This window comes from Ensifer sp. M14, from assembly GCF_003355565.1.
Lineage (GTDB): Bacteria > Pseudomonadota > Alphaproteobacteria > Rhizobiales > Rhizobiaceae > Ensifer.
The window spans coordinates 1-57,671 of sequence record NZ_QJNR01000015.1 but is presented as its reverse complement, the minus strand read 5'-3'; the positions used below and the strand labels follow the sequence as shown (position 1 = coordinate 57,671).

Below are 57,671 nucleotides of genomic sequence, written 5' to 3'. Positions count from 1 at the left end.
TTGCCAGAAGGCGGTCGCAAAGGTCATCAATGCTCGCGAGAGCGCCGAGATCAAGCTGCGTGGGCATCACCGGACCGGCGCCTTGCGGCAAAGCGTTGGCCCAGGCTTCTATCTTGTAGGCCGACCTTGCCGCAGCATAGACGTTTGCGCCTTCCTGCGCGAGTCCGGCAGCGATGGCGGCGCCCAGGCCGCGGCTTGCGCCGAGCACGAGGGCTGTCTTGTTTTCAAGTCCAAGTTTCATTGGCCAAGCTCCTGCAGTCGTTCGGTCTGTCGTTCGATAAGCCGTTCGATTTCGGAAATGTCGTCCTTCGAAAGGCTGGAACCGGGTTTGCGCAGAGCAGCGGACGCAATCGCGCCGCGCTTTGCCATGATATATTTACGGATGGAAAGCCCGAGGCCAGGCTGCTGTTCGTAACGTGCCAGCGGCAGATAGGCGTCGAAGATATCCTGTGCCCGGGCAAGCTCACCTTCGCGCTGGAAACGCACGACATCCCGCATCATCTCGGGATAGGCAAAGCCGGTCATCGCGCCATCGGCGCCGCGTGCCATTTCTTCCGGTAAGAACATGCCGCCATTGCCACAAAGGATCGAGATACGGCGCTTACCCTGCGATTCCGCAGACTTGCGCAAAGCGGTAATCTTGCTAAGGCCCGGCCAGTCTTCATGCTTGAGGCAGACGCAGGTGGGAACCTGGTCGATGATGGTCTGTATCACCGAAACCGGGATCGTCACGGAGGTGACGAGCGGAAAATCCTGAAGAACGAACGGAACGTCGCCGAGAAAATCGCCTGCCTGCTGGTAGTAGCCGATGAGCTGCTGATCGTTTCGCAGCGTCGACGGCGGGGCGATCATCACGCCCGCTGCACCGTCGCCCATCATCATTTCGGTTAGCGTCTTCATCGGGGCGAAGCCCGCGGAGGAAACACCTGCGACCACCGGCAGCCGGCCATCGACTCGCTTCAGGATGCGCTTGACGTAAGTCTGCGATTCCTCCGTCGTCAACTTCTGGGCCTCGCCCATCATTCCGAGCACGGTCAATCCCGTGGCGCCGCGTTCCATATAGAAGTCGACCATGCGGTCGGTGCTGTCGAGATCGAGCGCGCCAGTGTCGGTGAACGGAGTCAACGCGATAATATAGACGCCGTTTGCGTCCTCTGTCAGTCTTGTCATGGCAGTCCTCATTCGACGGAAGGGGTTGCGTTCGGATAGCGCGCCGCGCCAAAGAAGCCCTCGGGCAGGCCGATCATCGATTTTAGGTTCATGCGCGCAATAAGCGCGTCCGCTTCGCGATTGGCGGCGGCGAGGATTGCCGTTGTATCTGCCTTCACCGGCCGACCGGCTTCAAGCAGCACTTCGCCGTCGATCACGACCATTTCGACATCGTTGCCGTTGGCAAAATAAACGGCGCGGAAAACTGGCATCTGGAACGGCGCCAGATGGGGACGATCCATGTCGATGACGACGATGTCGGCTTTCTTGCCAGCTTCGAGTGAGCCGATTTCGCCATCGAGGCCAAGTGCCGTTGCTGCATCAATGGTTGCCATTTCGAGAACTTTGCCGGGTGGAAGGACGGAAGGGTCGCGGAAGAATGTCCGATGATAATGCATGCACTGCTGCATATGGCGGAACATGTCGGAGGAGCGATCCGGTGCCGTGGCGTCAGAACCGAGCGCTACGACCGCGCTGGCTTCGATCAATTCGATTGCCGGGCATCGACCGAGAACCGAGGCGATCGCGCTGGGATTGTGCGCAATGCGCGTGCCGGTATCAGCAACGATCCGGATTTCTTCTGCGCTGAGGTCGATCGCATGCGAGAGCAGCGCATCCGGACCCAGCATGCCGATATCCTTCGCCCGCGCGACAGAGCCACGCCAGTGGCCGTCCTGGGTGAAGATGACACCGGCGTCACGCGACAGGGCCCGCATCGTCTGCGTCTGGGAAACGGCGGCTTCATAGTCGCTGACGGAGAGCGTTTCGGCGTGCTCGTCGCGCAGCACGGGTGTCAGCAGGGCAATGCGTATGCGCCCCTTGCCGTGCCAGTTTTCCAGCAGCGAGCGCGAGACTGTGAGCTGATCCTCGAATGTGACAGCGTGTTCATGGCGCTTGCGTCCATCCCAACGTGCATAGGTGCGCGGATGGGGCGGGCGTGTTGAACCGACGGCAACCACGGAACGCGTACCGATGGCGGCTACGGCCTCACAATGGGCATAACCATACACAGGATCGTCGGTACGCATGATCGTGTCGCCGCCACCGAGCAGCGATACGCCGCAGGTCACGCCAAAGCGAAGCCGTTCCAGGGCGGCAAGCTGCGCTTCGGCATGCCAGAATTCTGGCGTCGTGCCGACGGTATAGGCCGTGTTGACAATCTCTTCCCAGCAACCGGCCTGCTCCATGCCCATCGTTTTGATCAGGCCATGGCCGGCATGGGCGTGGACGTCGATCAGGCCGGGCATGACAACCTTGCCGGAGGTATCGATGGTGCGGCCGGCACGATAGCAGGACGCCAAAGCGGCTGCGGAGCCGACGTCTATAATCCGGTCGGCAAGCACGGCAACAGCGCCGTCATCGATAACCCGGCGGCTGGCATCCATGGTGATGACGGTTCCACCGGAGAACAGCAGATCGATATCGATCACGACATTATTCCTTCCGAGGAGAAACCGGGCAGAGCATTAACGTCTAGGACAGCGTCGGGGCGCATGCGCCAGTTCGGACGATCGCCTGCCAATCCGGTGACGCGCAAGGGATTATAGAGATAGAGCCAAGGCGGGTCCTTTTGCAGCAATCGAAAGGCGTTTTCGTAAATCGCCCCGCGCGCAGCATCATTCGTTGTGCGCCGGCCCTGGTCGATCAACTGCTCGACCTCGCTGTTGTGATAACCGAGCCACCAGGAGCCGCGCGCGCGCGCGTCGATCTTTTCGGCCAGCACGCGGAAAGTACTAAGCGGACTGGAGTCGAAGACGCACATATCACGCACCTGTTTAAGGCGCACGCCATGGGCATACGCCTCGCGATCTTCGTGACGATGGACGCGGAACGATATGCCGATTTCCGAGAGTTGCTGTTCAACGGCAGTGGTCAGAGCTTCCGCTTCATCCGGCAAACGCGTCGGGCAGTCGACCTCGATGACCAGACCGTCGGTATGGCCAGCCGCAGCAAGCAGGCGTTTTGCTTCGGCGAGATCGCGTTCCAGACCGCCGGTGGCATCCGTGACGCCGAAATGTGCGGGGCTTACAAAACCGGTCAGTGGCCGGGCGGCACCAGCGACGACCATGTCGACCAGCGCCTGCCGGTCGAGCGCGAGATTGGCTGCGCGCCGAATGCGCTGATCGGCGAACGGCCCGCTGGTGCTGTTGAAGAGGTAGATGATCGAGACAGGAACCAGCGAAACGGCGCGGGCAAAGCCATCGGTGCCATCAAGCGCATGGGAAAGCTGGAAATCGAGGCTATTTGCGACCTGCGCTTCGCCAGCAACAAGCATAGCCTGACGTCGGCCTGCATCCGGTTCGAAAACAAAACGGATCTGCTCGTTTGCAGGTTTCTTGCCATGCCAGCCGTCAAAACGGCGGCCGGTGATGTCGTGACCGGCGTGGAAACTCTCGAAACGGTAGGGACCTGTGCCGATCGGTACCGAGACATCGCCGCCTTCGTAGCGGTCGAGTGCACCCGGCGCGATCACATAGCCGTAGACAAGGATGTCCAGAAGATCGGCCATGGGACGGGCGAGGGCGATTTCGACCGTCCTGGCATCCAGGGCAGTGATCAGCGCATCGCCGAGATATTGGTGCCAGACGCCGGGTGCACCCAGCGTGTACCCCTTGTCCGCGCGTGACATCCGGCGCAGCGAAAGGATGACTGCATCGGCATTGCAGGTGGTGCCGTCGTGGAAAGTCAGGGCCTCGCGCAGGCGGAATGTCCATGTCCGGGCATCGTCTGACACGTGCCAGCGCTCAGCGAGTGCCGGAACGTAGCTGCCGTCCTGGCCATACCGCACGAGACCATCGAAGAAGGCATCGAAGACGCACAGGACGTCGTTTGCGTCCGTGCAGTCGTGCGGGTCTTCAAGCCGCAGCCGCGGTTGGGCGATTGTCGCTGTGTTCATGACGTGAAGGCCTCCGGGGCGGGATCGTGCAGATGGCAGGCAACGCTGCCGCCGCCGGGCTGCGGGCGGAGCGCCGGGCGCTCCACTGCGCATCGCGAGAAGGCGAGGGGACAGCGGGTTCTGAAGCAGCAGCCCGAGGGCAGGTTCAATGCGCTCGGTACCTCGCCGGCGATTTCCACCTCAGGCTTGCGCAGCGACTTGTCGACGCTCGGCGCTGCGGAGAGCAAGGCTTGCGTGTAGGGATGTCGCGGATTGGCAAAGAGCTGGTCGCGCGAGGCCGTCTCGACCATGAAGCCGAGATACATGACGGCAATCCGGTCGGCGATATGGTGAACCACCGACAGGTCATGGGATACGAAAAGATAGGACAGCCCGAACTCGTCGCGCAGATCCATCATCAGGTTGAGGATCTGCGCCTGGATCGACACGTCGAGCGCCGACACAGGCTCATCAGCGATGATCACCTTGGGCCGCACCGACAATGCACGGGCGATCCCGATACGCTGGCGCTGGCCACCGGAGAATTGATGAGGATATCGGTTTGCCTGCTCTGCGTTGAGGCCAACACGCCCGAGCAACTTGATGGCCTCCGCATCGAGCTCCCGGCCGCTCATTTTCCTGTCCGACTGCGCGCGCATCGGCTCGATGACGATGTCCTTGATGCGCTGTCTTGGGTTGAGCGACGCGTAGGGGTCCTGAAAGATCATCTGGAGTTTGCGCCGGAATGGTCGCAGTTCCTTCTGATCGAGGCTGGAGACTTCTGTTCCGTCGATGTGGATCTCGCCGGATGTCGGGGCGTGGATGCGCGCGACAGTCTTTGCGACGGTCGATTTCCCACAGCCGGATTCGCCTACGAGCGCCAGCACTTCACCGGGCGCAATCGACAGCGACACACCGTTGACCGCGTTCAGCACTTTTTCCGGCGCAATCAGCTTCCCGCCGCCGATCTGCAGGCGATCGAAAAAGCCGCCGCCGATGGAGAACGCTTTCACGAGGTTGCGGACCTCAAGCACGGGTTGCGTCATCGAGCCGCCTCCTCAAGTGGAAAATGACAGGCGGCGTCGAGAGATCCGCGGACATGGGCAAGATCCGGTGAGCGTTCGGCGCATAGGGACTGGGCGCGGGAGCAACGCGCGCGGAACGAACAGCCGAGGCCGATCGAGCGTATATCCGGGACGGTTCCCGGGATTTGCCGCAGGCGATGCTGCCGGTCGGCAATGCGGGGAATGCTGTCCAGCAATCCGCGGGTGTAGGGATGGGCGGGATTTGCAATGATCTCGTCGGTAAGGCCGCGTTCGATCACCCTGCCGCAATAAAGCACCACGACGCGGTCTGCCATTTCCGACACCACGGCGAGATCGTGCGTGACAAGGATCATAGCAGCGCCGGTGTCCTCGACCTGACGCCGCATGAGCTTAAGGATTTGTGACTGGACGGTCACGTCGAGGGCCGTCGTCGGTTCGTCGGCGATGATCAGACGAGACCCGGCAAGAAGCGCGATGGCGATCACGACACGCTGGCGCATGCCGCCGGAAAACTGATGCGGATAGGCGTCCAACCTCTTGTCGGCCTCGGAAATCCCGACATCCTCCAGCATGCGAATGCAACGCGCGCGCCGGGCGGCCTTATCGAGATCGGTGTGCAGGCGCAGCACCTCGTCCATCTGCCGGCCAACTGTATAGACAGGATTGAGCGAGGTCATCGGGTCCTGGAAGACCATGGCGATCTCGCGCCCGCGCACGCTGCGCATCGCGCGTTCGTCGAGCTTCGCGATGTCACGGCCATCGAAACGGATCTCGCCGCCGACGATTTTTCCCGGAGGATCGATTAGGCCGACGATCGAGAAGCCGATCACGGACTTGCCGCCGCCGGACTCCCCCACAAGACCGACGATTTCGCCGGCCTTGACGTCGAAACTGACACCGTCGACGGCCTTCACAAGTCCGCCAAAGGTGCGGAAATGGGTTTGCAGGCCCCGGATGTCGAGCAAAGGTTCTGCCATGCGCGCGTCCTCCTTCATGGCTTAACGCAGCCGCGGATTGAGTTCGTCGCGCAGGAAATCGCCGAACAGGTTTATGCCGAACACAAGGAACATGATGAACAGGCCCGGAAAGGCCGAGGTCCACCAGATCCCGGAAAAGAGAACATCGAAACCTTCCTTGACCAGAAGACCGAGCGACGGCTCGGTGATTGGCACACCGACGCCAAGGAAGCTCAGTGATGCTTCGATCAGGATAAAGCTGCCAACTTGAATGGTCGAAACGACGATCAGCGGTGTCAGGACGTTCGGCAGCACATGGCGTCGGATGATCTGGGCATCGCTGAGGCCAGCGACGCGTGCCGCCTGAATATATTCTTTCTGGATTTCGCCCAGCGTCGAGCCGCGCACGGTGCGTGCATAGACGACCCAACCGACTGCAGTGAGTGCAATCAGGATCATGCCGATGCCATTTCCGAACGCCGACATCAGGAACAGCGCAATCAGCATCGAGGGAAAGGAGAGCTGGATATCGGCGATCCGCATGATGACGGCATCCAGCGTGCCGCCATAGTAGCCGGAAATCAGGCCGAGGGTCGTGCCGATCACGCACGAACAGATCATCGCCGCAAGCCCGATAAAAGCGGAGATGCGCGCGCCGTAGATGATCGAGGCGAGCACATCGCGGCCCTGGCCGTCGGTGCCGAGCAGGTAACGCGGATCGCCACCCTCCAGCCAGACCGGGGGTTTGAAGCTGTCCATCAGTTCGAGCTGCGACACGTCGTAGGGATCCTGCCAGACGAGAAACGGTCCGATGATGGCGAGGAACGCGAAGACGAGAACAAGCACGCTGCCGAGCACGGCAGGGATGTTGCGACGGTAGTTATAGACGAACTCGGAGGAAAGCAGGCGGTTCATCTGGTCCTCACTTGACCGTTATACGAGGGTCGATCAGCGTGTAGACGATATCGACGAGGAAATTGATCACGACAAAGATGAAGGCGGTCAGCATCAGGTAGACGACGATGACGGGCCGGTCGCCGCGATAGATGGAATCGATCAGCAGTTTCCCGGTCCCGGGCCAGGCGAAGATCGTCTCGGTGATGGTCGCAAAGGCGATGAGATCACCGAGTTGCAGGCCGAAGATGGTGACGACTGGGATCAGAGCGTTCTTCAGGCCGTGCGCAAAGAGGATATGTCGGCGCGAGGCGCCCTTCGCGCGGGCGAACTTGATGTAGTCCTGCCGCATCACCTCCATCATGCCGGCGCGGGTGATGCGCAGGATGATGGCGAGCGTGGCAAGCGCCAGCGTGACTGCCGGCAGGATCATGTGCGACCAGCCGTCCGCCGTGAAAATCGACAGGCGCAGCCCCAGCACTTCGATCGTTTCGCCACGCCCTGACGAGGGCAGGAACTGGAAGCGAACGGAGAAGAAGAAGATCAGCATCATGCCGACCCAGAACCCCGGCAGCGAAATGCCGAAGAGCGACGCGGCCATGATGCTGCGGGAAGCGGCGCGGTTCGGGTTGGCGCCGGCGTAAACGCCGAGCGGAATGGCAATGACAGTGGCGATCCCCATGGCAACGAGCACCATCTCCATGGTCGCGGGCAAGCGTTCGAGGATGAGATCCATGGCCGGTTGGCGGAAGACATAGGACCGCCCGAAATCGCCCTGCAACAGGTTGGACAGGAAAATCCAGTATTGGCTAAAGAGCGATTGGTCCAGGCCCAGCAGGCGGCGCGCCTGCTCGATCTCGTCAGCGGTGGAATCGATGGGAATGACCATGAACACCGGATCCCCGGTGAAGCTCATCATCAGGAAGACGATGACGGACACCACAAAGAGGACCAGCACCATCTGGAGGAGCCGCTTTATCATATAGCCGAGCAAGGTCGAGGATCCGTCAGGTTCGTGACTGGAAGAATGGGTGCCGCGTCAACCCGGCACCCTTGCGGATTTGCGGTACTATTCTTTCACGTCGATATCGTAGGCCCACAGGAACTTGTCGGCCCGCGGGGTGATATCGACGTTGGTCTTGGCCGCGTAGAGGTCCTGTTCGTAGTGGATCGGGATCATCGGAATATCCGCCATCAGGATCTTGGTCACGTCCTGCAGATACTTGTCACGCTCATCGAGCTTGGCGGTAGCGTCTGCCTTGTCGATGAGAGCATCCACTTCCGGATTGGAGTAGCTGCCGCGATTGACCTGGCCGTAGCCTTCCTTCTTGTCGCGTGTGTAGAACATGACGCTGTACATCGAGCCGCCGTCGCCCGATGGCACGTCCCAGCCGCTCATGATGAGGCTCGACTTGTCGCTCGGAACCCGGATGTATCCGAAGAAGTTCGATTTCGGCATCAGGTTGAGCTTCAGATTGATCTTGATCTTGCCGAGCATGCTGGCCAACGCCTGTACGATCTGCTGATCGTTGACGTAGCGGTTGTTGGTGGCATCGAGCGTTACGGTGAAGCCGTCTGCATAGCCGGCTTCCGCCATCAGCGCCGTCGCCTTTTCCACATCGAACGGATACATGTCGCGGAAGCTTGCCCCGTCCAGATAGCCGGTATGGGAGGCCGGCACATACTGCTCCGACTGCGTGGAAAGCCCGTTCATGATGATCTTGTTGATGGCGCCGACATCAATGGCGCGAACCATCGCTTCGCGTACCCGGTGATCGACCATCGGATTCTCGTCGAGGTCGATCGTCGGGCTCTTTTCGCGCTGGTCGATCGACAGCACCACATTGAGCAGGCTCGGCTGGGAGAGAACCTTGTAGCGGTCATCGGCCTTTACGCGGTCGACGTCGCGTACGTTGAGATCCTGGATGACATCGACTTCGCCCGTCAGGAGCGCGGCCGTGCGGGTTGCGCCGTTGGTAATCGGTCGGAAGGTGACGGAGTCGAGCTTGGCGGGTCCGGCATAGTAGTCCTTGTTGGACTCCAGCGCGATGTGATCTTCCTTGACCCATTCAACGAGCTTGTAGGGTCCCGTGCCGATCGGCTTCAAGTCGGCTGTCTCGTCGCCGGCTTCCTTGACGTACTTCTCGTTAAGAATGAGTACGGCGGCAAGGTCGTTAGGCAAAACCGCATAGGGGCGGGGTGTCTTGATCTCGACCGTGTATTCATCGATCGCGTTGAACGAGGAGATGTTGGCGCCGAGATTGGCCATCAGCGACTTTTTCAGACGATCCAGGGTGAATACCACGTCGGAGGCCTTGAATTCCTGGCCGTTGTGGAATTTCACGCCCTTGCGCAGCTTGAAGACCCAGGTCGTGTCGTCCGTAAGCTCCCAGCTTTCGGCAAGACCCGGACCGAACGAGAGATCCGCGTTGCGGCGGACGAGCGGGTCATAGATGTGATAGAAAAGGATGTTGCTCGACAGTTCCTCGCCTGCCTGAGGATCGAGGTTCACCGCGTCGGAGGTGAGCCCGACCGTCAACGACTTGGCGTCGACCAGACCGCTCAAGGCGGTGGAGGATAGAAGGAGCGCGCCTGCGAACAGGGTGCCCTTAGTGGCTATCATGCGTAGATTCATCATCGTGTTCCCCTTTTTTTGGTTTGGTGATGAGAAGCGTGCGGAGCGGTTATCGAAGTACGGACTGGACCTCGATCTGGTAACCTTCCGTATCGTCAAGGACGAAGGCGCGAATACCGAGCGACGTGCTGTCGCGCGGTTCCGTCAGGCCAGAAACTTGGTGGCCGGTGAGATAGGCGTGCCACTTGTCAACAGTGGGCACGCGGATGCACAGCTGCACCGGCTTCACCGGATGGGCCCGGTGCATGCCGCGCGTTTCGTCCACGAGCCCGACATAGGCGTTTTCGGCAATCCGCAAAATCTTCGACCAGCCCTGGTCGATCTCCAGCGGGAAGCCCATGACCTCGGTATAAAAGGCAAAGGCCCTCGGCAGGTCCTTGTAGTAAAGAAAGGTTATGGCCTTTTCGACTTGTCCGCTATCGGGGCGGGCGGCATCTGCAGTGTTCATTGGTCCGTTTCTCCCGTAAACCAGCTGCTGGGACCGCGCTCGGCATAACGCCCGTCCCCCGGTCGATTGAGGACGCGCGTGCCGTCGTAAGCAAGTCGTCCGGCAAGAAAGGTTCCGGCGACTCGGCCGGCGAACCGGCGGCCGTCATAGGGGCTCCACCGCAGTCCGTCCTCGGCTTTTCCAGCATCCCAGACGACATCGGCCTCCTCGAAGATGGTAAGGTCTGCATCGGCGCCGGCAACGATCGCGCCCTTGCGCGGCGAAAGACCGAAGAACCGGGCAGGCCGCTCGCAGAGCTGCTCGACCGTCAGCCGGATCGCGTCTGCACCCTTCGCCTTGGCAACGGTGTAGAAGGCTGGCAGGAGCGTTTCCATCCCGGGAACGCCAGCTCCCGCATCAAAGATGGTGTCGGTGAACTTGTTGTCGATCGGCCAGCTTGAGTGGTCGGAGCTGACGAAGGCGACACGGCCAGACAGGACCTCGCTCCATAGCGCATCTTTCATTCCTGGCCGGATTGGTGGATTGACCTTCATGCGTGCGCCGAGTTCCGCGCCGTCGCGCTCCGGGTCGAACCAGAAATAATGCACGCAGGTTTCGCCAGTGGCCCGGAAACCGTCACGGCGATAGTTTTCGACCAGCCGGAACCCACGTGGCAGGCTAATATGCACGATATGGGCATGGGCGCCCGTCGTGGCTGCAAGCTCGAGGAAATGTGCCGTCGATGCAAGTTCGGCAGCGGGCGGCCTGCTCTGGGAATGAACCGCTATACCGTCTTGACCACCACCACGCGCACGCCCGATCCGGGACCGGACAATCTCCTGGTCTTCGTTGTGGAGGCCAACCGGCAAGTCTGTAGTCGCAAGAGCGTCCAGGAGATCGAGCGTGAGCCCGGCGTCGATGCGCGGGAACCGTGTTGGGCTGCTTTCGAATGCGGAGATCTTGAAAGCGACCACGCCACTGTCCGCGAGCGCCTTGATGTCATCGATCGGCTGGCTTGGCATAACGGTGGCGTATAGAGCGACATCTGTATGAGCGTACCTACCTATCGCCTCGACTTTGGCCGCCAGATGTGCTGGCGTGCTCAAGGGCTCTGGATTGTCATATGGCATGTCGACGATCGTCGTGACGCCGCCGGCAATTGCAGAGCGGGTGGTCGGCTCGATGCCCGACAGACCTAGATAACTGCCTGCATGGGTTTGCCCATCGACCACCCCGGGCATCACATAGCTTTGGCCTGCATCATGGATTTGGGCAGCGTCAGGCGCTTGGCCAGTGCCGACAGCCTCGATGCGGCCATCGCTGACGGCAACCCATCCGTTCTCGATGATACCTTCCGGCGTAACGATACGGCCGCGGACGATAAGGTCCAGCACTATCGGGCCCTCCCGATATAACGGAGATCTGCATGGGTGCAGGCAAGCGCGACGCCCGCCTGGACCGGATCGATCACCGGCAGGCCGAGACTGTCCTGCAACGCCCCGCGGTACGAGCCAAGACCGGCACAGCCGAGAATGATGACGTCGGCGCCATCCTTGTCGCGCAGTTGCCGAGCGATCGAGGATACGCGCTCGACGACATCGGTTGCGACGAGCTCGACGATCGTCATGTCGATGGAGCGGTCTCCGGCAAGGCGCGCATCCAGCTTGAGTTTTTCAAGATAACGGAGATGCCTCGTGACCGAAGACGGGCCAAGGGAAACGATCCCGAAGCGATTTCCCAGGCCAAGAGCGGCGAGGTAAGCTGCCTCCGCAATCCCGGTTACGGGCACATGACCTGCAGCACGCACCACATCTATGCCCGGATCGGAGAAACAGCTTACGACGATCGCATCAGCTGTCGCATCGCGCACAGCTTCAACGAGATGCGGAATGACTTCAGCAACATGCGCGTCGGTTTCGATGCCCGGCGGAGACTTGGAAAGCTCGATACAGCGTATGGCGTGACACTGGCCGAAGAACGGTTCGAGGCAGGCCTCCATGGACCGCGTGACTGCTGCCGAACTGTTCGGATTGATAACGAGAATGTCGCTCACGCGGCCTCCAAGGGCCGAAAAATGATCGGCCGGTTTAATATTTCACGTAGTATACTACAAAATATTCCATGTCAAAGACCGATGTGATTGATTGTTTGCCGAACATCGACCACAACAGAAAATCAACGGGCGCCGCAGGAATGCGTTGCCGCAGAACCGCATAGGAAACGAATGTGCAGGTAACATTGGCAGATACCGACGGTGCGACCGGCAAAACCCGCAAGCAGTCTCTGACGGAGACGGCCTACGCATCCGTGCGCGAACAGATCCTCATGGGTGTACTGCGGCCAGGAGCAGAGTTTTCCGAACTCGAGTTGGCCGAGCGACTGGCGATGAGCAAGACGCCGGTGCGGGAAGCGCTGGGCAGGATGGCGGCGGAGGGGTTGATCGAAGCCTTTCCTCGCCGCGGTTACCGGGTCACGCCTGTCACAGTGAAAGACATCAACGACCTTTTTGCCATCAGGGCAATGGCCGAGGGAACTGCGGCTGCCATGGCTGCGCTCAATCTCGGTGCCGACGATCTTGATCATCTCGATATGCTCGCAAACGCACGCTACGAGCCGTCGGAGGGGCCGACCATCCATTCTTTCGTTAAAACGAACGGGCAATTCCACATGGCCATCGCGCGGGGCTCAACCAATCCAAGGCTCGTTGCGATGATATCGACGCTTCTAGACGAATGCGCGCGGCTTTTCTACCTGGGGGCTCGCAGCCGGGACGTGAACCCTGAAACGAACGACGATCATCGGCACATTGTTGGCGTGCTGCGCCTGAGAGACAGCGAGAAAGCGCGCGCGGCGATGGTCGAGCATAGCGAGCACACCCGCCAGGGCGTGCTCAAGGCGCTGATCTCAAGTGACGTCAGCAATCTTAGCATCTGAAGCCTTACAGCGGAGCAAGCGAAAGTTCTCAGGCCGAAGCTCTGACGGCGGCTCGAGCTGCATCGAACAGCGACAAGTGGGCATTGTCGATCTCAATGCTCACCGTCATTGATGCCGAACCTGTTGTCCGCCGGTATACTGACTTTAGAACTGCACGCAGAATTGATGGTGCCGCCAAGTAACCTCAGGTAACAGCCATTCCACAGCAGCGCACCAGCCTGCGTCGCTCTTTAACGGCATCTGCCGATAACCGTAACCTGACAGATCACGCAGGCAATCGCCAATTCGTTTGTGGGCCGGAATGTTTATCTTGGGATCTCAGATGAATTGGGCGGTGAGCAGGGTCTCGTAAAGTTCGCGTGGAGTGCACGGCTGATTGATGCGGCCCTATTTCCTCAATCCGGTCTGCCAAGGTTGTTTCCTATACCTGATTGGGGATGACGTAGATGATGATGGCGCCGACCGCACGGTGAAACTTGGCGATTTCGAGCCGCATCTAGAACGATGTCGAACGGGTTCGTGCCAGATAATTGCCCAAGCCCTTGGTGGCGACTAACGCATCTCCATCGGTCACTGTCTTTCCCCGCACGATCACCCGCACCGGCCAGCCTGTCACCTCAAGCCCTTCATACGGCGTGTAGTCGGCGCCGTGATGCAAGATATCATTGCTGATGACGACGGATTTCATCGGATCCCAGAGCGCGATGTCAGCATCGGACCCGATGGCGATCGTGCCCTTGCGCGGATAGAGGCCATAAAGCTTGGCATGGTTGGTGGAGGACAAGGCGACGAATCGGTTGAGGTCTATGCGGCCCTTGCCTACGCCTTCCGAGAATAGGATCGGCAGCCGTGTTTCGACGCCCGGAATGCCATTCGGTATCCAACGGAAGTTCCGCTTGCCCTTTTCGTTGAGCTTGCCCTGGTCATCGTCGTAGCGAAAGGGGCAATGGTCGGAGGAGAACAGGTCGAATGTACCGTTCTGCAGGCCCTCCCAGCAGGCAATCTGGCTTTTCTCGTCACGCGGCGGCGGCGAGCAGACGAATTTCGCGCCTTCCAATTCCGTAGCGTCGAGATCGTTGGCGGTGAGCATCAAGTATTGCGGGCAAGTTTCGCCGGCCACCTTGCCGCCTCGTGCCCTTGCTCGCGCAATTTCCTCCATCGCCTCTCGGTTCGAGACATGAACGATGACGATCGACGTATCTACGATCTCCGCCAACGAAAGAGCCCGATGCGTGGCTTCGCGCTCGGCAGCAACCGGGCGGCTTGTCGCATGATACTTTGGAGCAAGCTCGCCATTTGCTTCGTGACGTCCGATCAGAAAACGGATCGCGTCCTCGTTTTCGCAGTGAACCATGACCAGCGCGCCGGACGTCCTGGCGCTGTCGAGCGTCGAAAGGATTTCATCGTCGCGCAGGCGCAGGTTCTCATAGGTCATGAAAACTTTGATCGACGTGTATCCATCCGCCACAAGAGCAGGCAGTTCCTGCCCGAGCACATGGCCTGTCGGGTCTGTCACGATGATGTGGAAGCTGATATCGACAAAACATTCGCCTTCCGCTTTGGCGTGGTAGGCCTTGAGTGCTTCCCGCAGTGTCGAACCTTTTTCCTGCAGGCAGAATGGCATGACCGTTGTATTGCCGCCAAAGGCTGCGGAGAGCGTGCCGCTGGCGAAATCATCGGCCATGACGATTCCATCGCCAGACGGTTGGGCCAAGTGCACATGACTGTCGATGCCGCCCGGCATCACATAAAGGCCGCTGGCGTCGATGATTTCCAGGGCATCATCAAGGGTATCGGCCATTGCCGTGATGCGGCCATTGCGAATACCGACATCGCAACGGAATGTATCGCTGGCGGTGACGACGGTGCCGTTACGGATGATCGTGTCGAAGGACATGTTGGCTCTTCCGGTTATCAGGCGGCGGTTGCAGGGCCGGCGGGCGATCCGAGGATCATATCCAGCGCCTTCGTCATCCGGTCGATTTCCTCGATCGTGTTGTAGTGGACCATCGAAACCCGAACCATTCCGTTGTTTTGAGTAAGATCGAGATACTCCGCCAACCGCCGGGAGTGAAAGTCACCGAACCGGATCGCGATCCGGTGATCGTCCATCGCCTTGCAGATTTCCGCCGAATCCCGGCCATCGACGACAAAGCTAATCGTTGGGATGCGAGTACCGTCCCTGTTGGCGCTGTGGCCGATAATACGGCAGTCGTTGCGACCACGCAGATAGGTCAGCAGCCTGTCGACAAGTGCGTTTTCCTGCGCCGTGATCGCGCCATAAGCCGCGACGATTTTTTCGCGGGTGGAACCGAATTCGCCGGCCATTTCACCGATTTCGATCAGGTAGTCGACAATGCCGCAGGTGGCATAGGCAAGCTCGTAGTTCGGGTTGCCGGGTTCCAGTTTGCCCGGCACTTTGTCCTTGCCGTAAAAGTAATGATAGAGCGTATCCAGCTCCAGCAGGTGGTCGTATTTCCCGTACATCAGCGCATAGTGCGGGCCATAGGTCTTGTAGAGGCTGAAGACGTAATAATCGACATCCAAAGCCTGGACGTCGACCGCGCGATGCGGCGCATAGGCGACAGCATCGACACAGATGCGCGCGCCCCTTGCATGCACGAAATCGGCGATCTCGCGCACCGGATTGATCGAGCCGAGAATATTGGAGACATGGGTGACGCACACGAGCTTGGTGCGGGTCGACATCAGCGGTTCGAGATCGGCAAGGTCGAGCGTGTACGTGTCCTTGTTGAGCGGCCAGGTCTTGATAACTATGCCTGCGTCGCGCAGCCGGTCCCACGGGCCGATATTGGATTCGTGATCGGCGATGGTGATGACGATTTCGTCGCCAGGCTCAAGCTGGCTCGTCATGGCACGGGCGAGATTCTGCAAGAGCGCCGTCGTCGAGTTGCCGAAGACGATTTCTTCCGGTCTTGAGGCGTGTACTAGATGCATGGCCGCGGTGCGCGCCTCGTAGAGTGCCTTTGCCGCCGCCTGCGAAACCTCGTAGCTCCCTCCGATCTGGACGTTCTTGTCATAGAGGAAGGTATTAATCCGATCGACTGCCCGCTTCAGGATCTGCGACCCGCCGGCATTGTCGAAAAATGTCCAGCCATGGGACAGGCCGGGAAACTGGCTGCGGACGAAATCGAGGTGCAGTTCGCCTTTTGCGGATGTATTTCGGTTCGGCATGTGGTCCTCCAGACCCAATGTTGCTTTCAGTGATCGAGAACTGAGCGCAGGAAGCTACGCGTCCGTTCTTCCTTGGGATTGTCAAAGATTTTTGAGGGCGTGTTCTGCTCGATGATGCGGCCGCCGTCCATGAAGATGACGCGATCGGCCACCTGACGGGCAAAGCCCATTTCGTGGGTGACGACGACCATCGTAACGCCAGTGCCGGCGAGCGATTTCATCACGTCCAGCACTTCGCCGACCATCTCAGGATCGAGCGACGAGGTCGGCTCGTCGAAAAGCATGACCTTGGGTTCCATCGCCAATGCGCGGGCGATCGCGACGCGCTGTTGCTGGCCGCCGGAAAGCTTGCCGGGGTACTTTTCCGCCTGCTCCGCGATGCCGACACGGGCGAGCAATTCTCGGGCCTTGCGCTCGGCTTCAGCCGGCTTCGTGCCGCGCACCCGCATCGGCGCCAGCATGACGTTTTTCAGCACCGTCAGATGCGGAAACAGATTGAACGATTGGAAAACCATACCGACTTCGGCGCGCACCTTTGCCAGCGCCTTGCCCGGGCCTACGACAACGCCATCCACGACGATACTGCTCTCGTCGGAAAAACTCTCCAGTCGGTTGATACAGCGGATCAGAGTCGATTTGCCAGATCCGGACGGGCCAATCACGCACACAACTTCGCCTTCTGCAATATCGAGATCAATGCCGTGCAGGACGGTGAAGATGCCATATGCTTTTTTGAGGTTGCTGATTTTGATGAGGGGGGTCATGGGCGTTTGTCCTTGCCGAAGTGTTTTTCCAGCCGCGCGACGATGGCGACCAGCGGCCAGAGCAAGGCGACATAAATCAGCGCTGCGCCGATCAGTGGCGTGGGGTTAGCAGCCAATGCCTGCGCCTGGGTTGCCTGTTTAAGGAGGTCAGGCATGGCGACCACGGAGGCTAGGGCCGTATCTTTCAGGACGTTGATGCAATTGTTGGTCAGCGGTGGAATGACGATCCTGATAGCTTGCGGCAGGATCACATCGACCATCATATGCCGGCTGGAGAGGCCGAGCGCCTGAGAGGCTTCGAACTGCCCGTGGGGGATCGCTTCAATGCCTGCGCGAAAGATCTCTGCGGTATAGGCGGAGGAGACGAGTGTCAGCGCCACGACCGCAGAAACGAAGGGCGAGAAGCGGATGCCTACGAAGGGCAGGGCGTAGTAGACAATTATCAGGAGCACCAGAAGCGGGATCGAGCGGAAGATGTCGATGTAAATCTTGGAGAGAAAGGGAACTGGGCCTGGCCCATAAAGCCGGGCCAGGGCCAGGAACAAGCCGCCGGCGAGACCGGCAATAATGCTGGTGACGCCAATCTCCAACGTGACGAGCAATCCCGACAGCAGAAGCGGGAACGTGTCGATCAGGATGGGAATATTGAAGAAGGTATTGAGTAGGTTCATGGGGCCACCGGCTGTCGCTATGGAATTGATGGCGGCGCTGCAATGCCGCCATCACGAGGAGGCGCGGCTTACTTGGCGGCCGGCATGTCCATGACCATGACAGTCGAGGTGGTCTCCTCGGCTTTTGCGCCGAACCAGGTTTCGTGCAGTTTGGCGACGAATCCTTCCTTCTTCAAAGTCGAGATAACGTCGTTGACCTCCTTGGCCAACGGGTCGCCCTTGTTGAACATGACCGAATATTTCTCGCCAGTGGGGATGCGTTCGGCCACCTTCAGGTCGGGTTTGTCCTTGACGTAGTAGAGCAGTGCCGGGATATCGCTGATGTAACCGTCGACGCGACCGGCAACTAGGTCCAACATGGCGGGAGAGAGGCCTTCGAACTTGCGGATTTCGCCGAACTTGTATTGCGCGGTGTTGTTGGTCGCCCACATGTCGCCCGTCGAACCGGTGTCGACGCCGACAACCTTGCCTTCCATGCCCGAAAGGCCGGTGATGCCGCTGGCCGCGGTCACCGTCAAGGACTGGTCGCTGTCGTAGTAGGGCTGCGCGAAGGTCACGGATTCCAGCCGCTTGTCGGTAATGGTGATGGACGACACGGCCATATTGATGCGACCCGATTGGACGGCGGAGAATAGGCCGTTGAACGGAACGTTGACGAACTCGACCGACTTGCCAAGTCGCTTGCCGACCTCGTTAATCAGATCGATTTCGAAACCGACGGTCTCGCCTGATGCATTCTGGAATTCCCATGGAACGTTGCCGATATTGGCGCCGACGGTGAGGTCGGCGGCATTGCCGGAGGTGGCGAATGCTGCAGCGGCAAGCAGGGCGGACAAGGCAGTAGAGGTAATGAGTGTAAGCGCTTTCATGAGGTTCCCCTTGATTTTTTTAAAGTGAAACGGTTACGCTTGGTCTAACTGGTCAGACCAGTAAGACCAAGGAAGCATGCCTGTTTGGCAATTGCAAGAGATGGTGTCGATAAAATAGACTTGGCGCGAAATCAGCCCTTCACGGTATGGAAGGGCCGTATCGCAGGGGCAGATGGAAAACACGCAATGCTGAACAAGACTCTTGTCCCACAATCCGTCGCCCGCGAAATCCAGAGCATGATTCAGGCCGGCAGCCTCAAGCCGGGGCAGAAAATCCCATCGCAGCGTGAATTCTCGCAGAAGTTTGGAATCAGTCGCGCATCACTGCGGGAAGCCCTGCTTACACTTGAGACTCTCGGCTTGCTGAAGACGGAGGCGGGACGGGGAACGTTCGTTTCTGGTGGCCCGTCCTCTGCCTCCAATCACATGGGGCCTTGGCGCTACTCCGGCAGTTATTCGGTCTTCGACGTGTTCCAGACCCGGATAATGCTCGAGGGGCAGATGGCTAGTCTTGCAGCAGGGCGGCTGATGGCCAATCAACTGGACCAGATGGAAAGCATGACACGGCAGATGGAAGAGAGTTGGGCACAGCAGGATCTCTTGGCCAACGTCGACGCTGACCTGGAATTTCATGCCATAATCGCGTCCGCATGCAGCAATGCAATGCTGCGCGCGCTCTATCAGACAGTGCGCGAGCAACTGACAGCGACCCAGCGTCAGCCAATTCCGATCACCGATCCCGCGCGCATGGGCGAATCCATTGCGGAGCATCGCCGCATCATCGCGGCCCTGCGGGCTAACGACCCGGCTGCCGCACGGCTGGAGATGGAAACGCACATACGAAATACCGCGCGGTGCGCGGGGCTGGAGCCGTAGGAGATTGAAAGGCCCCCGTTACGTAGACACGTCTCAAGTTTTCTGCAGCTTTAAGATTTCGGCGGGCGACAGCATCTTGTTAAGAAAGGATCCGGTGATGGGGCCGCAAGTTCGGTCGGCCTACGCAAAGCAGTTGGAAGAAAGGAGCCGTCACGAAAGGACAGCTGGCATCTTGATGAACTGGTCGTAGCGATTGGCGGACGAAAACACTGGCTTTGGCGAGCCGTCGATATCGCGACGGATATGTTCTCGACGAAATCGTCCAAACCCGTCGCCATACGAAGGCTGCCAAGCGATGCTGGTCAGGTTGCTGAAGAAGCAAGGCCTCACGCCGAAGCGGATCGTCACTGACAAACTTCGCTCATATGGAGCCGCAAAGCGGGATCTTACGCTTACCGTCGAACACAGATCGCACAAAGGGCTGAACAAGCGGGCGGAGAATTCCCACCTGCCACAGCGGAGACGAGAACGGGTGATGCAAGGCTTTCGATCCGCCGGCGGATTGCAACGATTCATCGCAGTCTTTTCGGCAATCAGAAACCACTTCCGTCCAACCAGAAACACACCGCCCTCGCCACCCACATCCATCGTATCCGCGCAATGGCCCAGTGGAAGGCCGTAACCGGCGCAGTTGCCTGAGTTCAATGGCAAACCCTTTGCCCGGCTTCAGTCAAGCAACGTGACATCACCCTTCCATTGCTGCCGAACGCTCGGCCAAGGACAGGCGCGTCGTCACGTTCGACGGGCTGTGCCAGGCCTTGCTGTCTTCATCGTTTTGAGAGACGGATCGGCGAATTCGCAGATCCGGCGTTCCCAAGAGATGCGGATCGCTGGCTTTAATTCCGACACCGCTTGTCTCTTCCTCAACTGCTCCGGCGATGCTGCAGCGTGAAGCGGGTGTCGATCGTCAATTGCCTCTCGGGCTTTTCGCCGTTGAGGTGATCTTCGATCAGCCGCGCGGCTTCGCGGCCGATTAGGTCGCCTGAGGGGCGGATGGTAGTGAGCGGCGGGTTGCAGGCGGCGCTGAAGCTAAGGTCGCCGAAGCCAACGACGGCGAGCCGCTCGGGCACGGCGACCTCCAGGCGATTGCAAGCGAAGAGAGCGCCGAGCGCAATATGATCGTTAGAGCAGGCGATGCCGTCGGCATAGGGATAAAGCCTAAGCGCTTCGGAAAGCAGCATGGCGCCGATCTCGGCGGAAGCGGTGTCGGGATGTTCCACGACGTGAGCCGTGGCGCCGCCGGTGCGCGCGGCTTGCAGGAAGCCGTCGCAGCGTTGCTTGGCGCGACGGTCTTGGTGCATGCGCGCGCCAAGGAAGACCAGGTTGCGGCGGCCTTGCTGGATGAGGTGCGCGGCAGCGGCGATGCCGACCTGGTCGTGATGGAAGCCGATGGCGGAATCGATCTGCGGTCCGCCCAGTTCCCAGATCTCTATGACGGGAATGGTGACGTTGGCAAGCAGGCGGCGGGTTGCCGCGCTGTGGGAAAGTCCGGTCAGCACGATGGCAGCCGGTGCCCAGGAGAGCGCCATGCGCACCAGTTCCTCCTCCTCGTGTTCGTCATACTCCGTATGGCCGAGGATGAGCTGCAGGCGCTGCTTCTTCAGCGCCGCCTGCATGGTGGAGACCGTTTCGGCGAAGAAGGCGTTGCGGACGGACGGCACGAGAATGCTGACGGCGCGGGAGGAGGCGGCAGCCAGCCCGCCGGCCATGAGGTTCGGCACGTAGTTGAGCTTATCTATCGCCCGGCTGACCGCTTGGCTTGCGGCTGCGGAAACCGCCTCCGGCTTGCGCAGGAAGAGCGAAACCGTCGAGGGCGAGACATTGGCGAGTTCGGCCACGTCGGTCATCGTCACCGACTGCATTTTGCGGCGATTGCGCGGCGGCTTTCGAACGGTCTCTTCCATGGCTATCTCCGTAGCGCTATTATCGTACTTATAGCACGTTTTTTGAGTTGCATCAATGAAAAAACAATAAGGTTCACCGCGTAATACCATGAAACTGCTTTGCTTTTGTGCTTGTTTCAGGTTTTTTCCGTTTTTGTGTGCGAGGAAGAAATAAGACCGCTGACCTATCTTGCATCATATGAATCGTAGCGCTATTATTGATCATCACATCGGGAAAGCCCCGTTGCGCGCTTGGGAGAGAGGAATGGCTTCTGTCAGCCTGCGAAAGCTAGAAAAGAGTTACGGTGCGCTCAGCATCGTCAAGGGTATCGACCTGGAGATCGGCGACGGGGAGTTTGTCGTCTTCGTCGGGCCGTCAGGGTGCGGCAAGTCGACGACGCTTCGCATGGTTGCCGGCCTTGAAAGCATCAGCGGCGGAGAGATCCGCATCGGCGAGACGCTGGTCAACCGCCTGCCGCCGCGCGAGCGCGACATCGCCATGGTGTTCCAGGACTATGCGCTGTATCCGCACAAGACGGTGCGGGAGAACATGGGCTTCAGCCTGAAGGTGCGCGGCATTCCGGCGCGCGATTCTGAGGCGCGCATCAACGAGGCCGCAGAAATGCTCGGCATTGGCCATCTGCTGGAGCGTCGTCCCGGCCAGCTTTCCGGCGGCCAGCGTCAGCGCGTCGCAATGGGCCGCGCCATCGTTCGCCGCCCGAAGGTCTTCCTCTTCGATGAGCCGCTCTCCAACCTCGACGCCAAGCTGCGCGGCCAGGTGCGCACCGAGATCAAGCGCCTGCACCAGCAGATCGGCACGACGATCATCTATGTCACGCACGACCAGGTCGAGGCCATGACGCTCGCCGACCGCATCGTCATCCTGAAGGGCGGCGATATCGAGCAGGTCGGCACGCCGGACGAGGTCTACAACCGGCCGCAGAGCATTTTTGTCGGTGGCTTCGTCGGCTCGCCGGCGATGAATTTCGCCAAGGCGAAGGTCGAGGCAGACTGTCTCGTCTTTTCCAATGGAAACCGGCTGGCGCTGTCAGCCGTGCGGCCGGGCCGCGAGCAGGGGCTCCACGGATACGAGGTCGTCGTCGGCATCCGACCGGAGCATTTTGGCCCGGTCGTTGATCCCGCGGTCACGCTGTCGGCGCGCGTGCAGGTGGTCGAGCCGCTCGGCTCGGACACGCTGGTGCACTTCGATGTCGGTGGCGACATGCTGACCGCCCGCATGCCGCCGGAGGCGCGGCCTGAGAGCGGCTCCGAGTTCCGGATCGGTGTCGATCCCACGAAAATTCATCTTTTCGATGCCGCGAGCGAACGCGTCATCAACTGACAAACCACGGGAGGAAAGAATGAACATCCGGATCATGGCGAGTGCGCTCGCCGCCACCAGCATGCTTACCTTCACCGCGCCGGCCTTCGCCGACACCGAGTTGAAGATCTTCGTTTCCAGCCAGCACCAGCCGGATGTCTGGCGCAAGGTGCTCGACAAGTACGAGGCCGCCAATCCCGGCGTGAAAGTCGCGATCGAAACCGGTGGCAACACCTCCGAAGCGCAAGCGCAATATCTCAACACCGTCATGTCAGCGAAGGATCCGAACCTCGACATCTTGATGCTCGACGTCATTCGCCCGGCACAATACGCTGCCGCCGGCTGGACGTCCTCCTTCGAAGGTAAGGACATGTCGGTCTACCTGCCGGCCTATGCCGAGGCCAACACTGTGGACGGCAAGATCGTGGCACTTCCGGCTTTCGCCGACGCCATGTTCCTCTACTACCGCAAGGATCTTCTCGACAAATACGGCATCGCCCCGCCGAAGACCTGGGAGGAGTTGGCGGCTGCTACCAAGAAAATCGCCGAGGGCGAGAAGAACCCTGACCTCCAGGGCCTCTCCTTCCAGGGTAAGGCGATCGAGGGCGCGGTCTGCACCTTCCTGCTTCCCTACTGGAGCCAGGGCAAGAACCTCGTCGAGAGCGGCAAGCTGACCTTCGACCATGACGCCGCCGTCACGGCGCTGTCGCTGTGGAAGGGTTTTGTCGATACGGGCGTCGCCAAGCAGAACATCGCGGAAGTCGCCACCGACGACACGCGCAAGGAATTCCAGGCCGGCAGCGCCGCTTTCGCTGTCAACTGGTCCTATGCCTGGACGCACTTCCAGGGCGCGGAATCGGCCGTCAAGGGCAATGTCGGTGTGACGCGCCTGCCTGCGCTCGGCTCCGGTGAGCAGGCGAGCTGCCTCGGGGGCTGGGAATGGGGCGTTTCGGCCTATTCCACGCATCAGGACGAGGCGAAGAAGCTGGTCGAGTACCTCTCGAGCGAGGATGTCTCGGTCTTCATGGCCGCTAACGGATCGCTGCTGCCGACCTATGCCGGCGCCTACAAGAACGAGGAAGTTCTCAAGGCCGTGCCGTGGTTCGCGGAAGCTCTTCAGGTCGTCGAGACCGCCAAGGCCCGTCCGGTCACGCCGCGCTACAACGAGGTTAGCGAGGTCATCCGCACGACGGTCAATGCCGTGCTTGCCGGCGTGACTACGCCCGAAGACGGCGCCAGCCAGATCGAGGCTCGCCTGAAGCGTATCCTGCGCTGATCGGAACTGCCGGAAGGGTTTTCCTTCCGGCACCCTACCTGAACCGTCGGGAGTTGCACTGGTGACAAACACCTCCACCCTCATTGCGGCGCGCCCCGCCGATCGCGGCCCGCCGGCCTGGACGCGCTGGCTCGATCTCGGCGACCGGGCGCTCGCCGTGGTCCTGCTTGCGCCTGCGGCCATCCTTCTCGCGTTGATCATCGTCTATCCGGTGCTGCGCCTCGGCTATACCAGTTTCTTCAGCCTGTCATTGACGTCGGGCCTGCCGGCGGAATTCGTCGGGCTGGAAAATTACAGCCTGATGCTGGAAGATCCGGTCTTCTGGGAAACCACCTGGAACACCGTCCTCATCACGCTCATTACCGTGCCCGGCGCCCTCCTGGTCGGGCTGGCACTGGCCCTGCTCGCGAACCTCCCCTTCGGCGTGCAGTGGCCGGTGCGCCTTTCCCTGCTCATCCCCTGGGCGCTGCCGCTCTCGTTCGCCGGCCTGATCTTCGCCTGGTTTTTCCATTCGGAATACGGCGTCGTCAACGACGTACTGAACCGCATGGGTTTCGAGGGCATCATCTGGTTCAACTCGCCGAACTGGGCCTTCGCCGCCATCTGTCTGACGATCATCTGGAAGACCTCGTCCTTCATGGCGCTGATCATCCTCGCCGGCCTTCAGACGATCCCGCGTTCGCTCTATGAGGCGGCCGATGTCGACGGCGCCGGCCGCATCCGCCAGTTCTTCGAGATCACGCTGCCGCTCCTGAAACCCTCTATCGTCGTGGCGCTGATCTTCCGCACCATCACGGCACTGCAGACCTTCGACATTCCCTACATGATGACCGGCGGCGGCCCCGGCACTTCCACCGCCACGCTCGCCATGTACATCCACCAGAACACGGTCTCCTTCCTCGACCTCGGCTACGGCTCGGCGCTCGCCGTCGTGATGTTCGCCCTGTCGATGTGCGTGACCGCCGTCTATCTCCGCGCCATCCGGACCAAGGAGTAAACCATGAGCGCCGTCGCTAACCCCGGTTTCTCCTCGCTCCTCTCCGGCCGTCCGTTGCGTTTCATCGCCGGTGGCGCGCTGATCGTGAACGGCATGTTCCCGGCGTTGTGGATCCTCTTCACCTCGCTGAAGACGGAAGCGGAACTCACCGCCAAGCCGATCACCTGGGTGCCGCACGCCCCGACGCTTTCGAACTACATGCAGGCCTTTTCCGATCAGCCGCTGCACCTCTTCCTGTTCAACAGCTTCATGGTGGCGCTGCTTTCCACCTGTCTGACGCTGTTCGTCTCGGTGCTGGCGGCCTATGCGCTGGCGCGGTTGAATCTGCGCTATCGCGGCCTCATCCTGTCGCTAATCATCGCCGTCTCGACCTTCCCGCTGGTGACGCTGCTGGTGCCGCTGTTCGAGATCATGCGCACACTGAACCTGCTCAACACCTGGGTCGCGCTGGTGCTGCCCTATACGGTGCTGTCGCTGCCGGTCTGCACGCTGATGCTCGTCTCCTTCTTCGAGGGCATCCCGCGCGATCTCGAAAACGCGGCGATGATCGACGGCTGCACGCGCATGGGGGCGTTGTTCAAGGTGGTCGTGCCGCTCTGCGCGCCGGGCGTCTTCACCGCCGGCATCCTCGCCTTCGTCAATGCCTGGGATGAGTTCCTGCTGGCGCTCTCCTTCAATTCCAATCCATCACTGCGCACGCTGCCGGTCGGCATTCAGCTCTATCAGGGCGAGTTCGCCTTCCCCTGGCCGGTCATTTCGGCTGCGCTCGTCGTCGGCATCGTGCCTGTCGCCGTCCTGATCGTCATCTTCCAGGAACGTGTCGTCTCGGGTCTCACTGCGGGAGGGATCAAGGGATGACGAAGCGCGAGCTTTCCGAATTGCGCAGCCAGCGCTGGTTCGCCTCCGACGACATGCGGGCCTTCGCGCACCGCCAGCGTACCCAGCAGATGGGCATGCGCCGCGAAGAATTCATGGGCCGGCCGGTTATCGGCATCATCAACACCTGGAGCGAGATGAGCCCCTGCCACGCGCATCTGCGCGACCGGGCCGAGGCCGTCAAGCGCGGCGTCTGGCAGATGGGCGGCTATCCCGTCGAATTGCCGGCGATCTCTGTCGGCGAAGTCATGGTCAAGCCGACGACGATGCTCTACCGCAATTTCCTCGCCATGGAATGCGAGGAACTGCTGCGCTGCCACCCGATCGACGGCGCCGTGCTGCTCGGCGGCTGCGACAAGTCCACCCCGGCGCTGCTGATGGGCGCCTTCTCGATGGATATTCCGGTGATCTTCTGCCCCGCCGGGCCGATGTCGAACGGCCAGTGGCGCGGCGTGAAGACCGGCGCGGGAACCCACACCAAGAAATACTGGGACGAGCTTCGCGCCGGCAACATCACCCGCGAGGACTGGGTGGACCTCGAAAGCCGCATGACGCGCTCGCCCGGCACGTGCAACACGATCGGCACGGCCTCGACCATGACTTCCATCGTCGATGCGATGGGCATGACGCTCTCTGGTGCCTCCTCGATCCCCGCCGTCGATTCTGGTCATACGCGCATGGCGTCCGCCTGCGGCGTGCGTATCGTCGAAATGGTCTGGGAAGACCTGAAACCGTCAAAAATCCTCGACCGGGATAGCTTCTTGAACGGCCTCGTCGCCTATATGGCGCTCGGCGGTTCCACGAATGCCGCCGTGCATCTTATCGCCATGGCCAAGCGCGTCGGGGTGGAGCTGTCGCTGGACGACATGGCAGCAATGGCCAGCAAGGTCCCGGTCGTCGCCAACGTCTTCCCGTCAGGCGAATATCTGATGGAGGACTTTTACTTTGCCGGCGGCATCAATGCGCTACTGAAAAAACTGTCGCGGCACCTCAACCCCGAACGCCCGACCGTCAATGGCCGCTCGCTCGGTGAAAACATCGCGTCGGCCGATTGCTGGAACGACGATGTGATCCGCGACGAGGACAATCCCGTCGTGCCGCTCTCGCGCGGCAAGACACTGGAAGTGTTGCGCGGCAATCTCGCGCCGAACGGCGCTGTCATGAAATCCTCCGCGGCCAATCCAAAATTCCTGAAGCATCTCGGTCCGGCCATCGTCTTCGACGACCCACGCACCATGAACAAGACGCTCGACGACCCGGACCTCGACATTACCGAGGACACAGTGATCGTGCTGCGCAACGCTGGCCCGGTCGGCGCGCCCGGCATGCCGGAATGGGGCAACCTGCCGATCCCGAAGAAATTGCTGAAGCAGGGCGTGCGCGACATGGTTCGCATCTGCGACGGCCGCATGAGCGGCACTCACTACGGTACCTGCATCCTGCACGTCTCGCCCGAAGCCGCCATCGGCGGGCCGCTGGCACTGCTCAAAACCGGGGACCTCATCGACCTCGACGTCACTGCCGGCACGATAAACATGCGGGTTTCCGGGGATGAGCTTGCCCGCCGCCGCGCCGAATGGAAGCCGTCCGCTCCCATCTACGAACGCTCCTTCGCTGCTCTCTACCAGCGCCATGTCAGCCAGGCGCATGAGGGCTGCGACTTCGACTTCCTGACCGGCACACAAGCCGTGCCCGAACCGCCGATCTACTGAAGGACAACACCCATGAGCAGCAACAACCCCTTCAAATCCTGGCTCGGCGAGAAGAACCGCGCGACCCCGCTCGGCACCTGGCTGATGGCAGCCGCCCCCTCGACGGCCGAAGCGCTCGGCTATGGCGGCTTCGATTTCCTCGTCGTCGACATGGAGCATGTGCCGGTCGAGTTCACCGATCTCGCACATATCCTGCGCGCAATCGGTTGCACACCGGCCGACGCTGTGGTGCGGCTCGCCTGGAACGACCAGGTGCTCGTCAAGCGCGCGCTGGATGCCGGCGCACGCACCGTCATGCTGCCCTTCGTGCAGACGGCGGAAGAGGCGAGAGCCGCGGCATCCTATACGCGCTATCCGCCACACGGCATTCGCGGCGTCGCTGCCGTGCATCGCGGCTCGCACTTCGGTACGATCCCGAACTACCTCAAGACCGCCAATGACGACATCTGCACCATCGTCCAGCTCGAAACGCCGGAAGCGATCGAACGCTTGCCAGAAATTGCCGCCGTTGAAGGCATTGATGCACTCTTCGTCGGCCCCGGCGATCTTTCCGCCGCTATGGGCCATATCGGCAATATCGCGCACCCGGAGGTGCAGGCGCTGATCGAGAAGGCGGCCAAGGACGCACATGCCGCCGGCAAGCCGGTCGGCATCGTCGGCCCCAATCCGGACATGGTGAAACGCTTCATCGGCTATGGCTACGACTATGCCGCCATCGCCTCCGATATCGCCATGATGACCGGCCGTGCCAACGATTGGCTCTGCCAGTTGAGGGGCGTAACGCAGACGTCTGTCGCTGCGACGGCGGCATATTGAGGAATTGACGGTGGAACACGGTTTTGCCCCAGTTCTCGCTTTTCAAGCCGCCCTCGGCGAAAGCCCGCTCTGGTCGGTCGCCGAACAAGCGCTCTATTTCGTCGATATCAAGCGCTGCCGCATCCACCGCTACGATCCAGCAACAAAAACGCTAACGACAATGGAACTGCCGGAGGAAGTCGGCTGCATCGGCCTTGCCGAAGGCGGCGGCTTCATCGCCGGTCTGCGCTCCGGTCTCTGGCTGCTTGACGCTGACGGTACGCCGCAGAAAAAGCTTGCCGACAATCCCGAGGACCAGGCGGTGAGCCGCTTCAACGACGGCGGCGTCGATCCGGCCGGCCGCTTCGTCGCGGGCACCGTCGACGAGACGCGCGAAAAAGGCATTGCCAACCTCTATAGCTACGATTCGCATGGCCTGACGCGCCTCGCCGAGGGACTGCTCACCTCCAACGGCGTCGCATTCTCGCCGAATGGCCTGCGGCTCTATCATTCCGACACGCTGCGCTACACGCTCTATACCTACGATTACGATCCCGCGACGGGCGCGGCGACGAACCGCCAGATCTTCGCTCGATTCGGCAGCGAGGCCGACAAGGGCCGCCCGGATGGCGGCGCGGTCGATGCCGAGGGCTGTTACTGGACGGCGCTTTTCGAGGGCGCACGCGTGCAGCGCTACGGACCGGATGGCACGCTGCTTGCAGAATTTCCGGTGCCGGCGAAGTGTCCGACGATGATCGCCTTCGGCGGCCCCGACCTCAAGACGCTCTACTGCACCAGCGCCAGCATTGGCCGCTCCGAAGATGAGCTAGCCGACTATCCGCTTTCCGGCGCGCTTTTCGCCATGCGCACCGATGTCGCCGGCCTTGCCCGGCCCTTGTTCAACCCAGCCCGCTGAGGCCCGTCATGACCTACGACACTGTCCGCTATCATTCGCTCGAAGGCCGCAACGTGCTGATCACTGGCGGGGCCTCCGGTATCGGCGAAGCCATGGTGACCGCCTTCCGGGCGCAGGGCGCACACGTCTCCTTCCTCGATATCGACGAAGGCGCGGGCAAGGCGACGGCGAAAGCGACGGGTGCGGATTTTTACGCCTGCGACCTCACCGATGTTCCGGCGTTGCGCGATGCCGTAACCAAGGTCGAGGCCAGCCACGGCGCGGTCGACGTGCTGGTCAACAATGCCGGCAAGGACGATCGCCACCGCATGGACGAGGTCGAGCCCGATTACTGGCGGCGCATGCTGGCGCTCAATCTCGACCACCAGTTTTTTGCTACGCAGGCGGTGGCCAAGGGTATGCGCGAGAAGGGCAGAGGCTCCATCGTCATGATGGGCTCAGTCTCCTGGATGCGCGGCAATCCGGTCATGGTCGGCTACACCACCGCCAAGGCGGCAATCAACGGCATGACGCGCACACTGGCCCGCGATCTGGGCCCCGATGGTATCCGCGTCAATTGCATCGTGCCGGGTGCGATCGTCACGGAACGCCAGAAAGCGCTCTGGGCCGGACCGGAGGAAAGCCAGAAGTTCATCGACCTGCAATCCCTAAAATACCGCCTCGATGCCGGCCATGTCGCCCGCCTTGCGCTCTTCCTCGGCTCGGATGAAAGCAATGGCTGCACCGGCGCCAATTTCATCGTCGATGCCGGCCTCACGCAGAACTGAAGGTTTCACCATGCTCCTCGAAAAGACCGCCAACGGCTTCTCGCTCTCCCTCGACGGCCGCACTGTCCTCAGCCACACAGCGGATACCCCCGCCATCTTCGCCGGCCACGGCGAGGAGCGGATGGACATGTATTGCGGCAATTTCGATATCGAGGACTATGTGGTGGAGCGCGTCGCGCTTGCCCATGCCGAGGTCGAGGGCGACACGATCCACCTTTCCAGCGCTCCCGGCCACCCCGTGCGCCTCATTCTGACAGTGGGCGGCGACAGCTTGCGGCTGCACGCGCCGGACACGTCCATTAACCGTCTCTGGCTGCGCACCGTCGCGGAAAAGGACGAGCATGTTTGGGGCGGCGGCGAGCAGATGTCCTATTTCGACCTGCGCGGCCGCCGCTTCCCGCTCTGGACGTCGGAACCCGGCGTCGGCCGCGACAAGACGACGGAGATCACCTTCAAGTCCGACGTATCAGGCAAGGCGGGCGGCGACTATTACAATACCAACTATCCGCAGCCGACCTACGTCTCGTCCCGGCGCTATGCGCTGCATGTCGATACGACCGCCTATGCCGTCTTCGATTTCCGCCGCGAGGCTTTTCATGAGGTGGAAATCTGGGCCGTGCCGGAGCGGATCGAATTCTTCGCCGCCGCCACCTTCCGCGATCTCGTCTCCAAACTCTCGCTGCGCTTCGGCCGACAGCCTGAGCTTCCCAATTGGGTTTATGGCGGTGCGATCATCGGCCTAAAGGATGGGAAGACATCCTTCGAGCGGCTGGACAAGATCCGCGCTGCAGGCGTCAAGGTCTCGGGTCTCTGGTGCGAGGACTGGGTGGGCCTGCGCCACACCACGTTTGGCGCGCGCCTGTTCTGGGATTGGGTCGGTAACGACGAGCGTTATCCCAACCTGCGCCAGAAGATCGCCGAACTGGCCGATGAGAACATCCGCTTCCTTGGCTATGTGAACCCCTATCTCTGCGTGGATGGTTCGCTCTTCCCGGAGGCCGAAGCGAACGGCTATTTCGCGACCGATGCCAAGGGAAAAACCGCCCTGGTCGATTTTGGCGAGTTTGATTGCGGCGTAGTCGATTTCACCAATCCCGATGCGGCGGCCTGGTTCGCCGAGCGCGTGATCGGTGAGAACATGTTGGATTTCGGCCTTTCCGGCTGGATGGCGGATTTCGGCGAATACCTGCCGATCGACGTCAACCTCAAGAATGGGATGAACGCCAAGCTGATGCACAATGCCTGGCCGACGCTGTGGGCCGAGGTGAATGCCCGCGCCGTGGAAAGCCGCGGCAAAACCGGTGATTCGCTGTTCTTTATGCGTGCTGGCTATACCGGCGTACAGGCCCATTGCCCGCTTTTGTGGGGCGGCGACCAGTCGGTGGATTTCTCCCGCCATGACGGCCTCGCCACGGTGATCTCCGGCGCGCTTTCCTCCGGCCTGCTCGGCAACGCCTATCACCATTCCGATATCGGCGGTTACACCAGCCTGTTCGGCAATGTGCGCACGGCCGAACTGCTGATGCGCTGGGCCGAGATGGCGGCCTTCACGCCGGTCATGCGCACCCATGAAGGCAACCGCCCGCGCGACAATCTCCAGATCGACCAGGACGCGGGAGTGCTCGCCCATTTCGCCCGCATGACAGCTATCTACGTTCATCTCACGCCCTACCTGAGGGCGCTTTCGGCCGAGGCTGCCGAGACCGGTCTGCCCGTGCAGCGTCCGCTCTTCCTGCACCACGAGGACGACCGCGCCACCTATGCCATCCAGGATGCCTATCTCTACGGCGCCGACCTGTTGGTCGCCCCCGTCTGGAGGGCGGGCGAGACGGATCGCACCGTCTACCTGCCGAAGGGTGAGCGCTGGGTGCATGTCTGGACCGGCGTCGCACACGAGGGCGGCCGCGAGGTGACGGTTTCCGCACCGCTCGGCCAGCCAGCCGTCTTCTATCGCAAGGGTGCAGCGCGCGAAAAACTCTTCGCGGGGATCGGGACGCTCTGATCATGGATACCGTGAGCCTTGCCGTCCTGCTGCTGCTTGCGGCGGGCGCTTCCTATGTGCAGACTTTGACCGGCTTTGCGCTTGGTCTGCTGATGATGGGCGGGGTGGGGTTGACGGGCGTCGTGCCGCTGGAAGACGCCGCCGTGCTCGTCGGCGTGCTCGGCATCGTCAACGCCGTGCAAGTGCTCGCCAAGGGCTGGCGCGACATCGCGCGGCGTGAATTCCTGTTGGTGATCTTCATCAGCCTTGCCTTCCTCGTGCTCGGATACTGGCTGCTCGGGCTGCTGCTCGCGGCCTCGCTTGACTGGCTGAAGCTGGTACTCGGCGCGATCATCGTCCTGTCCAGCATCCAGCTTCTGCTCCAGCCCGCACCGCTGGAAAAACCCTCGGGGCCGGTATCCTTCCTGTTCTTCGGCGCGATTGCCGGCGTGATGGGGGGGCTCTTCTCGACTGCCGGGCCGCCGCTCGTCTATCATTTCTATCGCCAGCCGCTCCGTCCTGTCGTCATTCGCGAAACGCTCGTCGCCATCTTTGCCGTCAACGGGGTGTTGCGCCTGCTGCTCGTTACCGGGGCAGGCAATATCCCTTCGGCCTCCCTCTGGTGGGGGCTCCTCTGCATCCCCGTCGTCATGGGGTTCACCCTGCTTGCGCGCCGCTATCCGCCGCCGCTGACGCCCATCGGCATGCGGCGCGTCGCCTTCTCACTGTTGTTCTTATCCGGCCTGTCGCTCGCCGGCCCCGCCTTCCTCAAGCTTTTCGGAGATTTTTCATGACTCACCCGCTAAAGACCGCGCTCAAGGATGCCAGCCTGCTTGCCGACAAGGCCTTCGTCGCCGGACGGTGGGCCTCGGCCGCCGACGGCCGCACCTTTGCCGTCACCGATCCCTTCGACGGCTCGCATATAGCTGACGTGCCCTCGCTCTCGCGCGCGGAGGTGGCTGCTGCCATCGACGCGGCCGAGACTGCCCAAAAGCTCTGGGCAAAGTGCGCCGCCAAGGAACGCGCCAAGGTGCTCAACGCCTGGTTCCAGCTCATCCTCGAAAATGCCGACGACCTGGCGCTGATCCTCACCAGCGAGCAAGGCAAGCCGCTCGCCGAAGCGAAGGGCGAGGTGATCTCGAACGCAGCCTATCTCGAATGGTTCGCCGAGGAAGCCAAGCGCATCGACGGCGACATCATTCCAGGCGCCAATACCAGCCAACGCATCATGGTGCTGAAGCAGCCGGTCGGTGTCTGCGCTGCGATCACGCCCTGGAACTTCCCGAACGGCATGATCACCCGCAAGGCCGGCCCGGCACTCGCCGCTGGATGCAGCATGCTTTTGAAGCCTGCTTCGCAGACACCCCTTTCCGCGCTGGCGCTCGCTGTGCTTGCCGAGCGGGCGGGGGTGCCGGCGGGCGTGTTCTCCGTCGTCACCGGCGAGGCGCGGCCGATCGGGGCGGAATTCTGCCATAACTCGAAGGTCGCCAAGATCACCTTCACCGGCTCCACCGGCGTCGGCCGCTGGTTGATGAAGGAGGCCGCCGACAGCATCAAGCGCCTCTCGCTGGAACTCGGCGGCAATGCGCCCTTCATCGTCTTTGACGATGCCGACCTCGATGCGGCTGTCGAAGGCGCGATGATTTCGAAATTCCGCAATGCCGGACAGACCTGCGTCTGCGCCAACCGCATCTATGTGCAGGAAAGCGTAGTCGAAGCATTTTCGGAAAAGTTGCTCGCCAAAGTCTCTGGTTTGAAGCTCGGTCGCGGCACGGAAGTCGGCGCCACGCAAGGCCCGCTGATCGACGACAAGGCCGTCGCCAAGATGGAAGAGCATGTTGCCGACGCGCTGGAAAAGGGCGGCAGGCTGCTTATCGGCGGCAAGCGCAGCGCGCTCGGCGGCAGTTTCTACGAGCCGACTGTCATTTCCGGCGTGACGCAGGCGATGAAGGTCGCGAGCGAGGAGACCTTTGCGCCGCTCGCCCCGATCATCTCGTTCAAGGACGAGGACGACGTGATCGCCATGGCCAATGACAGCGAATATGGCCTCGCCTCCTATTTTTATGCGAAAGACATGGCGCGAGTCTGGCGCGTCGCCGAGGCGCTGGAAGCCGGCATGGTCGGTGTCAATACCGGCATGATCGCCAACGAGATGGCGCCTTTCGGCGGCATCAAGCAGTCCGGTCTCGGCCGCGAGGGCTCGAAGTACGGAATCGAGGGGTTCCTTGAGCTGAAATATGTCTGCCTCGGCGGGCTCTGACCATGGCCGCCTTCGACTACGACATCCTCGTCATCGGCGGTGGCATCAACGGCTGTGGGGTTGCGCGCGATGCGGCGGGGCGCGGCTACAAGGTGCTGCTCGCGGAAATGAACGACCTCGCGGCCGGCACGTCCTCGGCATCGACGAAACTCATCCACGGCGGCCTGCGCTATCTGGAACACCACGAATTCCGGCTGGTGCGGGAATCGCTGGTGGAGCGGGAGGTGCTCTGGCAAATGGCGCCCCATATCATCTGGCCGCTTCGTTTCGTGCTGCCGCATCATGAAGGGCTTCGCCCGGCATGGCTGCAGCGGCTGGGGCTTTTCCTCTACGACAATATCGGCGGTCGCAAGCGCCTGCCGCCGACAAGGGTGCTGGACCTGAGGAAACACGCGGCGGGCAAGCCTCTGAAGGACGGCTATGCCAAGGGGTTCGAATATTCCGATGCCTGGGTGCAGGACGCGCGCATGGTGGTCCTCAACGCTCGAGACGCGGCCGATCGCGGCGCGGAGATTGTGACACGTAGCGAAGTCATCCGCATCGAACGCAGCAATGGCGGTTTCGTTGCCGAGATCGCCGACCGGGCGACGAAGATCGGCCGGACGGTTCGCGCCCGCCTCGTGGTCAACGCCGCCGGACCCTGGGTCGACCAGGTCATCGGGCTTGCCGCCGGTGGGGGCAAGGTGAGGAATGTCAGGCTCGTGCAGGGCAGCCATATCGTAGTTCCTAAACTGTTCGACCATGACAAGGCCTACATCTTCCAGAACACCGACAAGCGCGTCGTTTTCGCCATTCCCTACGAGGGCGACTTCACGTTGATCGGCACGACCGATCGCGACTTTTCCGGCAAGCCGGAAAAGGTCGCGATCAGCGAGGAGGAAACGGCCTATCTGTGCGCGGCCGCGAGCTCCTATCTCCAGCGGCAGATCGCACCGGCGGATGTCATCTGGTCCTATTCCGGCATTCGCCCGCTCTACGAGGCAGGCGCGGCAAGCGCGCAGGAAGCGACGCGTGACTATGTGCTGAAGGCCGATGGCGACGCGGAAACCGGCGTGATGATCAACGTGTTCGGCGGCAAGATCACGACCTATCGCCGGCTTGCCGAATCCGTGCTGGACCTCGTCGAAAAGCATCTCGGAGCCCGCAATCCGCGCTGGACCGCCGGAGCGACGTTGCCGGGCGGCGACTTTCCGTTTGACGGCTTCGAGGCTCTCGTCGCCAGGCTGGCAGCGCACGCCCCTTCCGTTGCCGAGACGACAATACGGCGGCTGGCGCGCAACTACGGCACCAAGGCCCTCGAGATTCTCGGCCCTGAGAGCAGCTTGGGCAGGATCGTCGCAGCAAATCTCGGGGAAAACGAGATTCGTTATCTCGTGAAGAAAGAATGGGCGCGCTCGGCGGAGGACATCCTGTGGCGTCGCTCCAAGGTGGGTTTGCGCAGCACGCCCGGGGATGTCGCCGCCCTCACAGCGTTCCTCGACGGTGAGCGGTTCGGCAGCAAGGCGGCGACCGGCTGAAGCCGGGTATTTTCCGGAGCGGGAACTTTCATGAGCGAATATGTACTAGCCATCGATCAGGGAACGACGTCGACGAGGGCGATCGTTTTCAATCGCGACTACCGGAACTGCGGAGCCGGCCAGCAGGAGTTTCCCCAGCACTTCCCGCGGTCCGGATGGGTCGAGCACGACGCCGAGGACTTGTGGCGCACGGTGGTGGAGACATCGCGGTCGGCCATGTTGTCCGCGGGCGTTTCAGCCTGCGAAATTGCAGCAATCGGGATCACCAACCAGCGCGAGACCATCGTGATGTGGGACCGGCGGACGGGAAGGCCGATCCACAAGGCTATCGTCTGGCAGGACAGGCGAACCGCCGAGCATTGCGCCCGGATTCGCGCCGACGGCACGGAGCAGGAAGTCGGCCGCAAGACAGGCCTGCTGCTCGACCCATATTTTTCCGCCACCAAGATCGCCTGGCTGCTTGACAACGTTTCCGGCGCAAGGGCGGCGGCAAGGGCCGGGCATCTCGCCTTCGGCACGGTCGACAGCTGGCTGGTCTACAAGCTGACGGGCGGACAGCGTCACGTGATCGATGTCACCAATGCATCCCGCACAATGCTCTGCAATATCGAGACGGCCGATTGGGACGATAGTCTCCTTGCTCTGTTCAACGTACCGAAGGCGATCCTGCCGGAAATCGTCGGCAATACCGGTGACTTTGGCGAGACGGGCGAAGCCTTGTTCGGCGGGCGGATTCCCATCCGCGGGATTGCCGGCGACCAGCAGGCCGCGATGATCGGCCAGGCCTGTTTCGAACCGGGCATGGTCAAATCGACCTATGGAACCGGGTGCTTCGCCCTCCTCAACACCGGCGCCGAGCGGGTGGCGTCCCGGCATCGGTTGCTGACGACCATTGCCTACAGGATCGACGGCCGAATGCATTATGCCCTGGAGGGCTCGATCTTTGTCGCCGGTGCGGCGGTGCAGTGGCTGCGCGACGGTCTCGGGATCATCGACCGTGCCGACCGCTCCGGAACGCTGGCCGCGGCCGCGGATGCCGGCCAGACCGTCTATCTCGTTCCGGCTTTCACGGGCCTCGGCGCCCCATGGTGGGATCCGGATGCGCGCGGCGCGCTCTACGGCCTAACCCGCAATACTGGCCCGGCCGAACTGGCAAAGGCGGCCCTGGAATCGGTCTGCTTCCAGACGCGCGACTTGCTGAGAGCGATGCGAAAGGACTGGCCGCGGGCGGACAAAACGTTCCTGCGTGTCGATGGCGGCATGGCGGCGAGCGACTGGACGATGCAGCGCCTGGCAGACATCGTAGGCGTGCCGGTCGATCGCCCGGTTGTTCATGAAACCACGGCGCTCGGTGCTGCCTGGCTGGCGGGCTACGGCGCACAGGTCTGGCCGAATATGCAAGGCTTCTCCCAAAGTTGGAAGAGAGATCACCGTTTCGTTGCCCGAATGGATGAGGGCGAACGACAGCAGCTCGTCCTCGGATGGCGGGCGGCAGTAACGAGCACGCTTGACTTCAGCAGCAAGCAGCCCTGAGTTGAAGAATAGGTGAGAGCAGGGCCCTAGCTCCGACCACCGTACTCGGCCGGGTCGTCGTGACCGTCAAAAAGGCGATTCCAAAGATGGTGTAACGGGCCGTGCCCCAGCCAGCCAGGTTTGAAAGTCTGGTGGTCGTCCCTCACAATGATGGCGTCGCGGAGTCAGGAGTGGCCTGCTCCATAGCATCACGGAGAAACGACCAAGATGCAGTTGCCGGCATCGACGTGTCATTGGAATACTCGAGTATGTGCGTGGTGGACGCGGATGGTCGGATCATCCGGGAAGCAAAGATCCTCAGCGAACCCGATGCGCTGATCGACTGGTTCGGCGCGCATGGCGTGATGATGGAGCGAGTTGGTCTGGAGGACGACCCCTTGTCGCAGTGGCTCCATGCCGGGATGGTGAAGGCAGGTATTTCCGTCGAGCTGATCGAGACGCGCCACGTTCGTGCAGCCTTCAAGACGATGCCGGTGAAGACCGACAAGAAGGACGCGCGGGGCATTGCGCAGTTGATGCGGCTTGGCTGGTTCAAACCGGTCCACTGCAAATCTCTTGCCGCCCAGGAGGTGCGGGCGCTGCTGACCGCCCGCAAGCTCATTCAGGGCAAGCTTCACGACATTGAGATGAGCATCCGGGGCATCCCGCGCGGCTTCGGCCTCAAGGTCGGGTCGACGACGCGGCGCACCTACGCAGGGCGCATCCGTGAGCTGGTTGCAGGCCATCCGACCTTGGAAGCGATCGCGACGGCACTTTTGAAGGTGCGCGACGCGCTGGTGCATAAGTTTGCAGGGGGCAATATCGCATAGTGTATCGACTGGGACGGCCTGCCATGCTTAGTGCCGACGCATGGCCTCAGTTCACACCGACAGTCTCGGGGCGCGGAACAAGGTTCGAGAAACTTAGCCTTGGTAAGGGATCCGATTAGTCGCTGGGGTTCGCAGCGATGCTGCTGAAGGTTCGAGGTAGAGGCAAATTGAAGAGATCGCTCGACATCTTGTCGTCTCGAACCCTTGCGCATGTTATTGGCGCATGCGCGATGATCGCGAGTTGGGCAGCCTACGTCGAGCTGTCGGGCGTTCCTGCCTACATCGTGCCGAGGCCGGACACCGTCGCTTTGGCGATTCTAACGGATTGGCACCTCTTGGCGCCGGCGCTCCTTGTGACCGTGCAAACGACTTTGACTGCGCTCGCCCTTGCGATCGTCGGGGGTGGAGGCGTGGCCGTGGTGCTGGCGCAGTCGCGATCGATCGAGAGATTGATTTCGCCTGTCCTGGTCACCTTGCAGGTGACGCCCATCGTCGCGGTAGCGCCGTTGATCCTGATCTATGCGCCGACACCATGGACGGCGCAGTTGACATGTGCATTCCTCGTCACCTTCTTCCCCGTCATGCTCAACACGCTGCAAGGGTTGAAGAGTGCCGATCGAAACCATGCGGATCTGCTGAAAACATACAGTGCGTCTGGTTGGCAGACCCTCCTTTACTTGAAACTGCCATCGGCATTGCCGGGCTTTTTTCAGGTCTTAAGATCGGTGGCGGGCTTGCCCTGGTGGCGGCGGTTGTCGGAGAGTTTGCGGTCGGGCAAGCCGGTAACAACGCGGGTCTGGCCTTTCGGCTGCTGGAAGCGCAATACCGGCTGAACATGCCGCGCCTTTTTGCATGTCTCGTCCTGCTCGCCCTGCTCGGCGTCGCAATATTTGGCCTCACGTCCCTGCTTTCGAAACTCGCTCTTCGCCGTTGGCACGAGAGCGAGCAGCCCTAATGTTTTGGCGCGGGAAACCGACGACCAGGCTGTCGGATGTCTAGCGGCTAATCCTTGAGCGACATGCCGACGCGCTTGCAGGAAAAGCGCGTATCGAAGGCTCTGGTGTGGTCCGTATCAGGCTTCAGCAGTTTCACTTTTACCAACTCGTCGAACAGCGCTTTGTAACGTTCGGCAGTCAGGCAGCCGATGCCTTTGTCGAGTGGAGACCGGTAACTTCTCTGGGGGCAGGCCGCGCGCAGGAGGGGTGGCCTACAGCGTAAACTCATAAAATTTCTTGGCATTTATCGGCCGCCGTGATTCAAGGCTTCGAAATAGGGAAGCATTTGATGACGCGTCGTCGCTACGAACTGACTGACCACGAATGGTCGATCATATTGCCGTTGTTGCCCAGCAAGCCACGCGGTGTTGCCCGCGTTGATGATCGGCGGGTATTGAATGGCATCCTCTGGCGGTTTCGAACGGGCTCGCCTTGGGCGGAAGTTCCGGAACGCTATGGCCCGCCGACGACCTGTTACAACCGCTTCGTCCGCTGGCGCAAAGCCGGGGTATGGGATCGGCTTCTTGAAGCGGTGTCCAAGGCCAACGATGGCGACATCGTCATGATCGACTCGACCTGTGTCCGCGTTCACCAGCACGCGGCCACGGGAAAAAAGGGGATGGAGACGATGGTGGCATGGGACGTTCCCGCGGCGGGCTTGCGAGCAAAATCCACGCGCTCGTCGATGCCGAAGGTCGCCCGGTCAATCTGCGTCTGACTGGTGGACAGATCGCCGATTGTGCCGAAGCCGACGCGCTGACGGATGAGCTGGCGAGGGGGACATCCTGCTGGCCGACAAGGGTTATGACACGAATGCCATTCGGGCCAAGGCCGCCGAGCGAAAGGCCTGGGCCAACATCCCGCCGAAGAGTAATCGCAAGGGCTCTTTCGTGTTTTCGCGCTGGGTCTATCGGCAACGCAATCTCGTGGAACGGTTCTTCAATAGGATCAAGCAGTCCGAGGCATCGCAACCCGATATGACAAGCGCCCGGAAAACTACCTCGCCGCCGTAAAGCTCGTCGCAACAAGAATATGGTGCCAAAGTTTATGAGTCGACGCCGTAGATCGTAGTTCGCTTGGTTTCGACCAAATTCTGCAGCATTAAGGGAAGGATTCCCCCCGCCTTCAGCATTTCGACCTCAGCTGCCGTTTCTATGGCGGCGACAGCTTTCAGTGTGGTGCTTTTTCCTGCGCATCGGCGAATGACTACCTCGACCGGACAACGCGGAGCGATCCTGTCTGCATCGGCTTGGATCTCGAATAGGTCACCTGGTCTCAAAGCGAGTTCATGTGGTCCGAAATCCGGCGGTAATCTCATCGGCAAAATGCCCATACCGATTAGATTGGAGCGGTGAATTCGCTCGAAGCTAACAGCCAAGACCGCGCGGGCGCCGAGGAGCGATGCCCCTTTAGCGGCCCAGTCTCTTGATGAACCCATGCCGTAGCGCTCGCCAGCGACGATCACGACGGACTGCTTGCCCTCCGCGTAGCGGTTGGCGGCTGCCCAGAGCGGTAAGACTTCGCCTGATAGCGCGTGGATCGTCGATCCTGGTGGAATATCGTTGCCCAGGAGATTTTGTACACTCCGGTTTGTATAGAGACCCCGAACCATCGACTCCCAGTTACCCCGCCGCGAAGCGTGAACATTAAGGTCTGTCGGGACCTCGCCGCGCTCAACGAGATACCGGCCGGTTTCACTCTGAGCCCGGATCGCCCCGGCTGGAGAGATATGGTCGGTCGTGATGTCGTCACCGACAATCATGAGCGGATGCGCATCGTAGGTCCCGAGCAAGCTGCCTTTTCCGAAGCCTGCGAACGGTGGCCTGCGGATGTATGTCGAGGTCTCGTCCCACGGAAACAATGTCGTGGTCGGCGCCTCCAGTTCGAGCCAGGCCTTGCTGGCCTCGGCTTCGTCATAAGCTGGCTTGAAATCCACCGCATCCGAAGCAAGTGCAACCGCCTCGTCGATCTCCTGGCTCGTCGGCCACAACATCGATAAGGTCACAGCCTGCCCATCTGACGACCGCCCTATCGGGTCCGTCAGAATATTCAGCTCGACGGTTCCAGCCAATGCAAACGCTATGACAAGGGGTGGAGATGCGAGAAACCCTGCCTCGAGTTGAGGGTGCACGCGACCGGGGAAATTTCGATTGCCCGAAAGAACCGCGACCGGAAGGATCCCACGTTCCTTCATCGCGACGGCGATCGGCTCGGTCAATGGTCCGGAATTTCCGATACAGGTCGTACAGCCGTAGCCGACGATCCCAAATCCGACCGCCTCGAGATCTTCCAGCAATCCAGACCGTCGCAGGTATCTTTCCGCTGTCGGCGATCCCGGCGCGAGAGACGTCTTCACCCAAGGCGCCGGATGAAGACCGAATGACCGCGCCTTGCGTGCCAACAAACCCGCCGCAATCACGAGCCGCGGATCGGAGGTGTTGGTGCAGCTTGTAATGGCTGCGATGGCGACCGCACCGTCGTTCGGCTCCCAGCCATTTGCGCTTGCAACCGATCCACGCTTCATCGAAGAGATCGCCGCAGCGGTATCGCCGACCGATATCCTATCCTGAGGACGCGTCGGTCCGGCAAGACTGGGTTCAATCGCCGACAAATCGATCTCGACAACGTGCGTGTAGCGGGGACATTCGTCCGGATCGAACCAAAGGCCGACGCGCTTCGTGTAGGCTTCGACCAACTTGACCTGCTGCGAAGTTCGGCCAGTCGTGCGGAGATAGTCAAGCGTCCGGTCATCGATAGGAAAGTAACCAGAATTGCCGCCGAACTCGGGCGTCATGTTTGCGACCACGGACCGATCACCGGCCGTGAGCGTCGAAACACCGTGGCCATAAAATTCCACATACTTGTCCTGAAGGTCGATCTTTCGAAGGATATGCGTCACTGTCAGCGCCAGATCGGTCGCAAGCACGCCGTCACGGAGACTTCCGGTCAGATGGACACCGACCACATCGGGCACGCGGAGCGAGACAGGCATGCCGAAAAACACGCTTTCCGCTTCGAGCCCGCCGACGCCCCAAGCAAGGACGCCGATCCCGTTGACCATCGGCGTGTGGCTGTCGGTACCGATCAGCGTGTCGGGTGCCGCCCAGCGACGACCATCTTTGTCTAGGGTCGCAACGACTGTCGCCAGTCGCTCCAGATTGAGCGTATGCATGATGCCCGTACCAGGTGGATGTACGCGAAATCCGGTCAGAGTATTGGTCGCCCACTTCATGAAGCGATACCGCTCGGCATTGCGTTCGAACTCGCGTTTCATGTTAAGTTCGAGCGACGACGCACCGCCGAAGGCGTCCACGGCGACCGAATGATCAGTGGACACATCGACCGGAACGACAGGATTCAACAGAGCCGGATCGTAGCCTGCCTCCACGAGCGCTGACCGCATGCCTGCGATATCCACAAGCGCAGGACCGCACGTGGTATCATGCATAAGAACCCGGTTTGGCAGGAACGGAATTTCCAGTTCGCTTGTGCCGGCGGAGAGCCAGTCGACGATGGCGTCTTTCGCCGTCGCCGCGTACGAACCCGCTGTTCGCAGAACATTTTCCAACAAGATGCGCTGAATGTACGGAAGTGACCGAAGGTACGGTCCCACCTCCGCTGGGAGGTCGATAACATCGTACTCCACTTCGTTGACCGTGAGTTTTGATATGATGGTCATCTTAAGTCTCTCATTGCATTTCCGTGTCTGGAGCGGAAACCTCCGGCCGAAGTCGCAGCGAAACCGTGTTTATAAATTACATTTTATGATAAAGAAATGTAATGTTACTTTGACCGCACGCTTCCTCGTTTGAGGTTCCCCCTGATTACACTTTCGGTGTTTTGATCCTGCTTGCACCCATGATGTGGGTGTAGAGGAAGGCGGCCGCTTCTGATCGTCGATCACTCTCGAGAAGATCAAGGATGTGCAGATGCTCTGCCGTCTGCTTCGGCAAGCGGCTGCGATCAATGGTGATCTGGTATTCTAGAAGGCGCCGCAATCTGTTGATCCGCCTTATCGCGTCCAGGAAGAATTCGTTTCCGGAGCAAGCGACAAGCATTTCGTGGAAGTCGTTATTGGCTTTGAAGATTTCAGCCCGCGACCAATGCTCGTATCCACCGTTTCCCAGCTCCGTCTGTGTCTCACGTGCTCTTCGAAAACCGTCCGCATCCGGCTGAAACGTCGGGAGTAACATCGCCTGCTGCTCTATCACGGCACGGAAAACATACCCTTCCTCATAGCTTTTCCTCGACATGAGGGTCTGCTTGAACGACCATCCATTACCAGGAAGCCGCTCGATCCAGCCCTCGTCGGCGATCCGGTGAAGGATCTTCAACAGCCTGGTTCGCGGCACGTCGTAGAGCCGCATCAACTCGTTCTCGCTGACGCGCTCGGCGAACCTCCCGGACAATCGGTCGTCGGCGATCCTGAGATAGATCGCATCGTCACCCTCGGCAGCTTGGCCGTTCTCGGGTCCGAGATCTTCGATTGCCTCGCCGTTTACAGCAAGAAAATATCCGCGGTTCGGCTCGGCTCGTACGATGCCTCTCTCTTCCAGTTTCTGAAGGGCGCTCATGATCGGAGCTCGAGACACACGGAAATTGTCGGCCAGCATTTGTAGCGGCAGATGATCTCCCTTTCGCATCGAGTTGGATTTCAAGAACTCAATGATATCCGTGCTGATCCGGGGTGAAAGACTGTTCCTGGCCATGCCTTTTCCGAGTGTCCTGTTCTTTCAATTCGACTTACCACAGTGATGTGCGCCACCCGGCGCAGTCAAACAGATTTGCGCTATCAATCCTCGTCTTGACGGAACTTCGAGAGACCCTTGAAAATGAACGGGGCAACCAAAGCAACAAGAGCTATGCCGATCATGAGGGCCGAACTGGGGTGCTGGAGCAGGATCATCGGATCGCCCAGGCTCATCTGCATGGAGCGACGCAAGGCGCTGTCTGCAAGTGGGCCAAGGATCAGGCCGACAACCGCCGGCGCGATGGGGTAGTCGTAGCGACGCATCACAAAACCGACAACGCCGAAACCTGTCAGCAAAAGCAGTTCCGTCACCGACGGGTTCGCCGCAATCGTTCCCATGGAGGCAAAAACGAGGATACCTGCATAGAGCCAGGGCAGCGGAATTTTGAGCAGCTTCACCCACATGCCGACCAAAGGCAGGTTGAGAACAAGCAGCATGACATTGGCGATGAACAGGCTGGCGACCAGCCCCCAGACGAGGTCGGCGTGCTGAGTGAAGAGCAAGGGTCCCGGCTGGATGTTATACTGCTGGAAGCCCGCAAGCATGACGGCAGCGGTGGCAGACGTCGGCAATCCAAGCGTCAGCAGCGGAACCAGCGTGCCGGCTGCGGATGCGTTGTTCGCAGCCTCCGGTCCAGCGACGCCTTCGATAGCCCCGCGGCCGAACTCTTCTGGCTTCCTGCTCAGCTTGCGCTCGATCGTATAGCTCAGGAAGGTAGGGATCTCGGCGCCGCCGGCAGGAAGTGCGCCGATCGGAAAGCCGATAACGGTGCCGCGAAGCCATGGCCTCCAGGAACGCTTCCAATCTTCCCTCGACATCCAGATCGACCCCTTAACAGGGATAGGCTTTTCTGGTTTGTAGAGATGACGCGAAGCCACGAAGAAGGCTTCCCCGATCGCGAACAGACCGACTGCGAGCGTCGTAACCTCAACGCCGTCGAGAAGTTCAGGAACGCCGAATGTGAGGCGCGCCTGCCCCGTCAACTGGTCGATCCCCATCAGCCCAAGCCAGAGTCCGAAAGCGAGACTTGTAAGGCCCCTGAGCGGTGATGAGCCGAATGTCGCCGATACCGTTACGAACGCGATCAGCATCAGTCCGAAGTAGTCCCAAGGACCGAACTTGACCGCGATCTTCACGAGATATGGGGCAAGAACGGCCAGCCCAGCGGTAGCAATCAGCGCGGCAACGAACGAACCGATCGCGGCAGTTGAGAGTGCCGGACCGCCGCGTCCGGCTCGTGCCATCTTGTTGCCCTCGAGCGCGGTGACGACCGATGCGCTTTCGCCAGGCGTGTTGAGCAGGATCGCCGTGGTCGAGCCACCGTACATTCCGCCATAGTAAATTCCGGCGAACATGATGATCGAACCGCCTGGATCCAGCTTGAAGGTTACTGGAAGCAGAAGTGCCACTGTCAGTGCCGGGCCAATACCTGGGAGAACACCGACGGCCGTTCCAATAAGAACGCCAATGGCGGCGTAGATGAGGTTCGCAGGCTGAATAGCCAGCGCGAAGCCATCAATCAAAAAGGCAAATGTATCCATCGGTGCGTCCTCAGAAGAGCCGCTCAAGCGGGCCTTGCGGCAACGCGAGCGTCAGGAGCTTATTGAAGAGAAGGAAGACCATGACCCCGATGACCGCTCCGAGACAGAGATCGACGAGAAGGGCCTTGCGACCGAACGCCCGCGCGGTCAGCGCGAACAGAAGCGTCGAGCCCAGGATGAAACCGCCACCAAGCCAGATCGATCCGATCAACCCTGCAAGAGCAAAACCGATCCAGCCGACGGCCATCCAGTCTGCGCTCTCGACTTCGATGTCCAATGGCTTGAAGGCGCTGATCAGGTGACCGATGGCAAGGGCTACAAACAGGATCGCCACGAAATAAGACGCCGCGCTGGCGCTCATCCCGTAGGTTGCCCGCACCTTCATATGGCTGGCATCCCAGTAGGTGATGAAGGCAATGGCGAACAGGATGACAGCGATCACCGCAGTTGGACGGTTGGGAATGCGAAGAGTTTTCTGGGTCATGGTGTCCTCGTCGCACGCGGAAGCGGCACTTGGCGGCTTCCGCGTGCTTCGTCAGGTTAGTTTGCGAGACCGATGGACGTCAGGATGGTCTTCACGCGTTCGGTTTCCGAACCGATGAAAGCCTTGAATTCGTCGGAAGGCGCATAGTAGTCGGTCCAACCGCGGGCTTTGAGGATTGCCTGCCACTCGGCGGACTTCACCGTCTTCTCGACGGCGGACTTGAGCGCATCGAGATCGGCGCCTTCGACGCCCGGACCCGCGAAGATACCGCGCCAGTTGACGAGTTCGATATCGAGGCCTTGTGCTTTCAAAGGCTTTGCCTCGATGCCTTCGATCGGCTCCGGATAGGAAATCGCCAGTGCTCTGAGGTCGCCGGATTTGATCTGGCCTTCCCATTCGCCGTAGCCCGACACGCCTGCAGTCGCCTGACCACCGAGCATGGCTGCAAGCGACTCACCACCGCCGGAATAGGCGACGTAGTTGATCTTGCTCGGGTCAGCACCCGCTGCCTTGGTAACGAGCGCTGCGAGGATATGATCCGCACCGCCCGCCGATCCGCCAACCCAGATCGTCGTCGCGACGTCTTTCTTAATCGTAGCCAACAGATCGTCCATTGATTTGATCGGCGAATCCTTCGGGACGACGATCACGAGCGGGTCGCCGGTCAGGCGAGCGATCGGAGTGACCTCCGTCAGATCGACCGGGGACTGGTTGGAGATGCTTGCGCCGACGAGCGTAATGCCCGCGACAAAAAGCTGATTTGGGCTGCCCTTCGCGGAGCCGATGAACTGAGCAAGACCAACCGTGCCACCTGCCCCTGGGACGTTGATGACCTGAACGCTCTTCGCATTTCCACTTGCCATCATGGCTTCCTGCATGGAGCGCGAAGCTGAATCCCATCCGCCACCTGCGCCAGCAGGCGCTATGATGGATAGTTCCAGATCCTGCGACGAAGCCTGTAGCGTTCCAAGTCCCAAGGTGCCGCCGATTACGGCGGCCAGAAGTCCGAGTTTTAATAAATTGCGCACAGCGATTTCCTCCTGCTGATAGGGCTCACCTCCTGAGCCGTGCGCCTAAATTGCATTATATAATTATAAAAGTAAATATGATTTGCTAACGCTTTTCGGTCACTGACGACACATTGTCAAATTGCTCTCCTGTGAAATGAATTCTGCCGGAGCGGCGGCACCCATGTAGAGGGATCACTGCTAGCTGCTTCGAGCGTAAAGCGGCTAAGGCGTCTCCACCGGTCCGGCCATTAGGCGAAGTATGCTCTGTGCGTGACGTTCTTTGATTGGCGCCGGGCGCAGACTGACATCTCTTGGACGGAGGTGCCGAATAAGCGAACGGCCGGTTTGAATGCGCAAAGCTGCCCTAGGAGCGCTTTAGCCGCTTGCTCCGTCGCTCAGTATTTCCATGTACGCGCGATAGACGAAGACGCGCCCGCGTCGTCGACCCGTTGCCTCTTCAACGATCCCGAGTTTCTGGAGTTGATCTAGAGCTGCGTTGACGGTCGGCATTGTCAGTCCGCTTCGCTTCATCGCTGCGGTCGCGGTCAAATAGGGGCTTGTGCGCATGGCTTCGTGGATCTGGAGGACCGATCCCGTTCGCTCCGACTCTCTTATGATGCGTTCGCGGTCGCCCTCGAACAGTCGTGCAATTTGGTTGGCGGTCTCAAATGCTTGTTCCGCAGTTTCGGCGATCCCATCGAGAAAGAATTCGAGCCAAGCTTCCCAGGTGCCGTATTCTCGGACTTCCTGCAGCAGCCGGTAGTAATCAGCCCTTCGCGATTTGAAATAGAGGCTGAGATAAAGCAAGGGTTCCCGAAGTACGCCCGTGGCGCAAAGAAATAGCGTGATCAGGAGGCGGCCGAGACGACCATTGCCGTCCAGGAAAGGGTGTATGGTTTCAAACTGAACGTGAATGAGCCCCGCCTTGATCAGCGGGGGAATGTCGGGTGTATCCGAATGAACGAAACTCTCCCATTTTCCGAGACAATTCATGACTTCGTTGGGAGGGGGGGGGCACGAACATGGCGTTTCCCGGCCGAGTTCCACCGATCCAGTTCTGGGACGTGCGAAATTCGCCAGGGCTTTTCGTCCCACCGCGTCCGCTGTCCAACAATCGCTGATGCATCTCCCGAACAAGGCGCAGGGATAGCGGTAGTTGTTCCAGGCGTTCAAGGCCGAACATCATGGCATCGACGTAATTGGAGACTTCGCGAATATCGTCGACGGGCTCACCACTGATCGCCTCCGTTTCGAAGCGCAGTAGGTCGGAAAGCGTCGATTGGGTACCCTCTATTTGGGACGAAAGGACCGCCTCCTTTCGTACATACATGTAGAGGAATAGTTCCTTGTTGGGCAACAACACGGAAACACCGTCAAGCCGTCCGAGCGCGCGCTCGGCCGCGCTGAGACGAGTGAGCAAGCCTGTAATCGCGATTGGCGGAACTGGAGGAAGGGGAGGCGGCACAAACGCCTTGACGCGTTCGCCAGCCACAGCGGTTTCCACGAAGCGACCCAGCCGCGCGTTGGTGTTGGGGTCTTTGCTGAACATGGCCTTCCCGCGTCGAGTGTTGTGCTGAAGTTAAATAGCATTGCGCGTTAATAAACGAAACGGCATTGTCGTTAATTAATGCTCTCGCTTAATTAACGGTCGGGCAAACGGAATCTGGTTCGATTGCCATCAAGGCGAAAGAGAGTTGAAGTCTTCTTCTTTCATTGCCAACTCGGAGCGGTCGAGAAGTCGCGGGCCTTGCGATCAGGTTGCCTTTCGCAGTTCCGTGATCTTCTGAAACTCAGCCAGGATGTCTGGAAACCTCTGGGCGAGATACCGCACAATCCGTGCGTTGCTGAGCAGTCGCGTGAGGTATCCGGTGGTCAAAACGAGATCGAGATGATCGGCACCATAGTCGTGCTCGATCGTCTTAAACTCACGGTCAAGGCTGGCTGCTTCATTTTCCATCAGCGCGATCTGATCGCCGCTCAGGCCGCGGATTGGTTTCTTCGGGCGAACGAGCATCGATTCTGGCGTGGCCGCGACCAGCGAACGCGCATAGGTGATTGAATACTTGTTCATCGCCGTCATCAACTGCGCCGATTCAATCTGGCGCATGGGCTCATTTTCTTGAGCTGGCCAATTGTGTTCACAGGGATATGCTTGTCCTTTAGAAGATCGATAGCTTCGGGACAAATGCCGTCAAGCAAGCTCTTTTTCTGCTGGATGCTGTGGATGTTCACGTTCAATGCCCGCGCCAGCCGCTCTTGAGGCACACCCTTCTCGATGGCAGTCAGGATCATTTTGTGTTCCTGGATCGTCGCCAGGCGGCTAATTCGTCTATTGTAAGTAAAGGCCTCATCTTCGATCGCGACCAGGCAGACCACTTCGGTCTCGCCCAACTTCCTGAGGACATCGATACGAATGTGGCCATCGAGCAGATGAAACACTGTGGGATCCGCTTTGTCGCGGATCACGACGGGGTGGCTCAATCAACCCGAGCTCAGCAATCGAGGACGCGATCTGGGCATACTTCATCGACTTGGTCACGGTTGGGGGGAGCTGCTTCAGCGGCAATATCTCGGCGATCGGAATCCGCAAGCTCGTCATTTCAAAGGCCAGCGCGACAGGGGCCTTGGTTTCAGGGTCTTTCATTCTGACGTCCCCTTTCCGCGGTAAGCCGGGTCGCCAGGGTTTCGGGCAGACTGATCAAGCCTTCCTCCTCCAGAACTCCCTTAAATTCAGAATCGCTGATCAGCCTGCGCATCGCTTCGGTGACGAAGGCAAGCCGCGCCTTCGCTGCTTCCGCGCGCCGAATGAGGATGCGCTTGCGGTCCGCGTCATCGTGATAGGCCCGCAACAAGGCCTCTGACGAGATGGTGGGAGGTCGAGGTTTGGGGCTGTAGTGCACACTCTCTTGAGTGAATGGAGACATGACCTTGTCATGCGAAAGGGCAATAATAATGTATTCGGATAATGTTTATGGCAATATAAAGAATATTGATGGCGAGGGATTTAGATTAGCCGGCCAATTGATGCTCCCGTGGGTTTTCGAGAAACTCTATCGCCAGGCAAGCGCCAGCATTACGATCAGGGTATTGAACGGGCGTCATGGGCACGGCAGAGGCACATAACATGTTTCTGGGAGTTCCCGGTCGACATCGCGAAGCGATAACGGCCCTTCTGGATGAATAACCACCAGCGCATCTCTTCGAGGGTCTGAGCCAAGAGACATGAACGCTGGCGAACACCGCTGCCGCGCTCGTGTTGTGAGGCTTCCAAAAACCCTGGACACCGCAAGGCGCCGTTAGAACCCAGCACGTAGAAAGGTCGCGAGTTCGTCTACGAGTTCAGGAGACTTCTGACACACATATACGCCAAATTCGGCTGTCGGCGCAGGCGGCAGCCCGTACTTTGTTTGGAGGTTTTCGCAATCCGCGGGCAGGCCTTCCTGCAGAAGAAGTCCGATGCCAAGACCTGCCCGCAATGCTGAGATCAAAGCCGAGAAGGTCGAGGCTCTGCCGCCCGCGGTCCACTCTATTCCGTCTTCGGCCAAAAGGGCGAACATCCGATCCTGCCATGAGCAGGAGCCGTCGAAGATGATGATGGGTATGGGGGCGTTTTCGTCCACTTCCAGCATGCGACTCGCGCACCAGATGAGCTGGCGGGAGATAAAGCCAGTCGGAGTTGTTGAAAAGCGGGCGGGGTCGGCCACGACAATGTCGCTACGTCCATCCACCAGCGACCTTGCGAGGTCTGCCGAATGCGAGGAGTTCAAATCGATCTCCACCGAGGGGTGACGCCTCTTGAAGTCCGCGATAGCCGAAGGCAGCCTGGTGACGGCGAGATCTTCCACCATACCGAGCCGAACTCTGCCCGAAAGCTTTTTGCCGACGATTTGCCTGCGCATGTCCTCGCCAAGGGCAATCGTCTTCCTGGCGTAGGCAAGGAAAGTCTCCCCGGCGTCTGTCAGGGAGACACCTTTATGGGAACGGACGAGCAGCTGCGTGTCAAGATCCATCTCAAGACGCTGCAATTGCATGCTCACCGCGGGCTGCGTCCGAGCGAGACGATCCGCGGCTTTGCTGACGGTCCCAGTTTCTGAAACCGCGATGAAGGCTTGCAACAGCCTCGTGTCGAAGTTCAGCTCCATATAAAACATCCTTATAGCTCTCTAAGAATTATAACACTACACAGCATGGCGGTCAGATGACAACCTCCCCTCACAGTAAAAATGGTGACGGAGACCTGTCGTGAGCTACAAGGAAAAACTCGAAAAGTGCGGCGTTAACTGGCCCAGTCTCAGCCGGCCAGATCTCCCCTTCGCGCCGACCAAGCGCATTGGCGACACGCTTTACGTTTCCGGCCAAATCCCGGAAGTGGCCGACGAAATCGCTTACATCGGCCAGGTCGGCAAGGAAATCGACGTCGAGATGGCGCTCCAGAGCGCGAAGATATGCGCTGCCAACATCGTTTACTGGGTCGAAAAAGCGCTCGACGGCGATCTCGACCGTGTCGTGCAAATGGCAAAGATGAATATCTTCATCAACGCCGTTCCCGGCTTCACCGCTTACTCTCAGGTCGGCAATGGCGCTTCGGAAATCATGAATGCCCTATTCGGCGAGCGTGGGGAGCATGCCCGGTGCGCGGTCGGCATGGGTGGTCTTCCGGCCAATGTTCCCGTCGAAATCGACGCGGTCTTCCACGTGCGCTGAAGGAGAGCGAGATGCCGCCTGTCATTCACTTTAATCACGCGGGCGCAAGCATCCTTGCTCCGGAAACAGTCGAATTGATAGTGGCGCATCTCCGCCGCGAAGCGGAACTGGGTCCCATGGAAGCTGGGACGGCCGCCGCTGACCGCTTGGAGGCTGGATATGCGAGGGCGGCCCGTCTCCTGGGGTGCGCGGCCACGGACGTCGCGTTCGGGACCGGTCACGGTCAGCTTTACGGCGACATCCTCGCTTCGGTGCCGCTCAAGGCGGGCGACCGCGTCCTGGTAAGCCGCCAGGAGTGGATCGGCAACGTGCTTGCCCTGAAGCATGCGTGCCATGTTTCGGGCGCCTCAATGTCGGTAATGCCGTGGGATGAAACCACCGCGGTAGACGTCGAGGCGGTGGTGAGGTCTCTCGATCCCGACGTGAAGATAGTGGCGCTTACTTGGGTTGGTGCGAGTGGCGCTCTTATCAATCCCGCCGAGGCGCTCGGCAAGGCGTTACGCCAAGCGAAATCGGGAGCCTTCTACATGATCGACGCCAGCCAGGCGATCGGACAACTTCCTGTCGATGTGTCGGAGATCGGGTGCGACGTCCTAGTCGCCTGCGGCCGGAAATTTCTGCGGGGGCCACGCGGAACGGCTCTCGCCTATATCTCGCCCAGGCTCGCGGTGTCGATGGTTCCGAGGCGCGTGGACGACCGCTCCGCCAAGCTCGACGTCGGGCGCGCGGCCATCCACCAGAGTGCTCAAGCTGTGGAAACCGCCGAGTTCGCCGTGGCATTGCGCCTGGGGTTGATCGACTCGCTCGAGCGAGCCCTGAGCCTGAATGCGTTCGACACCCGGGTGAAGCTCAACACACTCGCCACGGAGCTCCGCAACAGGCTCACGGATGTGCCCGGCGTAAACATTCTCGACCTCGGCCGCGACAAGGCCGCGTTCGTGACTTTCGTCATCGAAGGCATTCCATGCCAGCGGGTGAAGGAGCTTCTCGCAGCCCGCGGGATCACGATCGGAAAGAACGGCGTCGGATACACGCCGTTCGACATGGACATCAGAGGCATCACGGAAATCCTGCGAGCCTCGGTCCATTTTGGCAACACTGACACAGATATCGAAAAGTTAGTCCAGGCCGTGCGCGAGATCGCCGCGGAAGCGGCCGAGGCCGCGTGACGGAAGAGGGAATTGGACAGATGAGCACAGCAAACGTGAAGAAGACCGCACTGGTACTGGGCGGCAGCAAAGGACTGGGTTTCGGCGTAGCTGAAGCCTTGGCTGACAAAGGGATCGACGTGGCGCTTGTGGGCCGCGACGAAGCGACTCTCCGCGCGGCCGAGGCAAAGCTCGAAGGAAAGCCCGGCGTGGCGATGTCCTTCTCTTGCGACCTGTTCGAGAAGAAGGGCGTGTCCGAACTCCTAGGCTGGGTCGATCGGCATATGGGGCACGTCGACATACTGCTTCTCAACGGAGGCGGCCCTCCGCCGTTTCCGGCTTCGAAGTTCGAGGAGGAGATCTGGCTCCAGCAGTTCGGTGCGATGTTCCTCAACCAGGTGAGGATTGCGTCACACTTTCTGCCGGGCATGAGGGCTCGGAAGTTCGGCCGCATCGTGGCGGTGTCTTCCACGAGCGTCAGGGAGCCTATCTCTGGGCTGACTGCTTCCAACGCGTTGCGTTCGGCTCTCGCTGGTTGGGCGAAGACGCTGTCGCTGGAAGTGGCCGCCGATGGGGTCACCGTGAACGTGGTCCTTCCAGGAAGGTTCGCCACGGAGCGCACCGTGTATTTCGACGCTATGGACGCGGCTGACCGCGGTGTTGATCCGTCCGTGATCGCCGGGGAAAGCCAAGCCGAGATACCGATCGGCCGTTACGGGACACACGAGGAATTCGGGGCCGTCGTGGCGTTCCTCGCAAGCGACGAGGCTCGCTATGTCACGGGGGTGGCGATGCCCGTGGACGGCGGCCTTAGCAGATCGATGCTGTAGCTGGAAGGTGCGGGAAATGGAACTCGAAGATCTTAGGACGGAGTACTCCGGCGCTCCGGCGCTACTGGCGGCGCGATTCATGATCCGGCGTTGAAGGCGGTCGCGGACGGTCTTCTTACGGGCGATCACAGAAGATGGCCCTTTGAGGGCGTTCGGACGTTCCTCGATGCGCCCTATGTTGAGGACGCCGCCAAAGCGCTTTTCTCCGGTCAGACGATATCGGGCATCGACGTAGCTCTCTCTCGGGGTCAGGAACAGGGCCGGCTCGCGCCTGGGTCCCAAGGCGGTTCGGCAGGTCGAGCGCGTCGGACCTTATAATCGGGTGCTCAAGGCGGCCCCGTCAACCGTGCTGAGAGTTGCCGACATCGGCGACGTCCCGATGAGGAGCAGGTTCGACCTGGAAAGCTGCCACGCCGACATCGAGGAGTTTTTCGGTTCACTTGCCGCAAGCGACTTGGTGCCGCTTGCGGTGGGGCGGTGACCATTCCATCTGGAGTTGCCCCCAAAAGATCGGACATGCTCAGGTTTGAGATTGCGAGCTGATGAACTCGCGCGGTGATTGATATCCTAAAGCACTATGCGGGTGAAGATTGTTGTAATGCTCGAACCAGAACGGCAGTTGAGCGATCACTGTTTCAGCATCCGGGGTGGGGTTTACCGAGACGTAATCGCGCTTGAATGTTTTGACGAACGCCTCGGCCATGCCGTTCTTTCAAGTCCAGGACTACAGTTCGTACTGACACTCTTGCCCGCATAGAGTTCGAGGTTACGCACCCGTTCCATCCGTGGCGCGGCCTGCGCTTCGTGCTGTCGACACGCAAACAGAACTGGGGCGAAGACCGCGTCATGTTCTACGACGCCCAAGGACGGTTGCGTTCGCTTCCGGCCTCGTTCATCGACGCCTCCGAACTGTTCCTATGCATCCGCGAAAAAGCGTTCGACGGCCATTGCCTTGCCCCACTTCTCGATGGTCTCTGCAAGCTGTTGCCGACTATCTTTAAGAGCTTGAGCGACTTTGCGGGCATCCTCCCGTCATTAATGTCAAACAGCGCAGTTGCTCTCAAAGGAAACAATGTCGCTCGCCTGCCAACGCAGCTGTTGGGGAATGCGCATTTCGAGCGCAATCACGATTTTTCCCGCCTTCAATCGTCTCCGAGCCGCCAATCAGTCGTTTCGGGTCTGTTCTCGAGAAATGAGGGTCGTTTTCGACTTTCAACGCAACGGGGCCGGTGGCTGCGCCACCGGCCTACCGCCCTGACGAAGGCGCTTGAGAGGGTGTTTGCAGGAGGCGGCGGGATCCTATGCTGATCCGAGCGCGCGCTTGCGATTTTGCCCGAATTCGCCCTTTGGGCTGACGCCCTCCCGAAAGTGAAGCCACTTGTGCTTTCCGCGTCAGAATGTTTGACATACGTCAATTAGCACGGAGCTCGGCGGGGATGACTTTGAGTGAATGGAGCGAAGATCGGGCGCGCGATGCGGCTCAGTTTTTGCAGGCGATCGCGCATCCGACACGCCTTCTGCTCCTGTTGCTGTTGGCCGAACGGCAGTTGCCGGCGAGCAAGCTTGCGCGCGCCGTTGGTGTTTCCCAGCCGGCTGCGTTTCGACATCTGCGGTGCATGGTTGAAGCTGGCATCCTTTCGATCAATACACGAACCGCAAGCATGACCTTTGCGATCGCCTCACCCACAACGATGCGGGCTGTGCTGGAGATGTCGGCGGCCCTGTCGGCTGAGCTAAATGCGCCAGAAGGAACCGCGAGGCGCCAACGCTCGCCCGACCGCAACCGGGATCTTCCACCGGAAGCCTCCCGTGCGCTGTCGAGCGCAGCCTAGGCCCTGGCAACACGTTCTTCGATCACGTAGCCCGCAACATCCTTCGCACCCTTTTCGACACTTCATCGAGTGTCGCCATCACTCGGTTTATCTGCGAGAGCTTGGCAGTCGGCACTGGACCATACCGGATGACGATATACTCTCGGTTTCTGGAGAGAGTTGCCAAGTGCTCCGCCGTGCGGCTGCGCAGAACGAGGCCAGCATTCACGGCTATTCGGGTCCGCTCACCAAGATCGTGCTCAAAGCCGCAAATTGTCTTTTGATCGATGCCCTTGGCAAGCAGAAGTGCATTGAGATAGAGCTCGATTGAATGGAGAGCGAGAAGACGTCGCGGAATGTGGTTGGGTTTAGACACGCCCTCACCAAGCTTGACGGCCGCGTCTCTATACTGCGTCGCCAATGCCAGAATGTCTCGAACCTTTGCTGATTGATCGGGATGTGCCAGGTCCATTCAGCATGCCTCCCGGCTCGAGTTGGAATCCCATGTCTCAGCCACCCGCTCTTCCATGCGGATAAGATCCCTCAGCAGTCTCCGCAGCTCTGGCCAGGGTGCCACATCGAGCTTCAAGCCGGGATCCTGCATAGCGATCAGGCAATGGAGCTTTGCGGTGACTTCGGTCAGAGAGGAAGGCGCTGTGATCCGCATAACACGCCCTGCTATGCCCGCTTGATGCGCGAGCTCCTGTTCCCGAGTGGTAGCCGCCGCGCACTCCAGACGCTGATCGGCTTCTCTCCACCGTTTCCGACGCCGGCGAAGTTCGACCCGTGCCTGGGACAGTTGTTCGGCATTCAGCTCAGAGCTCAGCCGATTGATGTCAGCGAAAGAGTGAACTGGGACAATCTGCTCGGTCCCAATCCGCAACTCGACAATGGGAGCGCCGCCGGTCACTTCCAGCAACTTCGTTTCTAGCTTTTGTCTGAGACGCGTCGCCCGCACGTGCTGCAGATGGCACGCGTACCATCTTGGCCACATCTCCCTGACAGGTGTTGGACCACTCGGCCTTTGCTGATCACGTGTTGCATCGAAACGTCCGCTTAGCCAACGTGCCGCGACGGGGAGAAGGTTTCGGCGGTCGATCACCTGCGGCAGCTTTTCGGTGGCGCCGTTCTCAAAATTTTCTTCTCTACGGGTGATTGCAGGCAAAGTTCTGCTATTCTCAGAATCAGCCATGATCCGAGCTCTCTAAAGCTAGATTTTGGTCTTGGTTCGCTTGGGGTAGGGAACCCCAGCGGGGCCGGGTTTGAATTCGTAACGTGGATACGATAACCGCCAATGCTGCTCTATTCAACGCTAAATCGTATCAGTGTTACGAAATGACGCCAATTCAGTGCAAGATGGCGCGAGTGGCGCTGGGCTGGGGTACGCGGGATTTGGCAAAGAATGCCAGCGTATCGCCTGATACTATCGCCAGACTGGAACGAGGCGAGCGGCTCCGAGATTCAACCGTGGACGTCGTGCAGGCAGCTTTTGAAAGAGCTGGTATAGAGTTCATCCCAGAAAATGGTGGTGGCGTCGGTGTTCGCTTTTCGAAACCAAAAGATTGAGTTCACGGTTCGAGGGATACGCCCTGCATCAGTCTCACTGATGATCCAACGGCCGCCAGAGACGGTATCATCGAAATCTCGGCTTCGCTGGCCAGCTCGGGCAGGCGACGGCAGAGCACTTTTGAATTGGAGCGGTTTGCCGGGCCTAGGCTTCCCGGATCCCGGCCTGTGGCCGTCGCGATGCTGATCCTCCGAGACGAGGCTTTTAACCGGTCAAACCGCGCGCGAACTGGCTCTGGCAGCGCTGCTGCCGGCGCCTGGTGCGCTCATTTTTTGCTGACGCCCCGAAGCCGACTGGCACGTGGCGAGCTAAACGCGGCGGGCCAAGACAATACTCAGACGAGCAGCGCTGCTGCTCACGACCGAAACATCCGCTCTCCTCAGTCAGCGCGGCGCATTGTTCCGATTGAACAGAGCAGCGCGGATCATATCCGCCTTTGAAGCCGGGATGGATCGGACAACCGCAGGTGCCGCTGCCTTTCGGGTCTCGTCGCGCTTTCTAATGCTTTCAATCTTCTCTGAGGCTGCCAATCTGTCGGCGGCCGATACTGTGTCAACCGGCATTCCGTTGGTGTCGTGACGAGCGGATCGTGGCTGTGCGACCGCCATATGATATCTCTTTGAGTGGAGATAGGCTCCCGTCGCCCGTCGCAGCGCCGAGACGCTGATCTCGGGCCTCAGAAGTGGTCTAATTTCATTCCAGAGCCCGAGCGCGAATGGTGGGATTGCATGACCAGTCTCCGTGGGCAGGATCGCGATCGGTTGGATGAGGAGCGCGTTGATCGCCTGGGCTTTCAATACATCCGTCTCACGCGCCACAACCGGACCAGATTTCTC

At 60.3% G+C, this 57,671-nt stretch carries 51 protein-coding genes and 6 pseudogenes (1 of these 57 running past the window's edge); 26 read left to right on the top strand and 31 right to left on the bottom strand.

All coding sequences use genetic code 11. From position 1 onward, the window contains the following. The 12 genes from BLJAPNOD_RS32090 to BLJAPNOD_RS32035 all read right to left on the bottom strand — a co-directional run. Positions 1–241, bottom strand: the 5' portion of a protein-coding gene (locus tag BLJAPNOD_RS32090) for an SDR family oxidoreductase (protein ID WP_115422808.1). 542 nt of this gene lie to the left of the window's left edge; 241 of the gene's 783 nt are visible here — the first part of the coding sequence; the start codon lies at positions 239–241; the stop codon falls past the left edge of the window. Further along, positions 238–1,170: a dihydrodipicolinate synthase family protein gene (locus BLJAPNOD_RS32085; RefSeq protein ID WP_115422807.1), complete on the bottom strand. Its 933-nt coding sequence runs from the start codon at positions 1,168–1,170 to the stop codon at positions 238–240. The genes BLJAPNOD_RS32090 and BLJAPNOD_RS32085 overlap by 4 nt, the downstream gene beginning before the upstream one ends. An 8-nt stretch (positions 1,171–1,178) precedes the next feature. Next, positions 1,179–2,639 (bottom strand): amidohydrolase family protein, encoded by a 1,461-nt coding sequence (locus BLJAPNOD_RS32080; protein ID WP_115422806.1) that lies wholly within the window; start codon positions 2,637–2,639, stop codon positions 1,179–1,181. Continuing rightward, positions 2,636–4,105 (bottom strand): ABC transporter substrate-binding protein, encoded by a 1,470-nt coding sequence (locus BLJAPNOD_RS32075; protein ID WP_115422805.1) that lies wholly within the window; start codon positions 4,103–4,105, stop codon positions 2,636–2,638. The genes BLJAPNOD_RS32080 and BLJAPNOD_RS32075 overlap by 4 nt, the downstream gene beginning before the upstream one ends. After that, positions 4,102–5,130 carry a dipeptide ABC transporter ATP-binding protein gene (locus BLJAPNOD_RS32070; protein WP_077505543.1) on the bottom strand — a complete coding sequence of 343 codons (1,029 nt, stop codon included), beginning with the start codon at positions 5,128–5,130 and terminating at the stop codon, positions 4,102–4,104. Before BLJAPNOD_RS32070 ends, BLJAPNOD_RS32075 begins: the two co-directional genes overlap by 4 nt. Beyond that, positions 5,127–6,107, bottom strand: coding sequence for an ABC transporter ATP-binding protein (locus BLJAPNOD_RS32065; protein ID WP_115422804.1), 981 nt, complete (start codon positions 6,105–6,107; stop codon positions 5,127–5,129). Before BLJAPNOD_RS32065 ends, BLJAPNOD_RS32070 begins: the two co-directional genes overlap by 4 nt. A gap of 21 nt (positions 6,108–6,128) precedes the next feature. Then, entirely contained in the window at positions 6,129–7,001 is an 873-nt protein-coding gene (locus tag BLJAPNOD_RS32060) for an ABC transporter permease (RefSeq protein ID WP_115422803.1), read from the bottom strand. A gap of 7 nt (positions 7,002–7,008) precedes the next feature. Further along, positions 7,009–7,974: an ABC transporter permease gene (locus tag BLJAPNOD_RS32055; protein ID WP_115422802.1), complete on the bottom strand. Its 966-nt coding sequence runs from the start codon at positions 7,972–7,974 to the stop codon at positions 7,009–7,011. A gap of 75 nt (positions 7,975–8,049) precedes the next feature. Then, entirely contained in the window at positions 8,050–9,618 is a 1,569-nt protein-coding gene (locus tag BLJAPNOD_RS32050) for an ABC transporter substrate-binding protein (RefSeq protein WP_115422801.1), read from the bottom strand. Between the two features lie 46 nt (positions 9,619–9,664). After that, positions 9,665–10,063 (bottom strand): VOC family protein, encoded by a 399-nt coding sequence (locus BLJAPNOD_RS32045; RefSeq protein ID WP_115422800.1) that lies wholly within the window; start codon positions 10,061–10,063, stop codon positions 9,665–9,667. Further along, entirely contained in the window at positions 10,060–11,436 is a 1,377-nt protein-coding gene (locus BLJAPNOD_RS32040; RefSeq protein WP_244611182.1) for an amidohydrolase family protein, read from the bottom strand. Before BLJAPNOD_RS32040 ends, BLJAPNOD_RS32045 begins: the two co-directional genes overlap by 4 nt. After that, the gene (locus BLJAPNOD_RS32035) at positions 11,436–12,095 is read right to left on the bottom strand and encodes an aspartate/glutamate racemase family protein (protein WP_115422798.1); all 660 of its coding nucleotides are present in this window, start codon (positions 12,093–12,095) and stop codon (positions 11,436–11,438) included. Before BLJAPNOD_RS32035 ends, BLJAPNOD_RS32040 begins: the two co-directional genes overlap by 1 nt. Before the next feature lie 173 nt (positions 12,096–12,268). Between BLJAPNOD_RS32035 and BLJAPNOD_RS32030 the strand changes: the two genes are divergently transcribed. Further along, complete coding sequence (locus BLJAPNOD_RS32030) at positions 12,269–12,976, top strand: GntR family transcriptional regulator (RefSeq protein ID WP_256372359.1); 708 nt, start codon at positions 12,269–12,271, stop codon at positions 12,974–12,976. 496 nt (positions 12,977–13,472) lie between these two features. Here BLJAPNOD_RS32030 and hydA read toward each other — a convergent pair whose 3' ends face one another. From hydA to BLJAPNOD_RS32005, 5 genes are all read right to left on the bottom strand, one after another. Next, positions 13,473–14,873: a dihydropyrimidinase gene (hydA, locus tag BLJAPNOD_RS32025; protein ID WP_115422796.1), complete on the bottom strand. Its 1,401-nt coding sequence runs from the start codon at positions 14,871–14,873 to the stop codon at positions 13,473–13,475. A gap of 17 nt (positions 14,874–14,890) precedes the next feature. Then, positions 14,891–16,171, bottom strand: a complete 1,281-nt coding sequence (locus BLJAPNOD_RS32020) for a cysteine desulfurase-like protein (RefSeq protein ID WP_115422795.1) — start codon at positions 16,169–16,171, stop codon at positions 14,891–14,893. A 26-nt stretch (positions 16,172–16,197) separates the two neighbouring features. Next, positions 16,198–16,935, bottom strand: coding sequence for an amino acid ABC transporter ATP-binding protein (locus tag BLJAPNOD_RS32015; protein WP_115422794.1), 738 nt, complete (start codon positions 16,933–16,935; stop codon positions 16,198–16,200). After that, a complete protein-coding gene (locus tag BLJAPNOD_RS32010) occupies positions 16,932–17,606 on the bottom strand; it encodes an amino acid ABC transporter permease (protein WP_115422793.1) in 675 nt (224 codons plus the stop codon). The genes BLJAPNOD_RS32015 and BLJAPNOD_RS32010 overlap by 4 nt, the downstream gene beginning before the upstream one ends. Positions 17,607–17,674: 68 nt before the next feature. Next, a complete protein-coding gene (locus tag BLJAPNOD_RS32005; RefSeq protein WP_115422792.1) occupies positions 17,675–18,475 on the bottom strand; it encodes an ABC transporter substrate-binding protein in 801 nt (266 codons plus the stop codon). A gap of 186 nt (positions 18,476–18,661) precedes the next feature. Here BLJAPNOD_RS32005 and BLJAPNOD_RS32000 point away from each other — a divergent pair, with 186 nt between their 5' ends. Then, on the top strand, positions 18,662–19,351 hold the full coding sequence (locus BLJAPNOD_RS32000; RefSeq protein WP_077505518.1) for an FCD domain-containing protein: 690 nt from the start codon (positions 18,662–18,664) through the stop codon (positions 19,349–19,351). Between the two features lie 83 nt (positions 19,352–19,434). Continuing rightward, positions 19,435–19,990 (top strand): annotated as a pseudogene (locus BLJAPNOD_RS31995) (IS6 family transposase); the annotation flags it as partial. 224 nt (positions 19,991–20,214) lie between these two features. Here BLJAPNOD_RS31995 and BLJAPNOD_RS31990 read toward each other — a convergent pair. After that, on the bottom strand, positions 20,215–21,255 hold the full coding sequence (locus BLJAPNOD_RS31990) for a LacI family DNA-binding transcriptional regulator (RefSeq protein WP_115422791.1): 1,041 nt from the start codon (positions 21,253–21,255) through the stop codon (positions 20,215–20,217). A gap of 244 nt (positions 21,256–21,499) precedes the next feature. On the opposite strand from BLJAPNOD_RS31990, the gene ugpC reads away from it, so the two are divergent. The 15 genes and pseudogenes from ugpC to BLJAPNOD_RS31910 all read left to right on the top strand — a co-directional run bounded on the left by ugpC (position 21,500) and on the right by BLJAPNOD_RS31910 (position 38,949). Further along, complete coding sequence (ugpC, locus tag BLJAPNOD_RS31985) at positions 21,500–22,576, top strand: sn-glycerol-3-phosphate ABC transporter ATP-binding protein UgpC (RefSeq protein WP_115422790.1); 1,077 nt, start codon at positions 21,500–21,502, stop codon at positions 22,574–22,576. Between the two features lie 19 nt (positions 22,577–22,595). Beyond that, positions 22,596–23,831: an ABC transporter substrate-binding protein gene (locus BLJAPNOD_RS31980; protein WP_115422789.1), complete on the top strand. Its 1,236-nt coding sequence runs from the start codon at positions 22,596–22,598 to the stop codon at positions 23,829–23,831. 61 nt (positions 23,832–23,892) lie between these two features. After that, positions 23,893–24,828: a sugar ABC transporter permease gene (locus BLJAPNOD_RS31975; protein WP_244611180.1), complete on the top strand. Its 936-nt coding sequence runs from the start codon at positions 23,893–23,895 to the stop codon at positions 24,826–24,828. 3 nt (positions 24,829–24,831) lie between these two features. Beyond that, on the top strand, positions 24,832–25,686 hold the full coding sequence (locus BLJAPNOD_RS31970; protein WP_115422788.1) for a carbohydrate ABC transporter permease: 855 nt from the start codon (positions 24,832–24,834) through the stop codon (positions 25,684–25,686). Continuing rightward, positions 25,683–27,416 (top strand): L-arabinonate dehydratase, encoded by a 1,734-nt coding sequence (gene araD, locus BLJAPNOD_RS31965; RefSeq protein ID WP_115422787.1) that lies wholly within the window; start codon positions 25,683–25,685, stop codon positions 27,414–27,416. The genes BLJAPNOD_RS31970 and araD overlap by 4 nt, the downstream gene beginning before the upstream one ends. 12 nt (positions 27,417–27,428) lie before the next feature. Next, complete coding sequence (locus BLJAPNOD_RS31960) at positions 27,429–28,232, top strand: aldolase/citrate lyase family protein (protein ID WP_115422786.1); 804 nt, start codon at positions 27,429–27,431, stop codon at positions 28,230–28,232. 10 nt (positions 28,233–28,242) lie between these two features. Then, the gene (locus BLJAPNOD_RS31955; protein WP_115422785.1) at positions 28,243–29,127 is read left to right on the top strand and encodes an SMP-30/gluconolactonase/LRE family protein; all 885 of its coding nucleotides are present in this window, start codon (positions 28,243–28,245) and stop codon (positions 29,125–29,127) included. Between the two features lie 8 nt (positions 29,128–29,135). Then, positions 29,136–29,894: an SDR family oxidoreductase gene (locus BLJAPNOD_RS31950; protein WP_115422784.1), complete on the top strand. Its 759-nt coding sequence runs from the start codon at positions 29,136–29,138 to the stop codon at positions 29,892–29,894. 10 nt (positions 29,895–29,904) lie between these two features. Next, complete coding sequence (locus BLJAPNOD_RS31945) at positions 29,905–31,896, top strand: alpha-glucosidase (protein WP_115422783.1); 1,992 nt, start codon at positions 29,905–29,907, stop codon at positions 31,894–31,896. 2 nt (positions 31,897–31,898) lie between these two features. Then, positions 31,899–32,669: a TSUP family transporter gene (locus BLJAPNOD_RS31940; RefSeq protein ID WP_115422782.1), complete on the top strand. Its 771-nt coding sequence runs from the start codon at positions 31,899–31,901 to the stop codon at positions 32,667–32,669. Beyond that, positions 32,666–34,135 carry an NAD-dependent succinate-semialdehyde dehydrogenase gene (locus BLJAPNOD_RS31935; protein WP_115422781.1) on the top strand — a complete coding sequence of 490 codons (1,470 nt, stop codon included), beginning with the start codon at positions 32,666–32,668 and terminating at the stop codon, positions 34,133–34,135. The genes BLJAPNOD_RS31940 and BLJAPNOD_RS31935 overlap by 4 nt, the downstream gene beginning before the upstream one ends. A gap of 2 nt (positions 34,136–34,137) precedes the next feature. Beyond that, the gene (gene glpD, locus BLJAPNOD_RS31930; RefSeq protein ID WP_115422780.1) at positions 34,138–35,652 is read left to right on the top strand and encodes a glycerol-3-phosphate dehydrogenase; all 1,515 of its coding nucleotides are present in this window, start codon (positions 34,138–34,140) and stop codon (positions 35,650–35,652) included. Between the two features lie 30 nt (positions 35,653–35,682). Next, positions 35,683–37,185, top strand: coding sequence for a glycerol kinase GlpK (gene glpK / locus BLJAPNOD_RS31925; protein ID WP_115422779.1), 1,503 nt, complete (start codon positions 35,683–35,685; stop codon positions 37,183–37,185). A 101-nt stretch (positions 37,186–37,286) separates the two neighbouring features. After that, positions 37,287–37,994, top strand: a complete 708-nt coding sequence (locus BLJAPNOD_RS31915; protein ID WP_244611179.1) for a transposase — start codon at positions 37,287–37,289, stop codon at positions 37,992–37,994. Between the two features lie 230 nt (positions 37,995–38,224). After that, positions 38,225–38,949 (top strand): annotated as a pseudogene (locus BLJAPNOD_RS31910) (ABC transporter permease subunit). A 47-nt stretch (positions 38,950–38,996) separates the two neighbouring features. Here the strand turns inward: BLJAPNOD_RS31910 and BLJAPNOD_RS31905 are convergent. Beyond that, a complete protein-coding gene (locus BLJAPNOD_RS31905; RefSeq protein WP_199566081.1) occupies positions 38,997–39,218 on the bottom strand; it encodes a hypothetical protein in 222 nt (73 codons plus the stop codon). A gap of 60 nt (positions 39,219–39,278) precedes the next feature. Here BLJAPNOD_RS31905 and BLJAPNOD_RS31900 point away from each other — a divergent pair. Beyond that, positions 39,279–40,040: pseudogene (locus BLJAPNOD_RS31900) on the top strand (IS5 family transposase). Here BLJAPNOD_RS31900 and acnA read toward each other — a convergent pair. From acnA to BLJAPNOD_RS31855, 9 genes and pseudogenes are all read right to left on the bottom strand, one after another. Then, entirely contained in the window at positions 40,035–42,668 is a 2,634-nt protein-coding gene (acnA, locus tag BLJAPNOD_RS31895) for an aconitate hydratase AcnA (protein WP_115422778.1), read from the bottom strand. The pseudogene BLJAPNOD_RS31900 and the gene acnA overlap by 6 nt on opposite strands. 145 nt (positions 42,669–42,813) lie before the next feature. Then, positions 42,814–43,698, bottom strand: coding sequence for a GntR family transcriptional regulator (locus BLJAPNOD_RS31890; RefSeq protein WP_115422777.1), 885 nt, complete (start codon positions 43,696–43,698; stop codon positions 42,814–42,816). Between the two features lie 83 nt (positions 43,699–43,781). Continuing rightward, positions 43,782–45,281, bottom strand: a complete 1,500-nt coding sequence (locus tag BLJAPNOD_RS31885) for a tripartite tricarboxylate transporter permease (protein WP_115422776.1) — start codon at positions 45,279–45,281, stop codon at positions 43,782–43,784. Positions 45,282–45,291: 10 nt separating this feature from the next. Further along, positions 45,292–45,765 (bottom strand): tripartite tricarboxylate transporter TctB family protein, encoded by a 474-nt coding sequence (locus BLJAPNOD_RS31880; protein ID WP_115422775.1) that lies wholly within the window; start codon positions 45,763–45,765, stop codon positions 45,292–45,294. A 56-nt stretch (positions 45,766–45,821) separates the two neighbouring features. Next, positions 45,822–46,793: a tripartite tricarboxylate transporter substrate-binding protein gene (locus BLJAPNOD_RS31875; protein ID WP_115422774.1), complete on the bottom strand. Its 972-nt coding sequence runs from the start codon at positions 46,791–46,793 to the stop codon at positions 45,822–45,824. Positions 46,794–47,150: 357 nt separating this feature from the next. Next, positions 47,151–48,324 (bottom strand): annotated as a pseudogene (locus BLJAPNOD_RS31870) (Fic family protein). 204 nt (positions 48,325–48,528) lie between these two features. Next, positions 48,529–49,067, bottom strand: a pseudogene (locus tag BLJAPNOD_RS36285) (plasmid partitioning protein RepB C-terminal domain-containing protein). A gap of 338 nt (positions 49,068–49,405) precedes the next feature. Beyond that, positions 49,406–49,624 (bottom strand): hypothetical protein, encoded by a 219-nt coding sequence (locus tag BLJAPNOD_RS31860; protein WP_199566080.1) that lies wholly within the window; start codon positions 49,622–49,624, stop codon positions 49,406–49,408. 447 nt (positions 49,625–50,071) lie between these two features. Further along, a complete protein-coding gene (locus tag BLJAPNOD_RS31855; RefSeq protein WP_158556203.1) occupies positions 50,072–50,917 on the bottom strand; it encodes a LysR family transcriptional regulator in 846 nt (281 codons plus the stop codon). A gap of 100 nt (positions 50,918–51,017) precedes the next feature. Here BLJAPNOD_RS31855 and BLJAPNOD_RS31850 point away from each other — a divergent pair, with 100 nt between their 5' ends. The 3 genes from BLJAPNOD_RS31850 to BLJAPNOD_RS31840 are packed head-to-tail and all read left to right on the top strand — an operon-like array spanning position 51,018 to position 53,457. Then, positions 51,018–51,479 carry a RidA family protein gene (locus BLJAPNOD_RS31850; protein WP_115422772.1) on the top strand — a complete coding sequence of 154 codons (462 nt, stop codon included), beginning with the start codon at positions 51,018–51,020 and terminating at the stop codon, positions 51,477–51,479. An 11-nt stretch (positions 51,480–51,490) separates the two neighbouring features. After that, positions 51,491–52,648 (top strand): aminotransferase class V-fold PLP-dependent enzyme, encoded by a 1,158-nt coding sequence (locus BLJAPNOD_RS31845; protein ID WP_077498186.1) that lies wholly within the window; start codon positions 51,491–51,493, stop codon positions 52,646–52,648. A 20-nt stretch (positions 52,649–52,668) separates the two neighbouring features. Continuing rightward, entirely contained in the window at positions 52,669–53,457 is a 789-nt protein-coding gene (locus BLJAPNOD_RS31840) for an SDR family oxidoreductase (protein WP_115422771.1), read from the top strand. A gap of 520 nt (positions 53,458–53,977) precedes the next feature. Here BLJAPNOD_RS31840 and BLJAPNOD_RS31830 read toward each other — a convergent pair. Next, positions 53,978–54,166, bottom strand: a pseudogene (locus BLJAPNOD_RS31830) (integrase core domain-containing protein); the annotation flags it as partial. Positions 54,167–54,303: 137 nt separating this feature from the next. Between BLJAPNOD_RS31830 and BLJAPNOD_RS36275 the strand changes: the two are divergent. Continuing rightward, on the top strand, positions 54,304–54,765 hold the full coding sequence (locus tag BLJAPNOD_RS36275) for a hypothetical protein (RefSeq protein ID WP_147294624.1): 462 nt from the start codon (positions 54,304–54,306) through the stop codon (positions 54,763–54,765). Between the two features lie 128 nt (positions 54,766–54,893). Continuing rightward, positions 54,894–55,289: an ArsR family transcriptional regulator gene (locus BLJAPNOD_RS31820; RefSeq protein WP_158556202.1), complete on the top strand. Its 396-nt coding sequence runs from the start codon at positions 54,894–54,896 to the stop codon at positions 55,287–55,289. Between the two features lie 22 nt (positions 55,290–55,311). Here BLJAPNOD_RS31820 and BLJAPNOD_RS31815 read toward each other — a convergent pair whose 3' ends face one another. Then, positions 55,312–55,740: a hypothetical protein gene (locus tag BLJAPNOD_RS31815; protein ID WP_115422767.1), complete on the bottom strand. Its 429-nt coding sequence runs from the start codon at positions 55,738–55,740 to the stop codon at positions 55,312–55,314. A gap of 219 nt (positions 55,741–55,959) precedes the next feature. On the opposite strand from BLJAPNOD_RS31815, the gene BLJAPNOD_RS35275 reads away from it, so the two are divergent. Both BLJAPNOD_RS35275 and BLJAPNOD_RS31805 read left to right on the top strand, forming a co-directional pair. Next, the gene (locus tag BLJAPNOD_RS35275; protein ID WP_147294623.1) at positions 55,960–56,199 is read left to right on the top strand and encodes a hypothetical protein; all 240 of its coding nucleotides are present in this window, start codon (positions 55,960–55,962) and stop codon (positions 56,197–56,199) included. A 404-nt stretch (positions 56,200–56,603) separates the two neighbouring features. Beyond that, positions 56,604–56,834, top strand: coding sequence for a helix-turn-helix transcriptional regulator (locus BLJAPNOD_RS31805; protein ID WP_115422812.1), 231 nt, complete (start codon positions 56,604–56,606; stop codon positions 56,832–56,834). 384 nt (positions 56,835–57,218) lie between these two features. Here the strand turns inward: BLJAPNOD_RS31805 and BLJAPNOD_RS31800 are convergent. Then, a partial coding sequence (locus tag BLJAPNOD_RS31800) for a ProQ/FINO family protein (RefSeq protein WP_115422765.1) occupies positions 57,219–57,671 on the bottom strand: 453 nt, incomplete at its 5' end.

Bases quoted from the DNA above. Each gene is read 5' to 3' on its own strand.
- BLJAPNOD_RS32085 (WP_115422807.1), bottom strand. From the start codon at position 1,170: ATGACAAGACTGACAGAGGACGCAAACGGCGTCTATATTATCGCGTTG.
- BLJAPNOD_RS32075 (WP_115422805.1), bottom strand. From the start codon at position 4,105: ATGAACACAGCGACAATCGCCCAACCGCGGCTGCGGCTTGAAGACCCG.
- BLJAPNOD_RS32070 (WP_077505543.1), bottom strand. From the start codon at position 5,130: ATGACGCAACCCGTGCTTGAGGTCCGCAACCTCGTGAAAGCGTTCTCC.
- BLJAPNOD_RS32065 (WP_115422804.1), bottom strand. From the start codon at position 6,107: ATGGCAGAACCTTTGCTCGACATCCGGGGCCTGCAAACCCATTTCCGC.
- BLJAPNOD_RS32060 (WP_115422803.1), bottom strand. From the start codon at position 7,001: ATGAACCGCCTGCTTTCCTCCGAGTTCGTCTATAACTACCGTCGCAAC.
- BLJAPNOD_RS32050 (WP_115422801.1), bottom strand. From the start codon at position 9,618: ATGATGAATCTACGCATGATAGCCACTAAGGGCACCCTGTTCGCAGGC.
- BLJAPNOD_RS32045 (WP_115422800.1), bottom strand. From the start codon at position 10,063: ATGAACACTGCAGATGCCGCCCGCCCCGATAGCGGACAAGTCGAAAAG.
- hydA (WP_115422796.1), bottom strand. From the start codon at position 14,873: ATGTCCTTCGACACGATCATCCGTAACGGCACCGTCGTCACCGCCAGC.
- BLJAPNOD_RS32020 (WP_115422795.1), bottom strand. From the start codon at position 16,171: ATGCCGAACCGAAATACATCCGCAAAAGGCGAACTGCACCTCGATTTC.
- BLJAPNOD_RS32015 (WP_115422794.1), bottom strand. From the start codon at position 16,935: ATGACCCCCCTCATCAAAATCAGCAACCTCAAAAAAGCATATGGCATC.
- BLJAPNOD_RS32010 (WP_115422793.1), bottom strand. From the start codon at position 17,606: ATGAACCTACTCAATACCTTCTTCAATATTCCCATCCTGATCGACACG.
- BLJAPNOD_RS32005 (WP_115422792.1), bottom strand. From the start codon at position 18,475: ATGAAAGCGCTTACACTCATTACCTCTACTGCCTTGTCCGCCCTGCTT.
- BLJAPNOD_RS32000 (WP_077505518.1), top strand. From the start codon at position 18,662: ATGCTGAACAAGACTCTTGTCCCACAATCCGTCGCCCGCGAAATCCAG.
- BLJAPNOD_RS31990 (WP_115422791.1), bottom strand. From the start codon at position 21,255: ATGGAAGAGACCGTTCGAAAGCCGCCGCGCAATCGCCGCAAAATGCAG.
- ugpC (WP_115422790.1), top strand. From the start codon at position 21,500: ATGGCTTCTGTCAGCCTGCGAAAGCTAGAAAAGAGTTACGGTGCGCTC.
- BLJAPNOD_RS31980 (WP_115422789.1), top strand. From the start codon at position 22,596: ATGAACATCCGGATCATGGCGAGTGCGCTCGCCGCCACCAGCATGCTT.
- BLJAPNOD_RS31970 (WP_115422788.1), top strand. From the start codon at position 24,832: ATGAGCGCCGTCGCTAACCCCGGTTTCTCCTCGCTCCTCTCCGGCCGT.
- araD (WP_115422787.1), top strand. From the start codon at position 25,683: ATGACGAAGCGCGAGCTTTCCGAATTGCGCAGCCAGCGCTGGTTCGCC.
- BLJAPNOD_RS31960 (WP_115422786.1), top strand. From the start codon at position 27,429: ATGAGCAGCAACAACCCCTTCAAATCCTGGCTCGGCGAGAAGAACCGC.
- BLJAPNOD_RS31950 (WP_115422784.1), top strand. From the start codon at position 29,136: ATGACCTACGACACTGTCCGCTATCATTCGCTCGAAGGCCGCAACGTG.
- BLJAPNOD_RS31945 (WP_115422783.1), top strand. From the start codon at position 29,905: ATGCTCCTCGAAAAGACCGCCAACGGCTTCTCGCTCTCCCTCGACGGC.
- BLJAPNOD_RS31940 (WP_115422782.1), top strand. From the start codon at position 31,899: ATGGATACCGTGAGCCTTGCCGTCCTGCTGCTGCTTGCGGCGGGCGCT.
- BLJAPNOD_RS31935 (WP_115422781.1), top strand. From the start codon at position 32,666: ATGACTCACCCGCTAAAGACCGCGCTCAAGGATGCCAGCCTGCTTGCC.
- glpD (WP_115422780.1), top strand. From the start codon at position 34,138: ATGGCCGCCTTCGACTACGACATCCTCGTCATCGGCGGTGGCATCAAC.
- glpK (WP_115422779.1), top strand. From the start codon at position 35,683: ATGAGCGAATATGTACTAGCCATCGATCAGGGAACGACGTCGACGAGG.
- BLJAPNOD_RS31905 (WP_199566081.1), bottom strand. From the start codon at position 39,218: ATGAGTTTACGCTGTAGGCCACCCCTCCTGCGCGCGGCCTGCCCCCAG.
- acnA (WP_115422778.1), bottom strand. From the start codon at position 42,668: ATGACCATCATATCAAAACTCACGGTCAACGAAGTGGAGTACGATGTT.
- BLJAPNOD_RS31890 (WP_115422777.1), bottom strand. From the start codon at position 43,698: ATGGCCAGGAACAGTCTTTCACCCCGGATCAGCACGGATATCATTGAG.
- BLJAPNOD_RS31885 (WP_115422776.1), bottom strand. From the start codon at position 45,281: ATGGATACATTTGCCTTTTTGATTGATGGCTTCGCGCTGGCTATTCAG.
- BLJAPNOD_RS31880 (WP_115422775.1), bottom strand. From the start codon at position 45,765: ATGACCCAGAAAACTCTTCGCATTCCCAACCGTCCAACTGCGGTGATC.
- BLJAPNOD_RS31855 (WP_158556203.1), bottom strand. From the start codon at position 50,917: ATGGAGCTGAACTTCGACACGAGGCTGTTGCAAGCCTTCATCGCGGTT.
- BLJAPNOD_RS31845 (WP_077498186.1), top strand. From the start codon at position 51,491: ATGCCGCCTGTCATTCACTTTAATCACGCGGGCGCAAGCATCCTTGCT.
- BLJAPNOD_RS31840 (WP_115422771.1), top strand. From the start codon at position 52,669: ATGAGCACAGCAAACGTGAAGAAGACCGCACTGGTACTGGGCGGCAGC.
- BLJAPNOD_RS36275 (WP_147294624.1), top strand. From the start codon at position 54,304: ATGTTCTACGACGCCCAAGGACGGTTGCGTTCGCTTCCGGCCTCGTTC.
- BLJAPNOD_RS31820 (WP_158556202.1), top strand. From the start codon at position 54,894: ATGACTTTGAGTGAATGGAGCGAAGATCGGGCGCGCGATGCGGCTCAG.
- BLJAPNOD_RS31815 (WP_115422767.1), bottom strand. From the start codon at position 55,740: ATGGACCTGGCACATCCCGATCAATCAGCAAAGGTTCGAGACATTCTG.
- BLJAPNOD_RS35275 (WP_147294623.1), top strand. From the start codon at position 55,960: ATGCGCGAGCTCCTGTTCCCGAGTGGTAGCCGCCGCGCACTCCAGACG.
- BLJAPNOD_RS31805 (WP_115422812.1), top strand. From the start codon at position 56,604: ATGACGCCAATTCAGTGCAAGATGGCGCGAGTGGCGCTGGGCTGGGGT.